This is a genomic window from Butyrivibrio sp. MC2013 (assembly GCF_000424585.1).
Classification (GTDB): Bacteria; Bacillota; Clostridia; order Lachnospirales; family Lachnospiraceae; genus Butyrivibrio.
In genome coordinates this window covers 57,672-115,342 of record NZ_AUKE01000006.1, presented here as the reverse complement: position 1 = coordinate 115,342, position 57,671 = coordinate 57,672, and the positions used below count along the sequence as shown (strand labels likewise).

43 protein-coding genes (2 of these 43 cut by a window edge) are annotated in these 57,671 nt (G+C 46.3%); 31 read left to right on the top strand and 12 right to left on the bottom strand.

The features are described 5' to 3' along the window. Nucleotides 1-1,715, bottom strand: the 5' portion of a protein-coding gene (locus tag G636_RS0104195; protein ID WP_026507007.1) for an EAL domain-containing protein. The gene continues 208 nt to the left of window position 1, outside the view; the window shows 1,715 of its 1,923 coding nt (coding positions 1-1,715); it begins with the start codon at nucleotides 1,713-1,715; its stop codon lies beyond the left edge, outside the window. Nucleotides 1,716-2,200: 485 nt separating this feature from the next. Here G636_RS0104195 and G636_RS0104190 point away from each other — a divergent pair, with 485 nt between their 5' ends. Continuing rightward, complete coding sequence (locus G636_RS0104190) at nucleotides 2,201-3,559, top strand: MATE family efflux transporter (RefSeq protein WP_026507006.1); 1,359 nt, start codon at nucleotides 2,201-2,203, stop codon at nucleotides 3,557-3,559. A 52-nt stretch (nucleotides 3,560-3,611) separates the two neighbouring features. Here G636_RS0104190 and G636_RS0104185 read toward each other — a convergent pair whose 3' ends face one another. Further along, nucleotides 3,612-4,475, bottom strand: coding sequence for a DegV family protein (locus G636_RS0104185; protein ID WP_026507005.1), 864 nt, complete (start codon nucleotides 4,473-4,475; stop codon nucleotides 3,612-3,614). A gap of 167 nt (nucleotides 4,476-4,642) precedes the next feature. Between G636_RS0104185 and G636_RS0104175 the strand changes: the two genes are divergently transcribed. Continuing rightward, the gene (locus tag G636_RS0104175; protein WP_026507004.1) at nucleotides 4,643-5,692 is read left to right on the top strand and encodes an NAD(P)H-dependent flavin oxidoreductase; all 1,050 of its coding nucleotides are present in this window, start codon (nucleotides 4,643-4,645) and stop codon (nucleotides 5,690-5,692) included. A 9-nt stretch (nucleotides 5,693-5,701) separates the two neighbouring features. Here G636_RS0104175 and G636_RS0104170 read toward each other — a convergent pair whose 3' ends face one another. From G636_RS0104170 to G636_RS17245, 4 genes are all read right to left on the bottom strand, one after another. Next, nucleotides 5,702-6,388, bottom strand: coding sequence for an MIP/aquaporin family protein (locus G636_RS0104170; RefSeq protein WP_026507003.1), 687 nt, complete (start codon nucleotides 6,386-6,388; stop codon nucleotides 5,702-5,704). A gap of 142 nt (nucleotides 6,389-6,530) precedes the next feature. Beyond that, complete coding sequence (locus G636_RS0104165; RefSeq protein ID WP_026507002.1) at nucleotides 6,531-7,892, bottom strand: MATE family efflux transporter; 1,362 nt, start codon at nucleotides 7,890-7,892, stop codon at nucleotides 6,531-6,533. A gap of 19 nt (nucleotides 7,893-7,911) precedes the next feature. After that, the gene (locus G636_RS19310; RefSeq protein ID WP_051226503.1) at nucleotides 7,912-8,757 is read right to left on the bottom strand and encodes a putative ABC transporter permease; all 846 of its coding nucleotides are present in this window, start codon (nucleotides 8,755-8,757) and stop codon (nucleotides 7,912-7,914) included. 99 nt (nucleotides 8,758-8,856) lie between these two features. Next, the gene (locus G636_RS17245; protein WP_035778769.1) at nucleotides 8,857-9,099 is read right to left on the bottom strand and encodes a hypothetical protein; all 243 of its coding nucleotides are present in this window, start codon (nucleotides 9,097-9,099) and stop codon (nucleotides 8,857-8,859) included. Between the two features lie 419 nt (nucleotides 9,100-9,518). Between G636_RS17245 and G636_RS0104150 the strand changes: the two genes are divergently transcribed. From G636_RS0104150 to tnpA, 3 genes are all read left to right on the top strand, one after another. Next, nucleotides 9,519-9,812 (top strand): hypothetical protein, encoded by a 294-nt coding sequence (locus G636_RS0104150; RefSeq protein WP_026507001.1) that lies wholly within the window; start codon nucleotides 9,519-9,521, stop codon nucleotides 9,810-9,812. Nucleotides 9,813-10,037: 225 nt separating this feature from the next. After that, nucleotides 10,038-13,280, top strand: coding sequence for a carbamoyl-phosphate synthase large subunit (gene carB / locus G636_RS0104145; RefSeq protein ID WP_026507000.1), 3,243 nt, complete (start codon nucleotides 10,038-10,040; stop codon nucleotides 13,278-13,280). 203 nt (nucleotides 13,281-13,483) lie between these two features. Beyond that, complete coding sequence (tnpA, locus tag G636_RS0104140) at nucleotides 13,484-13,945, top strand: IS200/IS605 family transposase (RefSeq protein WP_026506999.1); 462 nt, start codon at nucleotides 13,484-13,486, stop codon at nucleotides 13,943-13,945. A gap of 144 nt (nucleotides 13,946-14,089) precedes the next feature. Here the strand turns inward: tnpA and G636_RS0104135 are convergent, their stop codons facing one another. Both G636_RS0104135 and G636_RS0104130 read right to left on the bottom strand, forming a co-directional pair. Continuing rightward, complete coding sequence (locus G636_RS0104135) at nucleotides 14,090-15,874, bottom strand: ABC transporter ATP-binding protein (protein WP_026506998.1); 1,785 nt, start codon at nucleotides 15,872-15,874, stop codon at nucleotides 14,090-14,092. Between the two features lie 66 nt (nucleotides 15,875-15,940). Beyond that, on the bottom strand, nucleotides 15,941-17,677 hold the full coding sequence (locus G636_RS0104130) for an ABC transporter ATP-binding protein (RefSeq protein WP_035778731.1): 1,737 nt from the start codon (nucleotides 17,675-17,677) through the stop codon (nucleotides 15,941-15,943). Between the two features lie 404 nt (nucleotides 17,678-18,081). On the opposite strand from G636_RS0104130, the gene G636_RS0104125 reads away from it, so the two are divergent. The 5 genes from G636_RS0104125 (at nucleotide 18,082) to G636_RS0104105 (ending at nucleotide 22,775) form a co-directional block, all read left to right on the top strand. Then, nucleotides 18,082-18,624 carry a prolyl-tRNA synthetase associated domain-containing protein gene (locus G636_RS0104125; RefSeq protein ID WP_026506996.1) on the top strand — a complete coding sequence of 181 codons (543 nt, stop codon included), beginning with the start codon at nucleotides 18,082-18,084 and terminating at the stop codon, nucleotides 18,622-18,624. A 1-nt stretch (nucleotide 18,625) separates the two neighbouring features. Further along, nucleotides 18,626-19,432 carry a lysophospholipid acyltransferase family protein gene (locus G636_RS0104120; RefSeq protein ID WP_026506995.1) on the top strand — a complete coding sequence of 269 codons (807 nt, stop codon included), beginning with the start codon at nucleotides 18,626-18,628 and terminating at the stop codon, nucleotides 19,430-19,432. An 87-nt stretch (nucleotides 19,433-19,519) separates the two neighbouring features. Next, nucleotides 19,520-20,233, top strand: coding sequence for a phosphatase PAP2 family protein (locus G636_RS0104115; RefSeq protein WP_026506994.1), 714 nt, complete (start codon nucleotides 19,520-19,522; stop codon nucleotides 20,231-20,233). 44 nt (nucleotides 20,234-20,277) lie between these two features. Then, nucleotides 20,278-21,144, top strand: a complete 867-nt coding sequence (locus G636_RS0104110; RefSeq protein ID WP_026506993.1) for a 2-oxo acid dehydrogenase subunit E2 — start codon at nucleotides 20,278-20,280, stop codon at nucleotides 21,142-21,144. A gap of 80 nt (nucleotides 21,145-21,224) precedes the next feature. Beyond that, nucleotides 21,225-22,775 (top strand): sodium:solute symporter family protein, encoded by a 1,551-nt coding sequence (locus G636_RS0104105; RefSeq protein ID WP_026506992.1) that lies wholly within the window; start codon nucleotides 21,225-21,227, stop codon nucleotides 22,773-22,775. A 114-nt stretch (nucleotides 22,776-22,889) separates the two neighbouring features. Here the strand turns inward: G636_RS0104105 and G636_RS19865 are convergent, their stop codons facing one another. Then, the gene (locus G636_RS19865) at nucleotides 22,890-24,338 is read right to left on the bottom strand and encodes a glycosyl hydrolase (RefSeq protein ID WP_196803028.1); all 1,449 of its coding nucleotides are present in this window, start codon (nucleotides 24,336-24,338) and stop codon (nucleotides 22,890-22,892) included. Nucleotides 24,339-24,860: 522 nt separating this feature from the next. Between G636_RS19865 and G636_RS19305 the strand changes: the two genes are divergently transcribed. Further along, nucleotides 24,861-28,217 (top strand): carbohydrate-binding protein, encoded by a 3,357-nt coding sequence (locus G636_RS19305; protein ID WP_051226499.1) that lies wholly within the window; start codon nucleotides 24,861-24,863, stop codon nucleotides 28,215-28,217. 496 nt (nucleotides 28,218-28,713) lie between these two features. Here G636_RS19305 and G636_RS0104090 read toward each other — a convergent pair whose 3' ends face one another. The 3 genes from G636_RS0104090 to G636_RS0104080 all read right to left on the bottom strand — a co-directional run bounded on the left by G636_RS0104090 (nucleotide 28,714) and on the right by G636_RS0104080 (nucleotide 32,330). Further along, a complete protein-coding gene (locus G636_RS0104090) occupies nucleotides 28,714-29,565 on the bottom strand; it encodes a sugar ABC transporter permease (protein WP_035778726.1) in 852 nt (283 codons plus the stop codon). Continuing rightward, nucleotides 29,565-30,923 carry a carbohydrate ABC transporter permease gene (locus G636_RS0104085; RefSeq protein ID WP_051226497.1) on the bottom strand — a complete coding sequence of 453 codons (1,359 nt, stop codon included), beginning with the start codon at nucleotides 30,921-30,923 and terminating at the stop codon, nucleotides 29,565-29,567. Before G636_RS0104085 ends, G636_RS0104090 begins: the two co-directional genes overlap by 1 nt. 108 nt (nucleotides 30,924-31,031) lie before the next feature. Further along, on the bottom strand, nucleotides 31,032-32,330 hold the full coding sequence (locus G636_RS0104080) for an extracellular solute-binding protein (RefSeq protein WP_026506989.1): 1,299 nt from the start codon (nucleotides 32,328-32,330) through the stop codon (nucleotides 31,032-31,034). 323 nt (nucleotides 32,331-32,653) lie between these two features. On the opposite strand from G636_RS0104080, the gene G636_RS17225 reads away from it, so the two are divergent. The 20 genes from G636_RS17225 to G636_RS0103980 all read left to right on the top strand — a co-directional run. Continuing rightward, on the top strand, nucleotides 32,654-33,739 hold the full coding sequence (locus G636_RS17225) for a LacI family DNA-binding transcriptional regulator (RefSeq protein WP_051226496.1): 1,086 nt from the start codon (nucleotides 32,654-32,656) through the stop codon (nucleotides 33,737-33,739). Next, on the top strand, nucleotides 33,736-35,670 hold the full coding sequence (gene pulA / locus G636_RS0104070) for a type I pullulanase (protein WP_051226494.1): 1,935 nt from the start codon (nucleotides 33,736-33,738) through the stop codon (nucleotides 35,668-35,670). Before G636_RS17225 ends, pulA begins: the two co-directional genes overlap by 4 nt. 91 nt (nucleotides 35,671-35,761) lie before the next feature. Beyond that, entirely contained in the window at nucleotides 35,762-37,438 is a 1,677-nt protein-coding gene (locus G636_RS0104065; RefSeq protein ID WP_051226492.1) for an alpha-amylase family glycosyl hydrolase, read from the top strand. Nucleotides 37,439-37,571: 133 nt separating this feature from the next. Then, entirely contained in the window at nucleotides 37,572-39,587 is a 2,016-nt protein-coding gene (locus G636_RS0104060; RefSeq protein ID WP_081668256.1) for a fructose-1,6-bisphosphatase, read from the top strand. Nucleotides 39,588-40,292: 705 nt separating this feature from the next. After that, the gene (locus G636_RS0104055; RefSeq protein ID WP_026506985.1) at nucleotides 40,293-40,970 is read left to right on the top strand and encodes a hypothetical protein; all 678 of its coding nucleotides are present in this window, start codon (nucleotides 40,293-40,295) and stop codon (nucleotides 40,968-40,970) included. 131 nt (nucleotides 40,971-41,101) lie between these two features. Further along, a complete protein-coding gene (locus tag G636_RS17220) occupies nucleotides 41,102-45,010 on the top strand; it encodes a S8 family serine peptidase (RefSeq protein ID WP_081668267.1) in 3,909 nt (1,302 codons plus the stop codon). Next, a complete protein-coding gene (locus tag G636_RS0104045; protein ID WP_026506984.1) occupies nucleotides 45,003-45,794 on the top strand; it encodes a hypothetical protein in 792 nt (263 codons plus the stop codon). The genes G636_RS17220 and G636_RS0104045 overlap by 8 nt, the downstream gene beginning before the upstream one ends. 271 nt (nucleotides 45,795-46,065) lie before the next feature. Beyond that, nucleotides 46,066-47,307 carry an AfsR/SARP family transcriptional regulator gene (locus G636_RS0104040; protein ID WP_242826914.1) on the top strand — a complete coding sequence of 414 codons (1,242 nt, stop codon included), beginning with the start codon at nucleotides 46,066-46,068 and terminating at the stop codon, nucleotides 47,305-47,307. 188 nt (nucleotides 47,308-47,495) lie between these two features. Next, nucleotides 47,496-48,317, top strand: a complete 822-nt coding sequence (locus G636_RS0104035; protein WP_026506982.1) for a DUF4422 domain-containing protein — start codon at nucleotides 47,496-47,498, stop codon at nucleotides 48,315-48,317. A gap of 60 nt (nucleotides 48,318-48,377) precedes the next feature. Beyond that, on the top strand, nucleotides 48,378-49,286 hold the full coding sequence (locus tag G636_RS0104030) for a LicD family protein (protein WP_026506981.1): 909 nt from the start codon (nucleotides 48,378-48,380) through the stop codon (nucleotides 49,284-49,286). A 233-nt stretch (nucleotides 49,287-49,519) separates the two neighbouring features. Next, nucleotides 49,520-50,242: a 2-C-methyl-D-erythritol 4-phosphate cytidylyltransferase gene (gene ispD / locus G636_RS0104025; RefSeq protein ID WP_026506980.1), complete on the top strand. Its 723-nt coding sequence runs from the start codon at nucleotides 49,520-49,522 to the stop codon at nucleotides 50,240-50,242. Between the two features lie 24 nt (nucleotides 50,243-50,266). After that, the gene (locus G636_RS0104020; protein WP_026506979.1) at nucleotides 50,267-51,535 is read left to right on the top strand and encodes a CDP-glycerol glycerophosphotransferase family protein; all 1,269 of its coding nucleotides are present in this window, start codon (nucleotides 50,267-50,269) and stop codon (nucleotides 51,533-51,535) included. Beyond that, entirely contained in the window at nucleotides 51,535-52,656 is a 1,122-nt protein-coding gene (locus tag G636_RS0104015; RefSeq protein WP_196803027.1) for an acyltransferase family protein, read from the top strand. Before G636_RS0104020 ends, G636_RS0104015 begins: the two co-directional genes overlap by 1 nt. Then, a complete protein-coding gene (locus G636_RS0104010; RefSeq protein ID WP_026506977.1) occupies nucleotides 52,653-53,429 on the top strand; it encodes an ABC transporter permease in 777 nt (258 codons plus the stop codon). The genes G636_RS0104015 and G636_RS0104010 overlap by 4 nt, the downstream gene beginning before the upstream one ends. Before the next feature lie 15 nt (nucleotides 53,430-53,444). Then, nucleotides 53,445-54,290: an ABC transporter ATP-binding protein gene (locus tag G636_RS17215; protein ID WP_081668254.1), complete on the top strand. Its 846-nt coding sequence runs from the start codon at nucleotides 53,445-53,447 to the stop codon at nucleotides 54,288-54,290. A 22-nt stretch (nucleotides 54,291-54,312) separates the two neighbouring features. Then, nucleotides 54,313-55,419: an NAD-dependent epimerase/dehydratase family protein gene (locus tag G636_RS0104000; RefSeq protein WP_026506976.1), complete on the top strand. Its 1,107-nt coding sequence runs from the start codon at nucleotides 54,313-54,315 to the stop codon at nucleotides 55,417-55,419. A gap of 215 nt (nucleotides 55,420-55,634) precedes the next feature. After that, a complete protein-coding gene (locus G636_RS0103995) occupies nucleotides 55,635-55,847 on the top strand; it encodes a hypothetical protein (RefSeq protein ID WP_242826913.1) in 213 nt (70 codons plus the stop codon). Nucleotides 55,848-55,858: 11 nt separating this feature from the next. Further along, nucleotides 55,859-56,320, top strand: coding sequence for a hypothetical protein (locus G636_RS0103990; RefSeq protein WP_026506974.1), 462 nt, complete (start codon nucleotides 55,859-55,861; stop codon nucleotides 56,318-56,320). Between the two features lie 258 nt (nucleotides 56,321-56,578). Continuing rightward, nucleotides 56,579-57,541, top strand: a complete 963-nt coding sequence (locus G636_RS17210; protein WP_051226485.1) for a serine O-acetyltransferase — start codon at nucleotides 56,579-56,581, stop codon at nucleotides 57,539-57,541. A gap of 39 nt (nucleotides 57,542-57,580) precedes the next feature. Continuing rightward, a protein-coding gene (locus tag G636_RS0103980; protein ID WP_026506973.1) for a M18 family aminopeptidase crosses the window boundary here: on the top strand, nucleotides 57,581-57,671 show its start. Its footprint extends 1,202 nt past the window's final position; 91 of the gene's 1,293 nt are visible here — the first part of the coding sequence; the start codon lies at nucleotides 57,581-57,583; its stop codon lies beyond the right edge, outside the window.

The following is a 57,671-nucleotide window of genomic DNA, read 5'->3' as shown; positions in this document are numbered from 1 at the left end:
AAGTAATCCCAGCAGATGGACTTATCTATCTTGACAATATCAAATTTGCCTTTAAGTATATTTACCAGATTGGCATAACCTGTACCGTAGTCATCCAGAGCAAAGCTGATGCCGTATTCTGTAAGGGTGTCGATATTCCTGCGTATATCAAGCTTGTCTATAGATTCGTTTTCGGTGATCTCAAGGCCTATCATATCGGGCTCCATCTTATATTCTTCCATGATAGAGATGAGATCTTCGGCCAGTCCTTTATACATACATTGCCTGGGCGAGAGGTTGATCTCGATGTGCCTGATACCATAGGCTGTTATGTCATATTTCTTTATCATCTCGCAGGTCTTGCGGAAGACTATGAGTCCCAGCTTCATGATACTGCCGTTTTTTTCTGCAAGGGGAATGAAATCGTCGGGGAAGACGACCCTCTTATGAACAGGATCATAGAGCCTGACCAGTGCTTCTGCAGATACGAACTTCTTTTCAAGATTGGAATAAATGGGCTGGTAGTAGACCAGTACATGCTCGTCATGGTTGAGGGCATATTTAAGGGTCTCTTCCATCTCTTTGATATGGATAGCTTCCTGATGCATTCCCTCTGTAATCTGCAGGGTCTTGTCACCGGAGAGCTTGGCGGCTCTCTTGATTGCTATATTCAGGGTTCCTCTTAGGTCATCATAGTCCATGAAGGATATGTCCTCTTCATAGTAAAAGAAGCTGATGTCCAGGTGAATAGGTCCGTTTTCCAGCTCGAAGGGATTGTTAAAGCGTCGCCTGATCAGATCCCTTGCAGGCATGATCTCGGACTTATCCTTGAATACTATAATAAAGACGCCTTTATCAAAATAGAACATGACATTGTCTTTATAAACTTTTTTGAGGAAGAAGCCAATTTGCCTGAGCATATTTGAGATATAGTAATCGCTGTCTGCATATTCATAATAATTAAAGCCCGAAAGAACAAAGCCTAAAAATGGCCTCTTAATGCCGTAATAGAGCCCTTCGTTGGCATAGAGCTCAAGACCTTGGACATTAAAGAGCTCAGTCCTCTTTTCTCTGTAATAATCAGGATTCTGGAATGCCATAGAGGTAGCTGCGATGCCTATTACTATGCCAAAGGATATGGTCTGAGTGTAAATGACAAAGAAGAACTGCAGGGTATATGTCACCAGCGCGGCTATTATGTAGAGCAGGAGCACATAAGGGTGCCTTCTGCGCAGATTGTGCCTGGGATTACGTATGATCATATATGCGGTGACAGTCATATAGAGCAGGGCTTCAAAATAGAAGAGCACCCTGCCGGGGCCAAAATGAAAGACTCCCTCTTCATCCAGGTAGAATACATAATGAATAACAGGTGAGAGGATAGATAGCAGGGCTATGATACAGCTGGGGATCTGTAGGATCCAGAAATAGATCCTCTGTATTTGGCCATCTGAAATAAGGTAGTAGCAAAATAGTGAAAAAAACATGGGGCAAAATGCAAAGAGGACATAGTAAGTGATATTGACTGTGTAATTAAGCCAGGCGGGAAATACTTCAGGATAAGAAGCGGTTACAGATCCCAGAATATCAAAGGTGGTAAAAAAAGCCTGTATCACAAGAAGGCCCAGGTACACACGGTTCCTGCGCAGAGGGAGGTTCTTGCCAAGATAATAATATGAAACGCAAAAGAGGCATACTGCCAATGCGCTGATATCAAAATCCAGGGACCAGATCATCTTTCCTCCTGTGACAAACAATAGTTACTAAATATGGCCGCATTATTCTCGTATATCTTATATCGGCATAAAAAAGAATAATTTCATCTGAAATGATTTTTTAAAATGGGAAATAATAAGATATAGAGAAAATAATATGGAATAACGAATTGTTTTATCAGATGAAATAATATATCGTAGAATTAGTGGTGTTTTGGGAGAAAATGGCCCAGTCCATACTGGGTTCTGCTAAGTATTGATATCCGTGTATTTTGATCATCAAATATATTAATGAGGTAGGTGTCAAAAGTTCCTTTTGACACCTTATGACTAACGGATTGTTCCGTTTCTTCGAAACTCTCACAATCCTAAAACATTCGCAAATCCGCACTACGTGCTACTTTGCTCATGTTTTGCGGGTCATAAATTCATATTCGATTTCGAGCAAGCTCGAATCGAAATGACTTTTGACCCTTACGTCATATTAATGGAAAAGGGGATGACTTATGGTTGCAGCAGCAATAGACAGGGGAAGCTATAGAAATATATGTTTGGTGGCTCTTCCAATAATTTTCCAGAATATAATAGATGCTGCTGTATCCAGCGCTGATATCATAATGCTCAATTCTGTGGGCCAGGAGGCAATAAGCTCGGTATCATTGGCCAACAGCCTGCTTAGTATCTTTTTTATGTTCCTATATGGTATAGGTACCGGTATTGCGATGCTGGCTGCCCAGTATTATGGCAAGGGGGATCTGGCTACAATAGAGAAAATAGAGGGCATTGGTCTGAAATTCTCTATGGCAGTGGGATTATTGGGGGCAGCTGCTTTTGTTACCATACCAAGATATCTGATGAAGATATATACATCTGACAGTGCGCTGATAGAGCTTGGTAAGGATTATCTGATATTTGTGGCTCCCGGTATTATCTTTTGGTCTGTGAGCGCGGTATATATGTCTATACTCAGGTGTATAGGCAAGGTATCCACAGGTACGGTACTTGAGACCATGGCCCTTGTCTGCAACGTGATCCTTAATGCGGTATTTATCTATGGCCTCTTTGGGGCTCCCAGACTGGGTGTCATAGGCGTAGCCGTTGCTACCAGCATCAGCCGTTTCCTGCAGCTCATAGGCTGCATAGTGGTATCTGCCACAAAGCCCGGTGTGGCTCTGACCCTCAGGACTATGTTTGAAAAGCATGAGCTCCTCCAAAAGGACTTTGTATCCATGGCACTGCCTGCTATAGGCAATGACCTGTCCTGGTCTGTGGCCTTTTCTATGTATTCTGTGATACTGGGGCATCTGAGCTCAGATGCTGTAGCAGCTAATTCCATTGTAATGGTAGTCAGAAATATGGGCTGCGTAATGTGCTACGGCTTTGCTGCGGCCGCAGGTATCATAGTAGGACAGATCCTGGGTGAGGGAGACAGGGAAAAGGGTATAAAAACAGGACATAGAATGCTGCGGCTAGCCTTTATCACAGGTATACTGGGAGGCGTGGTAGTAGCAGCGATCATGCCCTTTGCACTGGCTCGGGCTTCACTGACACTGGTGGCTCATGATTATCTGAAGTTCATGCTGATGATCAGCACATATTATATTACAGGAATATCCGTAAATACCTGCCTTATCGCAGGTGTGTTCAGGGCGGGAGGAGACAGCAAGTTTGGCTTTAAATGTGACACTATAGATATGTGGTGCTACGCTGTTCCCCTTGGCTTCATATCAGCTTTTGTATTAAAGCTTCCTGTAAAGGTCGTATATTTCCTCTTGTGTACAGATGAATTTGTAAAATGGCCCTGGGTCCTTGGACATTTCTACAGTCACAAATGGGCCAAGAATATAACCAGAGATGAAACATAATAATAGCCATTGTTCATTTGCTTTTGGCTTATGAACAATGGCTTTTAATAATTTATCGCTCTTTGCCCCAGAAGAAGAGTGCCAGCATGCCTGGGCCTACATGGGAGCCGGAGAAGGGCTCGTGCTGACATATGGTAATGTCGGCATCGGGGCTGATCTCCCCCACCATAGAAGCCAGAAGCTCTGCTTCCTCCAGGCAGTCGCCGTGGGAGATGCATACTGTCTTGTCGTTAGAATCCATCTTTTTGTCTTTGTATATACTGATAAGCTCTGATATAGCCTTCCTTCTGCCTCTGACCTTGCCGCAGGAGATGATATGACCTGTGCTGTCGCCAAAGAGGATGGGCTTGATGCTCAGGATACTGCCTATGCTGGCGGTGACACCGCTTACACGTCCTGTTCTCTTTAAGAAGTTCAGATCATCTACTGTGAAATACTGGCAGGCATGGGGAACTGCCTCGTCCACGAGCCGTCCCGCTTCTTTGCAGCTCAGGCCCTGATCTCTAAGCTCTTTGGCTTTAAGTGCGAGAAGGCCGTTGCCAAATCCGCATCCCAATGAATCTACGATATGGATATATCTGTCCGGATATTCCTCCATCAGTTCTATAGCTGCTGCAACAGCTGCATTATAGGTTCCACTGATCCCCGAACTCATGGATATATAGATGATATCCTTGCCCTCTTTGATTGTGGGAGTGAAGTGACTGAGGAATAGTTGTGTGTTCAGCAGACTGGTCTGGATCTTATCTCCGTTCTTTAACCCTTCATAATAGCTATGGCCGTCGAAGCTGTCTATATCTCCAAGATAGGTCCTGGGCTCATCATTTACCAGATAGTCGCAGGGGAGACATTTCATGCCCTCCAGCATTTTGCCGGGAAGATTGGCACAGCCGTCAACAAATATTTCAAAAGACATAGAATCATACCTCGCTTATTTTTATTCGCAAATACTATTCTAGCACAAAAATCACTTTACTGTTTGACAAGCTGTGAGAGGATGATATACAATCTCAATAATGTTTAACTATATTGTATTTAACTATAATAATCTGAAATATATTGCTGATACTAAGGAGACAGAAGATGAAGATCGGTGATAAATATCTGGAACATGGCATCATACAGGGGGGTATGGGAGTAGGTATTTCCCTGGCAGGCCTGGCAGGAGCAGTAGCATCTGAAGGCTGCATGGGCGTTATCAGCTCAGTGAATATAGGCTACAAGGAGGAAGATTTCCTGACAGATCCCTTTGGGGCTAATATCAGGGCGCTGAAAAAGCATATCAGGATGGCCAGGGAGATAGCTGGAGGACGGGGGCTGATAGCAGTCAATATCATGGTAGCTGTGACCCATTATGAGGAAACAGTGAAAACTGCTATAGAAGCTGGTGCGGATGCCATCATATCAGGAGCGGGGCTTCCACTTAATCTGGCTGAACTGGTCAAGGGTACAGGGACTCTTTTTGCACCTATTGTATCCAGTAAGAGGGCAGCAGTCCTTCTCTGTAAGAGCTTTCTCAAAAAAGCAGCAGTCCTTCCTGATTTTATAGTGATAGAGGGACATAAGGCAGGTGGACATCTGGGATTCTCAGCAGATGATCTGGAGGCTGACAGTTGTCGGGATAATTTGGAGATACTATCAGAGGTCCTTGAAGGTATCAGACCCTTTGAAGAAGAAGCAGAACGCAGGATTCCTGTATTTCTGGCAGGCGGTATCTATGACAAGGCTGATATAGATATGGCTGTAAAGAATGGAGCTGCCGGCGTTCAGATAGGCACCAGATTTATAGCTACCTACGAATGTGATGCGGATCCTGTTCTCAAGAATGTCATAGTAAATTGCAATAAGGACGATATCAGGATCATCAAAAGCCCTGTGGGAATGCCTGCCAGAGCCGTATACACAAAGCTACTTCAGGATCTGGATGCAGGTGGCCATTATCCTGCAAAGGTCTGCAATAACTGCCTCAGTGCCTGCCCCAAGGGTGATAAAGCACCCTATTGTATCAGCAGGGCTCTGATAGCAGCAGTAGAAGGCAATATTGATGAAGGCCTCTTCTTCTGCGGCGAGAATGCCCACCGCGTGGACCGCATCATGTCAGTAAAGGAATTGGTAAGCGAGCTGATAGGATAAAATCTATGCTCAGTCTTCAAGGAACTTGTAGCAGAAGGCTGCAAGGGCAGCACCTACAAGAGGTCCTACTATGAATACCCAAAGGGCAGCGATAGGAGCTGTTTCACCACCGATAGCGGCAAATACAGCAGGAGCGATACTTCTGGCAGGATTTACTGATGTGCCTGTCAGGCCGATTCCAAAGATATGTACAAATGTGAGAGTAAGACCTATAACAAGGCCCGCAAATGAGCCATGGCTGTGCTTTGAAGAAGTAACTCCCAGGATGGTCATGACAAAGATAAAAGTGAGAACGATCTCAACTACAAGACCGGCTACAGAGCTTCCATTTACGCCGCCCAGCGTGTTGGCACCGTAGCTGCCTGTCATGTCTGTGACAGCGCCTGTGGAAAAGATCAGAGCCAGGATGCCTGTTCCCACAAATGCTCCGATAATCTGAGAGATCACATATCCGATGAGATCAGATAATGAGAGCTTGCCGCTAAGGTACACAGCCAGAGATACTGCCGGATTGATATGGCAGCCTGAGATGTTGCCGATGCTATAGGCACAGGCTACAATTGAAAGGCCAAAAGCAAGCGCAGTAAGGAGATATCCCGATCCTGCGTCAGATGCGCATCCCACCAGCATTGCTGTTCCGCATCCCATTGTTACCAGAACACAAGTTCCGATTACTTCAGCTAGATATTTTTTCATTTACGTTCCCCTCCTTTAAGATAAATTATCGTTTATACGATTATTATACATTGTTTTAAAAAAGAATAGTCATATATAAAGCAAATAAAAACCCACCATATGCAACTGGTGGGAGAAGCTTTGAAAACTATTATGTTAATAATTATTCACGGGGCATCTTTCTGTAGGTGCCAAAATACATGGTGAGGAAACTGGCCATACCGCCAAGAAGGTTGGATATGGGCTCAGCCAGGAATACGCCCTTTACCCCAAGATTAAAAAGGCCGGGGAGTATCAGGGTCAGCGGAACCACAATGATCACCTTTCGAAACAGTGAGAAGAATATGGACTGCCTGGCCTTGCCCAGGGCCACAAAGGTGGACTGGCTGGCAAATTGCAGCGACATAAATATGAAGCCAAAGAAATAGATCATCAGCGGTGTCACGCCTGTGTCTACAAGCTTTTCTTCTGAAGTGAAGATAGAGAGGAAAAACCTGGGCATAAGGAGTATCAGTGCCCACATGATGGCTGTATAGCTGATACCTGTCAGGGACATAAAGCGGATGCCCCTGCGGACACGTTTATAAGATTTAGCACCGTAGTTATAGCTAATGACAGGCTGGGCACCTGCTGTTATTCCATTGATAGGCAGGCCTATCATCTCTCTTACAGAATTGATGATAGTCATGATACCTACATAGATGTCGCCGCCGTGGATGGACAGAGTCTTGTTGCATACAGCCTGGACCAGGCAGTTGGTAGCGCTCATGATAAAGCCTGCAAGTCCCAGGGGGATGATATCCTTAAGGAGACTATAGTCTGCCCTTAGCAGCATAGAGGGCCTAAGGGGTAGTATAGCTTTGCTGCTAAATAGAAAAGAGAGCACCAGACTGCAGCAGAGGGCCTGAGCAATGACTGAAGCCAGCGCGGCTCCGGCGACTCCCATATTAAGTACAAATATAAAGATAGGGTCCAGTATGATATTGATGACAGCTCCTGCCATCATATAGAGCATGGCCTTGGAGGCATAGCCCTGGAGATTGATAAAGCCGCTCATGCCTGTACCTGTAGTAACGAATATGGTACCCAGAAGATATATTCCCAGATAGGCTGACGCATAGGAATAGGTAGTATCGCTGGCGCCAAGAAGATAGAGCAGGGGCTTTTGAAAAGTGAAGATTATAAGGGGGTAGACTATACCGCCTATGATCTGCATAGACAGGGTAGTGACCTCGATTGAGAGAGCTCTCTCATCATCTTGCTTGCCCCTGGCTATAGCGCATAACGGAGCGCCTCCTGTGGCAAAGAGGTTGGTAAAAGCAGCTATGAGGCTGATAATAGGGAAGGTGAGCCCTACTCCTGTGAGAGCAACGCCGTCAGCAGCCCCCGGCATATGGCCCAGGTATATCCTGTCTATAACGTTATATATCAGCTGGACCAGCTGTGCTAAAGTTAAGGGAAGCGCCTGGGCTATGATGAGACTTGCTACAGATCCCTTACCAAAATCCCCTTTGGATGTCTGCATATTGATTCTCCGTGTCTGTTTATTTGTTGTCTTTTCTATCGTGCTTTTTTCTAAGTCCGCGAACCCTTACTTTCAGATGCTCTGAGAGCCTGTTCTTGAGATCGATGGTATCTATGCTGTCTCCTCTTCTGGATGTAAAGCTGTGGATAGCAAGTAGGAGACGCCTTTGGTTAAAGGACATCCTCTCTGCATAGGCCTTGGTAAAGGCTTCGTATCTAAGCTCCATAAGGTCTTTCTCTTCGCGGAGCTTGCCCTTTATCAGTCTTGGAGTTCCTGCCAGCTTTTCATAATTGGTCTGGGCATGCTCATTGAATTCCCTGTGCATCTCTTCCACATTCTTTAAAAGGGCAGAGAGACTGGCTTCTGTAAGGGCATAATCTGCGCCAAAGGCCATGGCCAGGATAATGGCCAGGACTTCATATATTATAGTAGGGATGACTTCGTGCATACCCTCAATTGTAGGAATCAGATATCTGACTACAAATACACCAACTATACCAAAAGCTGTGCTTACAGGGACACATATCCTGCCCTGGATATTCAGAGGCATATAGCTGTAATCCCACCACCTGGCATGAAACCTTTTCTCCAGGACCCAGGAGGTGCCAAATTCCAAAACAACGCTGCCTATATAGCAGATGATAAATATCCCCCAAATGGGAAAATCGGGAGATGAGAGAGCGCTGATCCCGCCAAAAATAACAGAGGTCAGTACCACTGCACTGCCGTATATAGGACATACCGGGCCAAAGAGGAACCCCCTGTCAGCCCATTTGTGTTCCTTGGCCGAGCAGTATATGGATTCCCATATCCAGCCCAGAAAGCTGTAAAAAATGAATTCGACAAAATACTGTGCAATGATCATATCTGCCTTTCTGTAGCTTGAAATGCCTGAATAGAAGTCTTTTTTGTGACTTCATACCTAAGTCCGTGTTTTTGTGGACCGTGGGCAGTTGACGAACTATTACTGATTATCGCTGTTCATGGACATTATTGTATTGAAGAGATCAATGTCGTTTTGAGTGACCTTGATATTGCACTGCTTTTCTGCGCCGTCCGGTGTGGTGACCTTCATATCTATGACAGTGCCCACCTCCATGGAGCTCATCCTGATAGCATTAAAGAAGGGGATCACACGGGGATGGTCCTGGTTGAATGTAGCAAATTTCTGCTTGAGCGTCATAAGAGCCATGGGATTGATGTTCATATTGATAATTCTCCTTTTTAATACTGATAGGCCCTCTATAGCAAGGCCATCTCTCATTATAAGCCCAAAATACGATATAGGGACCTTATATTAATATGAAAAGTTGGTGAATTAAAGCAAAAAAACAGACGGCAAGTCTGATAACTGTCTTCCTGTATTAAGAACAGGAAATATTGTTATCGTTTGCCGTCTGTGTTTTTTAGTCAGCTACTATGTATTCTTCAAGTCCCTTTTCGATGGATGTACTTTTTTTATTTTTAGGAGCTGCTTTTACAGTAAATGATATGGAGCACTTCTGATTGGATCCGTCCTTTGTCTTAATTGTTATGGTCGCGGAGCCTTTCTTGTTAAAGACGACTACGAGGCCATCATAAGGGTCGTACTGACCGGAAGCAACAGAGGGATTGCTGCTGGTTACAATGAGATCGCTCAGACCACTGCTAACGTATTTGCCATTTACTTATGTCTATCTGACCAGCTTTACCTCCGGCGATGACAAGATCCCTGTGAAGGTAGCGGGAGGCCTGCAGATCGGAGTGTCCACAGGAGAGGATATCGTAGCTGCGTTTGGAGAAGCAGATGAAGTAAAAGAAATAAACACAGACGACGCTGATCTTATTGATTACTACTACGAATTTGATAACTGCAAATATATATTTGTTACTTATAAGGATAGCGGTATCATAGAAACTATCCATATAAATATGAAATAATAAATGTGATAAAAGTCCAAAAGCTTACAGCTGCTCATGAAAGCTTTTGGACTTTTTTGATACAACTATTGCGCAGATTTCCGATAAAAGCTAACATTTTGCAAAAGATAAAATTCCTTCTTGATATAGTCACTTTAGTCCATTAAAATGGTAGAGATATAAATCGGGCATACAAAATAGGGTAATTGCTATCGAGTAAGCAATAACATAATAGGGAGGAATCTAATGGCAGCTAGAACAGATATTCACAAGGTACTGATAATCGGTTCGGGACCCATCGTCATCGGACAGGCCTGCGAATTTGACTATTCGGGAACACAGGCATGTAAGGCTCTCAGGAGTCTGGGATATGAGATCGTACTGGTCAACTCAAATCCCGCTACTATCATGACAGATCCGGAGATGGCGGACAGGACATATATAGAGCCACTGAATGTGGAGCGTGTCACAGCTGTCATTGAGAAAGAAAGACCGGATGCGCTTCTTCCTAATCTGGGTGGTCAGTCAGGTCTTAATCTTTGCTCAGAGCTCTATAAGGCAGGTGTACTGGATAAATATGGCGTTAAGGTCATAGGTGTACAGGTAGATGCTATTGAGAGAGGCGAGGACAGGACTGAGTTCAAGAAGACTATGGACATGCTGGGCATTGAGATGGCTCGTTCCAAGGCATGCTACAGCATAGAGGAAGCTCTGGCAGAAGCTGATGAGCTGGGATATCCTGTAGTACTTCGTCCTGCATATACCATGGGCGGCGCAGGCGGTGGCCTGGTATACAACAAAGAAGAGTTGCAGACAGTATGTGCAAGAGGCCTGCAGGCATCCATCATCCACCAGGTACTGGTAGAGGAATCTATCCTGGGCTGGGAAGAGCTGGAGCTGGAAGTAGTCAGGGACAAGGACAACAACATGATCACTGTCTGCTTCATCGAAAACGTAGATCCCGTAGGTGTACATACAGGTGATTCCTTCTGTACAGCTCCCATGCTGACCATAGATGAAGAGCTCCAGGCTGAGCTTCAGCGCCAGGCTTATAAGATCGTAGAGCACATCGGCGTTATAGGCGGTACCAATGTGCAGTTTGCTCATGATCCAAAGAGTGGCAGGATCATCGTCATAGAGATCAATCCCCGTACCTCCAGGTCATCAGCGCTGGCTTCCAAGGCTACAGGCTTCCCCATCGCACTGGTATCTGCAAAGCTGGCAACAGGACTGACTCTGGCAGAGCTTCCTGATTCCAAGTTTGGTACTCTGGATAAGTATGTGCCAAACGGCGATTATGTGGTAGTGAAGTTTGCACGCTGGGCCTTTGAAAAATTCCATGGCGTAGAAGATAAGCTGGGCACTCAGATGCGTGCAGTCGGCGAAGTCATGAGTATTGGCAAGAACTTCAAGGAAGCCTTCCAGAAGGCTATCAGATCCCTGGAGAAGGACCGCTACGGCCTTGGCAATATCGCAAAGTATGAAAAGATGGACAAGGAGCAGCTCCTTTGCCTCTTAAAGGATGCTTCATCAGAGAGATATTTCCTGATATATGAGGCTATGAAGAAGGGTGTGACAGTGGATGAGATCCACGAGATCACTAAGGTAAAGCATTACTTCCTCGATGAGATCAAAGAGCTGGTAGAAGAGGAAAAGAGCCTGGTTGCTACATATAAGGGCGCAGTACCCGGTTCTGAGGATCTGATAAAGGCCAAAGAGGACGGCTTTGCAGACAGATACCTGGCAGGCATCCTCTCTGTGACAGAAGATGAGATCAGAAAGGCCAGGGAAGAAGCAGGTCTGACAGAGTGCTGGGACGGTGTTCATGTATACGGTACTCAGGGCAGCGCATATTACTATTCCACCTATCAGAAGGATGCAAATATAGAGAATGCATCTAATGCCAGTGAAAATAATAAGATCATGATCCTGGGCGGCGGTCCAAATAGGATAGGACAGGGTATCGAGTTTGACTATTGCTGCGTACATGCAGCTATGGCGCTCAAGAAGCTGGGCTTTGAGACTATCATCGTCAACTGCAACCCTGAGACAGTGTCCACCGATTATGATACCTCCGACAAGCTCTATTTTGAGCCTCTGACTCTGGAGGATGTACTGCAGATATACAAGAAAGAAAAGCCCCTGGGCGTCATTGCACAGTTTGGCGGACAGACACCTCTTAACCTGGCAGCCAAGCTCAAGGAAGAGGGCGTCAACATCCTGGGCACCACTCCTGAAGTTATAGACCTGGCAGAAGACAGAGATCAGTTCAGACTCATGATGGAGAAGCTGGGTATACCCATGGCAGAAGCAGGCATGGCCTCCGATGTAGAGACTGCCAAAAAGATAGCAGCCCGTATAGGCTATCCTGTTATGGTACGTCCTTCCTTTGTCCTGGGCGGCAGAGGTATGGAAGTAGTAAGGGATGAGGAGAGCATGGAAGGCTACATGAGAGCAGCAGTAGGCGTGACTCCCGACAGGCCTATCCTTATCGACAGATTCCTTCAAAATGCTCTTGAGTGTGAGGCAGATGCTATCAGCGATGGTGAAAATGCATTTGTACCCGCTGTTATGGAGCATATAGAGCTGGCAGGTATCCACTCCGGTGACTCAGCATGTATCATTCCTTCAAAGCATATTTCTGAAAAGCACCTTAGGACTATTGAGGAGTACACCAGAAAGATCGCTGTAGAGATGAACGTAGTGGGCCTGATGAATATGCAGTATGCCATAGAAAATGACACTGTATATGTACTGGAAGCCAATCCCAGAGCGTCACGTACAGTACCGCTGGTATCCAAGGTGTGCGGTATCAGGATGGTACCTCTGGCAACAGATATTATTACTGCATCCCTTACAGGCAGGAAGTCACCTGTGCCTGAACTGATGGCAAATAAAAAGGATGCAGAGCCTGCATACTATGGTGTTAAGGAAGCGGTATTCCCCTTTAATATGTTCCCTGAAGTAGATCCTGTACTGGGACCTGAGATGCGTTCTACAGGTGAAGTACTGGGCCTTGCAAAGTCTACAGGAGAAGCCTTCTTTAAGGCTGAGGAAGCTACAGGCCTGGCCCTGCCTCTTAATGGTGCAGTACTCATATCACTTAATGATTCGGATAAGGCTGCAGCAGCAGAGCTTGCAAAGAGCTTTGCTTCTGACGGATTTGAGATAATTGCGACAGGTAAGACTTACGATCTTATCACTGAGGCCGGCATAGATGCCAAGAAGGTGATGAAGAATTATGAGGGCGGTCGTCCAAATGTGGAGGATGTGATCAAGAACGGAGAAGTACAGCTGATCATCAATTCACCCATTGGCAGAGGCGCAGAGCATGATGACGGCTATCTGAGAAAAGCTGCTATCAAAGCCCGCATACCTTATATCACTACAGTGGCAGCAGGCCGCGCAGCAGCTGAGGGCATCCACGAGGTACTATCAAACGGCAGCGGCAATATCAAGTCACTGCAGGAATACCACGAGAGCCTGTAAGGCGTGTAATATAGCGCAGCTGCAGAAGTTTATTTTTCAAAAAATAACTTCTGCAGCTGCGCTTTTTAATTGTGTGACAATCATAATAAACCCCCTGCTATGCAGGGGGACAACATATGCTTTAGCTTACAGTAAAAAACCTCCCGTGATAGAATTACTTACGGTTCGCCAACCACAGTAAAAATCACAGGAGGAAGTCCAAAATGGACATGAACAGTTTATCACACACTAGATGGGAGTGTAAGTATCATATAGTATTTGCACCTAAATTCAGAAGAAAGATTGCGTATGGTCAGCTTAAGCAGGATATAGCAAATATCCTCAGCACATTATGTAAGAGAAAAGGAGTAGAGATCATAGAGGCGGAGGTTTGCCCAGATCATATACACATGTTGGTAAGAATTCCTCCGAGCATAAGTGTATCTAGCTTCGTAGGGTACTTGAAGGGAAAAAGTACGCTTATGATATTTGAGAGGCATGCGAATCTCAAATACAAGTATGGTAACAGGCATTTTTGGTGTAGAGGATATTATGTGGATACAGTTGGCAAAAATGCAAAGAAAATAGAGGAGTACATAAAGAATCAGTTAAAAGAGGATTTAGAGTACGATCAAATGACACTAAAAGAGTATATCGACCCGTTCACGGGCGAGCCAGTAAAGTAAAACAAATAAGATGAGCCCAGGGGGCTCTGTAGAAAAATGATGTTGCGGCTGGCGAACCATTCTACGAGTCTTTAGACTCAGTGCCGGTAACAGGCCCTTATAGGGCCAGAACAAACCACCGGCTAAGCCGGTGGTTCTGATTCCTTAGGATGCGCTGACGAACTGGGATGAATAGAGGTCGTAGTAAGCGCCCTTTTTGGCCATCAGGCTCTCGTGGTTACCCCATTCCAGGATGCCGCCATCGTCTATGACAAAGATCCTGTCGGCGTTTTTGATAGTGGAGAGTCTGTGAGCTACGACAAAGGATGTACGTTTCTTTAGGAGTTCTTCTATACCTCTTTGTACCAGGATCTCAGTTCTGGTATCTATGCTGGAAGTGGCTTCATCCAGGATCAGTATCCTGGGATCTGTGAGCAGGGTCCTGGCGAAGGCTATGAGCTGGCGCTGGCCGTTGGACAGACCGCCGCCTCTTTCTGTTATCTCAGTATCATAGCCTTTTTCCAGCTTGCTGATAAAATCGTCAGCATGTACAGCCTTTGCTGCTGCTATCATCTCTTCGTCTGTGGCGCCGGGCTTACCGTACTTGATATTGTCCCTGATGGTGCCTGAGAAGAGATAGTTGTCTTGGGTCATGATGCCCAGCTGGCTTCTAAGGGACTGGATAGTCACCTTGCTGATATCGTGACCGTCTATGAGCACGCGGCCTGCCTTGGTATTGTAGAATCTGCTGATCAGACTGACTATGGTGGTCTTGCCTGCGCCTGTGGGTCCTACCAGAGCGATGGTCTCGCCCTTTCTGGCCTTGAAGCTCACGTCATGGAGTATGTCCACGTCAGGCTCGTCGGGATAGGCAAAGGTCACGTGATCAAATTCAACATTGCCCTTTATTTCAGGCATATCTATCACATCATCCCCGTCCTTTACCAGGGGCTCCATATCCATGATCTCGTATACACGCTCAGCAGAAGACATGTTTGTAATGAGCTTGTTATAGTAATTTGCCAGGTTTCTGATGGGGCTAAAGAACATGCCAAGGTAGAGCACAAAGGCGGATAAGGTACCTATGGATTCCGGCTGCACGCCAAGCCCTGTGACAGCTATATAGTATAGGGTGGCAGTGCCAAGTCCGCTGGCCAGTTCTATGGTAGGGCTGTAGATATCTGCTACGATAACGGCAGACCTGAAGGCCTTTATGACCTCATCTACAATGCCGTCAAATTCCCTTGCAGATTCCGCCTGGGCATTAAAGCTCTGGATGACAGACACGCCTTCGATGCCTTCGTGGATAAAGGCTGTCATGTTGGAGTCCTTCTTTTTGAGCTTCTGCCATCTCTTGTGGGCCAGGATCTCGCAGAAATACAGGCCCAGCACGATGATGGGGATAGCCACTGCTGCTGACAGGGTCAGAGCAGGACTCTTCACCAGCATGATCACCAGGATCACTATGAGGCTTATAGCTTCCGGCGCCAGAGTGGTGACAGTGCTGGAGAGCACGTCCTTGAGGGAATTGACATCGCCTGTTACTCTGGCCAGGATCTTGCCTGATGGCCTCTGGTCAAAAAAGTCTACGCCCAGCTCCTGGATGTGGAGATAGAGCTTCCTTCTGATATTCAGGATCATGTCATTGCTAATGACAGCCATCATCCTGCGCCATATCCTGGTGGCTATGAAGCTGATAACGGCAAGTGCGGTCATGATAAGCGCCATGACAAGGAGTCCCTTCTTGTTGCCGTGATATACTTCATCATCTATTATCTTCTCGATCAGGAGAGGATAGGTGGTTGATATTGCTACTGTGAGGAAGATCAGCAGAGATACTATGACGATCTTTCCTCTGTATTCTGTGAGATTCTTAAGGAGCCTTATGAGTACCTCGCTTTTGAGGGTCTCCTTGAGATCTTCATCTTCTCTTGTACTGTTTATAGCCATGTTTCCTCCTACTTATTGTCCGTGTAAAATGTCGTTCTTATTATGAGTGGTCTCTTAGCTTAAGGATCACTCATTTACTGCCATGGCCTTGTGATAGTCGCCGTACTGGGCTTCGTAGGTGCTGTAGTAGAGGCCCTTTTGCTGTATCAGCTCTGCGTGGGTACCTCTTTCTGCGACCTTGCCGTTTTCCAGTACTATGATCTCATCTGCATCCTTTACGGAGGATATCCTGTGGCCGATGATGATCTTGCTCATATCATTTCTGGCACTGATCTCTTTCTGAATGGCAGCCTCGGTTTCTGTATCCAGGGCAGATGTGGAGTCATCCAGTATGAGGAGGTCAGCCTTCTTTGCCAGGGCTCTGGCTATGGAGAGCCTCTGCTTCTGACCGCCTGAGAGGCCTATTCCCCTCTCGCCGATGATAGCTTCATAACTGCCTGTTATCTTCTCTACAAATTCCTGGGCATGGGCGCTCTTTATGGCATCCCTGACGGTGCGCTCATCCATGCTGTCCTTAAAGCCCAGCCTCACGTTCTCTGAGATGGTATCAGAGAAGAGGAATACATCCTGGGTAACAACTGATGAGAAGGCCCTGATATCGCTAAGGGGCATCTTCCTGATATCCTTGCCGCTTATGGTTACGCGGCCGTCTGTGACATCATAGAATCTCTCTATGAGATTGACTATGGTACTCTTACCTGCGCCTGTGGCACCCATGATGCCCAGGGTCTTGCCCTTTGGTATGGCAAAAGAGATATCAGAGAGGATCTTTTTGCCCTCGATCTCAAAATACACATTTTCAAAGGATATCTCGCCCTCGCGAGCAGAAGCTTCATCTGCAGCCTTATCTGCAGCAGGGTCTGTGATCACGGGACTGGTCTCCATGACCTTGCCGATCTTCTTGTAGCCTTCCAGGCCCTGGGATATGAGAGAGAGCATCCAGCCCAGGTTCTCAATAGGCCATACTATGTTGATGGAATAGGATACAAAGGCTACCAGTGTACCATAGGTGATGCTGCCGTTTATGGCTGCATAGCCGCCAATAGCTACTACGCAGATCTGCATGATCCTGGGGATAAAGGCCAGAAGAGGATCTGTGTCTGCCAGGTCAAAGGCAAATTTCTTATTGGCATCGCCGTAGTCTTTGTTTTTCTCATCAAACTTTTTCATCTCCGAGCTCTCAGCTGAGAATGCTTTGACAGTCCTTACGCCTGTGATATTCTCCTCTACAACCTTGGTGAGAGCAGCATTCTTGTCACTGATCTCATCAAAATCCTTGCTCAGCTTCTTTTCCAGATGCAGGGCAAAATATCCAAGAGGCGGCATAAACACCAGGGCCACCAGGCTCAGCTTCCAGTTGAGTCTGATCATACAAAAGACTACTGCTGCAAAATAAACGGCTGCCTCTGTGAGGAGCATTCCTACAAAGCCTGTGAGATCCCATACGGATCCGCAGTCGTCCTTGACTCTGGCCATGAGCTCGCCGGTATTGGTCTTGTCAAAATAGCTCTTATCAAGGGAGAAGATATGCTTCATCATATCCTTCCTAAGCCCGGATGCCACCCGGCAGCCTGACATGTCGCAGGCAAATTCCTTGATAAACTGAAAGAGGCCTCTTCCCAGTCCTGCACCTATAAATAGCAGGATATCTCTTTTGAAGATGGCCATGTCCCTTGCCACGATGACATCATCCACCATGGACAGGGTGATAAAGGGCACCAGCACGTCTATGATAGTGCTGCATATCAGCGCTATTCCTCCAAGTGTATAGCGCCACCAGTTTCTGGTCACATACTTTTTCATCTTGATCTGATTCCTTCCTATAATGCCTAACTGATTAACGTCGTCTATGCTCCACTGCTATCTTGGAGCATCAAAAAAGCAGCAGGATATGGAGATCCCACTGCCTCTATGCCGGTCCGATCAGTGCCGCCAGGATCCTAGGAAGCAATCTGTCCCATGGGTCCTTGGCATAAAAAAGGCGTGGTCTCCAATACGGATACCACGCCGAATATACGCAAGTAATTTAATGCGCAGATTTAAGCGAGGTAACCGTGCTGCTATTGTTCACTTCATAATTGACTTTGATTCTGATCATTACGTTTACCTCCTTTCCTGTGACTTGTTAGCGTTTACATCTTTACGCTATACTAATACTATTAGTTTGTCAACAGCTTTTTTAAAAAACATGGGAGGAGCATGAAGAAGTGGAACTTTATAATGGAAGACCGGATAATGACAAGGACAGGCTCCCCAGGGAGATGAGGGTATATGACCTTTTGGACAGCCTGGGGATAGAGTATGTGCGTGCAGATCATGAAGCTGCCATGACTATGGAGGCCTGCCAGGCAGTGGACAGGGCGTTGGGGATGCTGATGTGCAAGAATCTCTTTTTGTGTAACAGGCAAAAGACTGCCTTTTATCTCCTTCTTATGCCCGGGGACAAGAAGTTCAAGACAAAGGAGCTCTCAAGTCAGATCGGTTCAGCCAGGCTCTCTTTTGCAGAAGCAGAGGATATGCTGCGCTATCTGGATATAGAGCCGGGATCTGTGAGTGTGATGGGTCTTATGAATGATCATGACCATGCTGTAAAGCTCCTGGTGGATGAGGATATCCTAAAAGGAGAGTATATAGGGTGCCATCCCTGCGTTAATACGTCCAGTCTGAAGATAAAGACCGGGGACATTATGGACAAGCTCCTGCCTGCACTAGGGCATAAGGCGCAGGTGGTACATCTGATCGGGGAGTGATATGAAGAGTGATAAGGTAAAAGAGCCTGTAAACGAAGGCAGATCTGCTGGCACTGATACTGTCAGGGTAAGGAGAAAGCATCCCTTTATTTACAAGGCCATCAAGGAAACAGTGCGCTTTTTTTATATCAAAATGGAAGTTGTGGGGGCGGAGAATATACCGGAAGGCGGCGCGGTCATAGTGGGCAATCATTCCCAGGCTCACGGGCCCATAGTAGGTGAGCTCTATGTACCGGGGAGTTGCAAGATATGGACCATAGCTCAGATGATGAACTGGAGGGAGGTGCCTGACTATGCTTATCAGGATTTCTGGTCTGCCAAGCCCTTGTATATAAGGTGGCTGTTCAGGATCGTATCCTATCTCATTGCACCGATCGCGCATTTTGTCTTTAATAATGCAGACACAATCCCTGTTTACAAGGATAAAAGGGTCTTTGATACATTTCGTCAGAGCACAGACTTTATTTGCTCAGGAGGAAATGTTATTATTTTCCCTGAGTGTTATGACGAGTATAATAATATAGTCCATCGCTTTCAGACGGGATATGCAGAGCTGGCCAGGACATACTACAGAAAGACCGGCAGGGAGCTGAGTTTCGTGCCCATGTATATATGCCCGGCGCTGCATAAGATATATTTTGGCAAGCCCGTGACATATAGCCGGGATATTCCCTTTAAAGAGGAAAAGGAGCGGATAACTACTGAGCTCATGGACAGGATATCTGATATGGCTCTTGAGCTGCCAAGGCATAGGGTGGTACCCTATCCCAATGTGCCAAAATCTCAGTATCCCTATAATGTGACATAAGTGTCAATAGGCGCAGCAATGGGCTAAAGAACGGTTTGTGACACACGTGTCATGAAGTCGAATATATATGATTTATGGAGTAGTGTATTGAAGAACGTATTTAAAAATGTAATTAAGCTGAAGAAACCTGTTGTAGATTATAGAAAGCTGCGTCCCGGAAATATCCTTGAGCCGCAGTACAGGCACCTGCTGCTCATGCTGGGCTGGGTCTGGTATCTGACCATGTATGTGCTCACCGAACGCTTTATACCTGTGGAGAAATGCCACGTGGTACATAGCGTGGTAGATGATATGGTACCCTTTAATGAGTACTTTATCCTGATCTACTGCTCCTGGTATCTGCTTTTAGTTGGTTCTATCTGCTATTTTGCATTTTATGACATTGAGAGTTTTGTTAATCTGCAGACCTTTATCATAGCTACGCAGGTGATAGGAGTCATATGCTATATTATCTGGCCTTCGGTGCAGACCATGAGGCCACATACTTTTGCAAATGACAATTTCTGTACCTCTCTGGTACAGTTGATATACAGTATAGACACACCTACAGGCGTGTGTCCGTCACTGCATGTGGGCTATTCTATGGCTATACTCTCTGCCTGGGTCAAAAAAGAGGACGCAGCTAAAGCGTGGAAACTGGTATTGACCGTATGGGTCATACTCATAAGCCTGTCTGTAATGTTTGTAAAGCAGCACTCTTTTACAGACGTATGGACAGCACTTATCATGTGCGGGCTTATAGAATGGCTGCTATTCCAAAGGCAGCTGGGCAAAAAGTATCTCACTGCGATTGAAAGATAGATAGGCTGATAATAGGGGCCTATCGGAGGATATGGAGGATTAGTATGAAAAGGAGAAGATGGGGCGACCGCAGAGACGGGAGACTTCTCAGAAATATCGATTCCATGCATTATGTAATGCCGCTTATGTATCCTAACAGATGCGACAATGAAGCATATATGACTATGCAGGTCGATCTGAAAAATGCTGAGAGCTATATCAGGAACAAGAGCTGGGAGGGGAAGCTGACCATATTTGAGATAGTCATAGCCGCAGCGCTGAAGACTATATGGCTCCGCCCTCAGATGAACCGCTTTATAGCCAATAAGAACATATATCAGAGAAATGATGTAACAGCGGCTTTTACAGTAAAGAAGACCTTTGCAGATGATGGTGAAGAGACCCTGGCCAGGATAGAGGCTCATAAGGGAGATACCATAGAGACTCTGTCAAAGAAGATCGCACAGCAGATACATCTGTGCAAAACAGGCGTTGATGAATCTACCAAGGCCATGAATGTGATACAGAAGATCCCCGGCAAGCACCTTATAGGTCTTATAGCCAGGTTCCTTGACAGGCACGGCATGATGCCCGGTGCAGTCATCGCTTCCGATCCATATCAGTGCTCAGTGGTACTCACCAACCTGGGCTCTATAGGCATGAACGTAGGCTATCACCACCTTATGAACTGGGGCACCAACTCGGTATTTATCGTAGTGGGAAGTAAGGCCAAAAGGGCTCACTTCGGCCCTGAGGGCGTTGCCAGTATGAGAAGAGAGCTGGCGGTCTCTGTGACTATTGATGAGAGGATATCCGACGGCTTCTACTACGCAAGGTCACTGCGCATGCTCAAGAAGTTAATAGAGAATCCCGAGCTCATGGAACTCCCCATAGAAGTGGATAAGACAGGACTGGCAGAAGTTATATTATAGTTGTTGACTTTAATGATTTAAAGCGCTATAGTTTAAAGTGTCAACGTGTCAAAATTCATTTTAGCTTTGGGAGGGTTATCATGATAATCAAGGTTCTATTACTTATTTTGTTTTTCTCTGTGATGTTATTTATAGGATTTCAATGCAGGAAAAACTCCACTGACGTAAACGGCTTTGTACTGGGCGGCCGGTCTGTAGGTCCCTGGGTTACAGCATTTGCTTACGGTACTTCTTATTTTTCCGCAGTAATATTCGTAGGATATGCGGGACAGTTTGGCTGGAAATATGGTATTGCCGCTACCTGGGTAGGTATAGGCAATGCACTCCTTGGCTCGCTCCTGGCTTGGGTGGTGTTGGGCAGAAGGACCAGGATCATGACCCAGCATCTGGGCTCTGCTACTATGCCTCAGTTCTTTGCTGAGAGATTTGGCGGCAAGTCTCTTAAAATCGCAGCTTCTATTATCACCTTCATATTCCTGATCCCTTATACAGCATCTCTCTATAACGGACTTTCAAGACTCTTTGGCATGGCCTTTAATATCGACTATTCTGTATGTGTGGTAGTAATGGCTGTGCTTACAGGAATCTATGTTATAGCCGGTGGTTACATGGCTACTGCCATCAATGATTTCATACAGGGTATCATCATGCTCATAGGAATCACAGCAGTAGTACTCTCTGTACTTGGCAGCCAGGGTGGTTTCCTTGCTTCTCTTGATGGACTTGCCAGGATCAGTGATGAGACAGTATCATCTCAGCCCGGCGTCTTTGCTTCATTCTTTGGCCCCGATCCTCTGAATCTCCTGGGAGTAGTTATACTGACATCTCTTGGTACCTGGGGACTGCCTCAGATGGTACAGAAGTTCTACGCTATCAGAAGCGAAAGAGCTATATCCAAGGGTACTATGGTATCTACATTCTTTGCTTTCGTAGTAGCAGGCGGCTGCTATTTCCTGGGCGGCTTTGGCAGACTCTTCTCTGATAGAGTGGATATAGCTGTAGGCGGCTATGATTCCATCATTCCTGCTATGCTCTCCGGTCTTCCGGATTTCCTCATCGCTGTGGTAGTGATCCTGGTGCTGTCAGCCTCCATGTCAACACTCTCTTCTCTGGTTCTCACCAGCAGCTCTACTCTGACTCTGGACCTCTTAAAGGATCATGTGGTCAAGGACATGAATGAAAAGAAGCAGCTCCTGATCATGAGAATACTCATTGTAGTATTCGTAGCTATCTCTGTAGTGATAGCTATCGTTCAGTACAAGCAGAACATCACCTTCATAGCTCAGCTAATGGGCGTGTCATGGGGCGCTCTTGCAGGAGCATTCCTGGCTCCCTTCCTCTATGGTCTCTACTTCAAGGGAACGAGCAAGGCAGCTGTATGGTGCAGCTTTGTATTCTCTACAGTAGTGATGCTGGCTAATATGTTCTTCAGACCCAGCTTCCCTACACTTCTTCAGTCACCTATCAATGCAGGCGCCTTCTGTATGATAGCAGGGCTGGTAATCGTACCTGTAGTATCACTTTTTACTCCAAAGCCTGACAAGGAGCTGGTAGACAAAGCGTTTGCCTGCTACAACAAAGAGGTTAAGGTACACCAGAGCACATCCCTCACAGACGAGGAAGTGGCTTGAAACCAAAAAAACCGGCTTGCTAAGCAAGCCGGTTTTCTTGGTTCAATCAAGCTGAAGGTGGCTACGAGTTCGAAAAAAACCTCTTCTTATACCGGAAAAGTGACTGATCTGTGATCAATTAAATGACGGTAATTCATCTCGTACCAGGACGTTGCCTGCCCAGTAGAGGTTCTGGATCTCTGTGTTGCTGTTATATGAGAAGGTCAGCTCGGCCCAGCTCATGACGAATACCCATTCGGGCTGCTCAGAGAGCTTGGAGGCTGTGGGGAGCTTATCACATTCGCCGATAGCGATGAGCTTGTCGCCGGCTACCTGCTTTGCCAGGTTGTACTTGTAAGTGGTAAATCGGTCTGAGTTGTATATATCTACAGCAAATATATCCCAGTAGGAGCTGCCGGGATTGTAGTCACTCCAGTTGTAGGAGAGATCCTGCATATCCCATACCCAGATGATATTGTCCAGTCCCTTGACATTTTCCAGATAGTCTCTGGTGAGTCTATACAGAGCTGCAGAGCCGTTGTAGCCTGTGCGGCCTGCCCACCAGAACTGGCTCTGGTTCATCTCGTGGAAGGGTCTGAAGAGTACGGGTACTCCATTGTCCTTGAGATACTGGAAGTAAGCTGCGTAATTATCAAGGCGCTGTTTCCATATGCCGTTTAAGTATCCGCCGTCAGTGATCAGGTCATTCCATTGAGAATCGGAGAGAGAGGAGCATACTCCGCCGTTCCAGGAACCTGTTTCTCCCTGTGTGGGAGGTGTGACATGGAGCATCAGCTGTACGATGCAGCCGTTGTTCCACTGAATCTTGGCTTCATTTACCATGGTCCATCTGTTGGATACATCATCTGAGGAATACAGGAAGTCTCCGCTCCACAGTCCCGCATACTGGCCTGTGATGGCATGAGCCTGATCAGTCTGCTTGGCAGGATAGGAGTTGGGCTCTCTGTTGTGGATACCTATCACGGTCTTGGAGCCTTTGATGCTGTAGAGGTAATTCAGCACATTCTGCTTTGCATAATAGGCTGAGGAATGGTTGCCGCTGTTATTATTATTATTATTATTATTATTGTTGTTGCTCGCAGAGCTGCCGTATATTTCAAATTCGTACACCGAAAACCCCCATGATGTAGCTCTGTGAATACAATAGAGCTTCACATATCTGGCAGAGACGGGATCAAAGTTTATAGTCTCTGTACCGCCTGTGCCGTTATAATTGGAATAGACTGTGGTCCAGCTGTTATAGTCATTGGACACCTGGATCTGATAGGATGCTGCATAAGCTGCTTCCCAGGCGATCTTCACTGAGGAGACTGTTGTAGCCTGCCAGAGGTCTATGATCAGATTCTGGTTATCTGCAAAGGATGAAGCCCATCTGGTCTCGCCATTGGCATCCACTGCCTTATCAGCAGAATAAGAAGAGCTTTCCTGGCTGGATGCTGTTGCTGTCCGCATATAAGCGATGTTTTCCGCAGCCTGTGCTTTGATCGGATGCGCACCAAAGGCGGATAGCATGATCGCCAGCGCAGTTCCTGCAGCGATCAGTTTACATGTTACTTTGTGCATAGTTTTCATACCCTTTCATTCCTTTCTCTTTGTTGTAACCCCTCGTCATCCGAAGGCTCCCTGCAGGCCTTTTTTTGATGTGCATCCATGTAGTCTGAAAATCTTATGTAACCCTCGCAACTCATTATCGAATGACTGCTAACAGTTTAGCGCAGTCTAAGGTAGAATACGTATGCAGAAATTTGTATTTGTATCCAATAATTTGTATTGCAATCAGTAAATATGTTTAGTAATCCAATAAGATGCATACAGGGTCAAAAGCCTGTTCCCACGGAACAATCCGTGTATCATCTTTTGGCACCTTAAATTATGATATATATCTAATCAATAACTATTAAAATAATGGTATATACTGAGAATAGGAATCTTTCAAATGGCCTATTTGCATATAATTTTAGAATCTTTATCAAAAATAATCTCACAAATTGTCTGTTTTACATGACATATCATTATTCTTTTATGGTCTTCAAAACTAGTAATATCAATATGTAACTTATGTTTTTCATTATTTGGAGGGTTAAAATGAAGAAAACATTAAGCATGCTCACAGCGGCAGTGCTCATGGCCAGCAGCCTGAGCGCCTGCGGTCTGGAAGCAAATGATCCGGGGAACTGTCCCGGAAACGGCGGTGAAGAGCAAAATGAAGATCCCACTGGCGGATCTGAAGAAGGTGGAAATAGCGAGGAGACCGGTGATGATGAAGGGGGGAATGGAACCGGATCAGGAGAAAACGGAAGCGGAGAAGGAACAGGAGAAGGCGGCAGCGGATCAGAAGAAGGAGGATCTGAGACAGGTTCTGAGACGGGAGATTCCGGAGAGGGAGGCGGCTCAGGAGAGGGCAGTGGATCAGAAGAAGGCGGTTCTGAGACAGGAGGTAATGAAGGCTCTGGAACTGGTTCTGAGACAGAAGGATCCGGAGAGGGAGAGGAGACTGAAGTGACTCTTGATATCAGATCCCATGATATTGCAGCAGGAGATACAGCTGACACCAATCCTCTTAAGGGACTGATACCCTTCTCGGGTGTGTCCACTTTTCCTCATTCTATGGAATGGTTCTATATAGCTGTCAATGAAGTGGAGACCGCAGAGGGAGTATATGACTGGACGGCCCTGGAGAACAGGCTGGATACCATAGCAGGAAGAGGACATCAGGCAGTCCTCAGGTTCTATTACGATTATCCCGGAGAGGATACTGGTGTGCCTCAGTATCTTATAGACGGCGGTCTGACTATGAGGCCCTACAATGAGCCCTCTGATCTGGGCGGAGCCGGTCTTTGCCCTGACTATTCAAACAGCGCTTTCAGACAGTCCATGCAGGACTTTATAGCGGCCTTTGGCGCGGAGTATGACGGTGATCCCAGGATAGGCTATATCACGGAAGGACTACTGGGCTTTTGGGGCGAATGGCACAACTGGCCCTTTGATGAGGATACATCAGATGGCAAGCCTGACTGGAGCATACCTGCGGAGGTATATTCAGAAGTATACAGTGCTTACAATGATGCTTTTAAGACTACGGGTCTAATAGTGAGAGAGCCCAAGGATGGAGTGGATGACCCTTCGTTTGCTACAGGCTATCACGATGACTCTTTTGCCTACGCTACCTTGTCTGCAGCAAAGGGGGGTCAGGACTGGAGCTTCATGCAGAGGCTGATCAATCAGGGAGTAAATGACAATTGGACCTTTGCCTGCGTAGGCGGAGAGGTATATCCTCCCCTGCAGGGCACTATTTTCACAGGAAATCCCACATCTGATACCCAGAACTGGCAGGCCTGCGTGGATGAGACTCACGCCAGCTGGCTGATGTGCGACCAGATCAAGGGCTATAAGGGCACTACCAGAGACAATGCCATTGCAGCTTCCAAGGGACTGGGCTACGACCTGCAGGTAGTCACTGCTGATTATAGCGAGCTGATAGGCGGTGATACATCTCTTCCTCTGTCAGTTACAATGAAGAACAATGGCGTGGCGCCCTTCTACTACGATCACGAGACCTGGCCTGTTATGATAGGCGTCAAAGAAAATGGCACCCTGGTTAAAAAGTATTACACAGACTGGGATCTGGATGAAGTGGCTGCAGATGGGCAGGCAGTGCGTTTTGACAGCGTCATAGTTGAGCATGGACTGGGCGATGGTACATACAGCCTCTGTATCAAGGTCCGCAATCCCTTAAGGGGCGGCGTATTATTCTCTTTTGCCAACGAAGGGCAGGGAGATGACGGCTGGCTGACACTGGGAGAGTTCACAGTAGAGAATGCAGGAGAAGTGACATATGAGCCTGTAGATGATGATCTGGGACCCGGCGCAGTAGCAGAGCCCGAACCTGTACCCGACGGCGTGGATGGCAAGTATGAAGCCGAGAATCAGCAGCTGGAAGGTAAGGCAACATTGTCTGATAATTACAAGGCATCCGGCGGCATGATGGTAGGCTGGATCGGAACAGGAGACGGTGAGAGCGGAAGCCTTTATTTTGACCATATCGAAGTTGATGAAGAAGGCCCTTATACAGCCGAGATAGCTTATGTACTGGGAGAAGCAAAAAGGACAGCGACTATTGATGTCAACGGCGGCGAGGCAGCAGGGAGCGAGAGTGTGGAAGTGGTATTTAAGTCCACGGGCGGCTGGACTACTCTTGGTACTACCATTGCCAATCTGAATCTGAAAAAAGGCATTAACACCTTGAGAGTTCACAATGATAATGGCTATGCACCTGACCTTGATTATATCAAGCTGACCAAGGGCTATACAGAGATAGAAGAGCCGGATGAACCTGAAGCGCCCGAAGGCAGCGGCTATTTTGAGGGCGGAAGCTATGCAGACTGGTCAGATGTGGAAGCTGTGTATACTAGTCCCGCAGAGACCATATGGATGACAGATGATGATGACTACATCTATCTTGCTGCAAAGCATACATATAGCAGCCTGTCTCACTGGCAGGTAATGCTGGAAACTGATGGCAGTACAGACAGTGGTATGACCAGTACATGGCCTTTTGCCCCGGGCGGCATCGATTACATGATAGAAGGCGATACCGGCAGCGGAAACCTGGCATATAAGGCTAATTCAAACGGCGACTGGGAATGGGATTTTACAGCTTATGTAGCCGATCCCATGAATGCGCTTGTAGATACAGTCAATAATACTATTGAAGTCAGGATCAAAAAGGAGGCCCTGGATAAGGCGGACAGGCTTCTTGGCAATACTATTGGCGCAGGCCTTCGCTATATAGACGACGACTGGGCTGAGCTGGGATCTACAAACGGCGCAGAGCTCTTCTACTATGACATGGCTTCCAGCGGAAACGGAGGCGGCCAGGCAGGCGGCGGCTCTGATAGCGGATCAGGCTCCGGTGAAGGCGGGGATGCTCCCGCAGAGACCTTTGAAGGAAGCCTGGGAGTATGGGATGGTGTGAGCCCCTTCTATATGGACTCTGTGATGAGCCTCTTTGTAACAGATGACAGTGATTATCTCTATCTGGGAGTAAGCGGAGTCAGTGAAGATACATATCCTCACTATGCTATAGAATTCAATACTGACAATGACACGTCTACAGGCTACCAGCTGGACTGGATCTGGAAGCCCGGCACAAGCGGCTCTGATTATGTAGTGGAATCTGGGCTCTTAAGGCGCCAGACTACTAACAGCACCAGCTGGGCTCCCCTTGAAGACGTGACAGGCGGACTTGTTTACTACTCCTGGGCAGCAGACAAGATGGAATTAAAGATAGCAAAGTCAAAGCTTGGCACAGCTGACAAGGCACTTGCCTCCACCATTGGCATTGGTATGGAACTGAAGGATGACAACTGGGTACTGGTACACTCTACCAACCACGATGACTTCCAGATGCCCATGCAGACGTATAGATTCTTGGATAAATAATCTGAGTTACGAGGATAAAAAGAAAAAATGTGATACTGTTTGACGAATACTTGATTAGTAACAGAGAAGAAATACAGGAGAAACTTACTGCTGTAGGAGCTGGCTTTGTAGATGGTAATCGGGAGATAGTTCATCAGAAATAATCGCGCTGATGCAGAAGATTATTTTCCGCAGTGAGCATTCACTTCAAATGGTAGTTTTGCTTATTCTTCATTAGCGGCCTTCAAAGCGTCCACGAGAAAGTTGTCTGAGCAGGGCGAAGAAGGAAATATATACTTAATGGTCATTTGGCGTCTTGACGCCAAATGACCATTATTTTGAAAAACTCCACCTTCGTCCCTGCGAGTTTCTTTCGAGTGAGGCGCATTACCAAGAAGGCTGCGATGAAGAATTTAGCAAAACACCATTTGGAGTGCGCGAACGAGGAAAATAACTTCTGTAACAGCGCTTGTATGAACTGTAACGATGAGTCAAACTGTCACGTCCCCGTGACTCACTAGCCCTTGACGGCGCCGGCCATGCCTTCGACGTAGTAGCGCTGCATGAAGATGAAGAGGACGGCGATGGGTATGGATACGCATACGGCGCCGGCTGCGAAGCAGGTGTACCAGTCGTGGATGTACTCTTTCTGGAGCATGTTCCAAAGGCCGATGGCTACGGTGAAGTATTTGGAGTTGGCTCTGCAGATGACCTTGGCAAAGATGAAGTCAACCCAGGGGCCTATGAAGGAAGTCAGCACAGTGTAGATGATGATGGGCTTTGACAGGGGCATGGTGACCTTGGTGAAGATCTGCCACCTGGTGGCACCGTCGATGATAGCTGCTTCGTCTATGGACTTGGGTATGGTATCAAAGAAGCCCTTGGCTATGTAGAAGCCCAGTCCCGAACCTGCCGAGTATATGAGGATCAGAGCCACGCGGATCATGGAACCTTCGGATAAGCCGATGGCCTTGAGTATGTAGTAGACCGCGATCATGGACATGAAGCCCGGGAAGAGAGTGAGGATCATGGCCATATTCATATAGGTCTTGCGGAATCTGAAACGGAGCCTGGACATGCAGTAGGAGACTGACAGTACAAAGAATGTAGATATCAGGCAGGTGCATACTGCGATGATCAGGGTGTTGGCAAACATCTGAGGGAAGTTCAGCACATTCCTGTTTGTAAAGAGCTTGATATAGTTGTCAAAGGTATAGCTCTTTGGGAAAAAGGAGTTTACATAGGAGCCTTTTTCCTTTCTAAAGCTGGTCAGTATGATCCAGAAGATGGGGAGGAGCCATATAAAGGCCAGGACCGCAAGAAATGCATGTACTAAGATATTGATTATGGTTTTTCTGGGATTTCTCATCACATGAATTCCTCCTCATTCTTGTAAGATCCGGAGTTTCTGTAGGTGGCCAGTGCCACGATGGACAATACTATGAATGTAAAGATACCGATGACAGCTCCGATGTTGTAGTACTGCTGATCTACAGTCAGCTTGTAGAGCCAGGTGACCAGAAGGTCGGTCTTGCCGGCTGTGTCACCTACCATTGTAGGACCGCCTCCGGAGAGGAGATAGATGACATTGAAGTTGTTGATATTACCTGTAAAAGAGGTAATGAGGTAGGGAGTGGTGACAAAGAGCATGTAGGGCAGTGTGATCTTGGCAAAGATGGTCACAGGGCCTGCTCCGTCTATCTTGGCTGCCTCATAGAGTTCTACAGGTATATTCTGAAGGATGCCTGTTACCTGGAGCATGGTGTAGGGTATACCAACCCAGAGATTAATGATGATAATGGTAACACGGGCCCACATCACATTGGTCATGAAGGGAAGTGAGGAGTCTATCAGTCCCAGATTCTTCAGGATGACATTGATGGCACCCTGGGGCTGGAGCATGATATGCATGATCATGAGGCTGACAAACTGAGGCACTGCGATGGAGAGTACAAAGCAGAATCTCCAAAAGCCCTTCCATTTGGTATCCTTCCTGTTGATGATCATGGCCAGGATCATACCCATGATATAGTTGAGAAGTGTGGCAAATACGGCCCAGATAAGAGTCCAGGTCAGTACGCCCCAGAACTGGCGGCCAATGTTGCCTGCCAGGTTCAGTACCCTGCCGAAGTTCACCATGCCTACCCAGTCAAAGAGGGCCAGGTGGTTGTTTTCCTTGGAATACTCTGTAAAGGCCATGCTTATCATGAAGATCAGAGGCACTACGGTAAAGGCCATGATACCTGTAAGAGGCAGGGCCATGAGAGAGATGTGAAGGTTCTGATTGGCCAGAGACCTGATATCCTCTCTGAAATTATTGACAGGGTGTCCCTGCTCGATCCTGCGCTGGAGATAGTAGGACTCCCTGAGCTGGATGGCCCAGAATACTATAAAGAGGAATGTGACAAAGAGCACTGCCACGCCGTAGAGGAGGATCAGCAGTGAATTGTCGCCCTGGGTATATTCATATATCTGCTTGGCTTCGTTCCATACCTTGCCCTGCTCTGCTTCGCCCAGTCCCGGGAGCTCTGCCAGGCAGCTGATGCCCTTGGTGATCATAAAGAAGATATAAGCTATTTCAACAAAGAAGATGAGGATTCCTTTTACGATCTGCTTGTGCATGGCGCAGCCAAGACCCATTATGACAGTTGAGAGCCTGGTATAGATATCACCGCCTGCAAGTGCAGCAAGAACAGTATTATCTGCTTTTATTTTTTTATTTTTCATAATCCTTTTCCTTAAGGGTTTTTGCCTGATGAAAAAGAGGTCGCAAGCCGCCATTAGCAGCCTGCGGCCTCTTTAATATCCTAAAGTCGCCGATAGGAATACTGCTTATTATTCTACAGAAGCGGAGTTCATAGCTGTGTTCATTGCCTCTGTCTTGTCAGCTGCGTTGTCGTGAGTAACTGTGCCGTTTACAATTTCGTCACCCATTGACTGAGCAGGTGTCCAGTACTGACCCATTGTGGATACAAGGGGCTGAACTGTGGAAGCCTTGGCCAGAACGTCCTGAACTGCTGTTGCCAGGTCGTTGCCTGCTACATCGATAGAAGAATCTGTAGGAAGGATGTTGCGCATCTCAAGGTGTGCCTTCTGAGCATCAGCGCTTCCAAGGTAGCTTGCAAGTGCAACTGCTACCTGAGGGTTCTTGGAGTTGGGGTTAACACCAATAGCCTTGGAGCCTGCAAATGCCTTCATCTGAGCATCAGTGCCGCCTACCTTGAAAGTGGGAGCTGCTGCGATACCCATGTTGTCGCCAAGAGCTTCCTTGACAGCGTCATAATCCCATGAACCTGAGAATATAGCGCTTACAGAGCCGTCGCCAAGACCTGCGATGCCCAGTCCGTCAGCGTCATTTCTGAAGTTGGGATTAGCTGCCAGATCTACAAGGTAATCAGTAACTGCTACAGCCTTGTCACCTGAGAAATCAAAGCCTGCTGCTTCGTCTGTGCCGTCAGCACCAAAGAGTGTGCATCCGTTACCTACATAGAAGGAAGCGATATACCAGCTGTTGGAAAGAGGGAATGCTACAACGCCCTTCTCCAGCATTGTATCCAGGCTCTTAACATCGTCTTCAGTAAAGACACTCTTGTCATAGTACATAAACCAGGTATTGGAAGTAAAAGGAACACCGTATACACCGCCGTCATAGGTCACTGTGTTGACCATGGTCTCAGAGTTGGAAGCCTTGATGTTCTCAACTGCTGTGCCGCCCAGCTCAGCAATGCCGCCTGCAGCGAGGAGATCCGGAATCTGGTCGTTGGCAAACATGTATACGTCAGCAGCTGCTGTGGGGTCAGTAGCTACGTTAGTCTTGGCATCACCTTCGGAGCATACGCCGTACTCAAAAGTCAGGTCCCAGTCAGCGTGCTCTGCTGCGAAAGCTTCGCACTCTGTTTTTAACCAGTTGCCGTTTGCATCGTCCTGATCTTCCTGAGGACCCCATACTGTGATAGTAGCAGTGATCTTCTCATCTGCAGGTGTCTGTGCGCTCTCTTCGGATGCGCTCTCTTCGGATGCGCTCTCAGTAGCACCTTCAGCAGCGGGCTTTGTCTCTTCCTTGCTGCCGCAGCCTGCAAGGGCAGATACTGTCATCAGTCCTGTCAGGAACATTGCTAATACTTTCTTTTTCATTTTCATTCCTCCTAGATCGTTGTAAGTTTTGACCGTTTTTACCTTGTTTCGCTCATTTTCGCATGTGTTTCCGTGGTAATGACGGAAAATAACAATGAGTTTTCGCAAGTTTTCGTGAATCTGATATTACTATAGTCCACGGAAAGCGTTTTCACAATAGCGATTTTGATTTTTCGTCATCTCTCACAAATGGGATATTGTCATTTTGTGTATTATTAACCAAATAGATTTTCGCTAGTTTTCGTTCGTTGTAGTTAAGCTTTTTATGCGCTATAATACAATCTCGAAATAGTATTTTCGCTTTTTTTCGTGAAAGGTTTTATATGGCAACTATTAAAGACATTGCAGACAAACTGGGTATATCTGTCAGTACCGTATCCAAAGGGCTCAATGATGCCAAGGACATCAGTGAAAACCTTAGGCAGCAGGTCCTGGATACTGCAGTAGAGCTGGGATATACCAAAAAGAAGATGAGGACTGCGTCAGATGATAAGGTCTGTATCTTCATAGAGAATATGGATTACAAGAAGGCCGATGATTTTGGTTATGATATAGTCCTGGGCTACAAGCAGGCTGCCTTCAGAGCAGGCATGAGCGTAGAGATAGAAGAGACTGGACCTGATTTTCAGGCGGCTCACCGCTATGAATCATATATATTGGAGAAGGGCTACAAGGCTGCTTTTCTCGTGGGCTTTGCCCTTGGAGATCCCTGGATGGCACAGCTGGGCAGCACTTCGGTGCCTACCATACTCCTGGACAATTTCATAAAGTCCAATCCCAATATCTCCTATATAGGTACTGACTCTGAAGAGGGTATCGATATGGCCATTGCCCACCTGGTAGCTCTGGGCCATGAGAAGATAGCCTTTCTGGATGGCTCCAAGGATTCCATGATATCCGATCAGAGGATGAGAGCATATCTTAGGAGTATATCCCACCACCACCTGCCCCTGGATCCGTCAATGGCAGTATATGGCTATTTTGTGGCAGATGCTGCTCACTACCATGTACCGGGATTTTTGGATATGGGTGTAACGGCTATAGTATGCGGCAATGATGAGATAGCAGAAGGAGTGATCGCCTCCTGCAAGGCTGAGGGATACTCGGTTCCTGAAGATATCAGTGTGATAGGCTTTGATGATATACCTGCTGCGGCTTCTATGGTTCCGCCTCTTACTACCGTGAGGCAGAACCGCCTGGAGATAGGCAAGTGTTCTTTTATGATATTGCGCACTCTCATGGACGGAGTGGCCCTGTCCAAGAACCTTCTTAGGCCCTCACTTATAGTGAGGCACTCCACAGCTTTAGCAAGACCAAGAGTTATGGTGAGGCGCCATGATTCCAAGGATTCTGTTCTGCATGTCAATCCCAGGCTTTATGATGAAGCCCTGAAAGAGAGGCAATTATGACAGACGATATAGAAATGGCAAGTTGTGACAACATCAGCAATATAGAAGAGGACTTCATATACAGGGGAGATGATCTTGGGGCTTTTTATGATAATGGAAGAGCCCGTTTTCGCCTCTGGGCTCCAAAGGCGAAAAACGTAGTCCTTGAGCTCTACAATAATGATACGGATGATGCATACGAGTCCCATACCATGACAGTCTCCGAAGATGGCACATGGACCTATAGCGGTGATATGGCTGAGGGAACTTATTATACCTACAGAGTAGACGGACGTGTGAGCCAGGATCCCTACAGCAGGGCGACAGGCTGCAACGGTGCAAGGTCTATGCTCATAGACCTTGCTCTCACAGATCCTGAGGGCTTTGACAGTGACAAGGGACCTGCACTTGCAAGCCCTGTTGATGCGATTATATGTGAGACTTCTATACTGGATGCTACGGGAGATATATCCTCGCATGCTTGTCACAGGGGAAAATATCTGGGACTTGCAGAAAAGGGCCTTAAGACCGGGGCAGGTCTGCCTACGGGACTTGATCATTTTAAGGCTCTGGGTGTCACCCATGTGCAGCTCATGCCTGTCTATGACTTTGGCAGTATCGACGAAGCTGTTTCCACTATTGATAATGAGGATAATTACAATTGGGGCTATGACCCGGTGAACTATATGGTCCCCGAGGGCTCTTTTGCCACAGATCCCCATGACGGGAGAGTGAGGATAAGAGAGTTCAAGGAGATGATAAAGGCCTTCCATGAGGAGGGGCTGGGCGTCATCATGGACGTGGTATTTAATCATACCTATGATCTGGACTCATCTTTTCAGAGAGTCTATCCCGATCATTTCTATCGCAAGGATGGGGATAAGTATTCTGATGCCAGTGCCTGCGGCAATGAAGTGGCTTCTGAGCGTCCCATGGTCAGAAAATATATCATAGATTGCCTGCGCTATTGGATGGAGGAATATCATATAGACGGCTTTAGATTTGATCTTATGGGCTGCCTTGATCTGGATACCATGGCTGAGGTGAACAGAGTTCTCAGAGCCATCAGACCTGATGTCCTCCTCTATGGCGAGGGCTGGCTGGGAGGCGAGTCAGTGCTGCCTGTGAACAAGAGAGCCACAAAGGCTATGATAAGGGGGATAGACGGGATAGGTGCTTTCTCTGATGACATAAGGGATGGCATCAGAGGAAATGTATTTGAGAATACGGAATGCGGCTTTGCAACGGGGGACCTTGATTCCAAGGCAGATATACGCTTCTCTGTAGTAGCTGCCTGCAGCCACCCTGAGACTGACCCTGAGAGGGAAGAAGAGGGCAAGGTAAAAGCCTGGGCAACAAGTCCCTGCCGTGTGATCAATTATGTGTCCTGCCATGACAACATGACCCTTTGGGACCGCATCTGCATGTCCAGGAAGGATGCTTCGTTAGAGGACAGGCTCTTGATGAACAGGCTGGCAGCATTTATTGTCTTTACTTCCCAGGGCATCCCCTTCTTCCTTCACGGAGAGGAGATACTTAGGTCTAAAGGCTTTAACGAGAACAGCTTTAATATGCCCCTTAGCCTGAATTCTATTAAATATGACCTGACGGATGACCAGGCTGCAATGCTTGATTATTACAAAGAGCTGATCAGGCTTAGAAAGAGATTGCCTTCTCTGCATATGGTTGCTGCGGAAGAAGTGAGAGATAAGATCAGCTTCCTGGATAGCCCGGATGAGCCGCAACTGGTGGCTTATAGAGCAGGGGATCTGTTCGTAGTATATAATGCTTCGGATAGCCCGGCTGTCATCAAGGCTCCTGTAAGCGGCAGCTATAAGGTGCTGGCTGAGGGGGGTGTTATAAAGGCTGACGGTATCTGCACAAAGTCTGTTACTAAGGGGAATGAGATAGAGATAGCTCCTATCAGCTCTTATCTTGCTGTGATCAGCTAGGATAATCTTGAAAATAGGATGCAGTAATGCTTGAACCTGGGACTTATAGATTCGGTCGCTGAGCTGAAAATAAACTATATGGAGGACCCACATGATAGGAAATATAAGAGAAGCTGACAAGAGATCCCGCAAAAGCATCATATCAGACAGAGTCACAAAGAGACTGGCTGCCGCTATGATCCCGGCCATATGTACGGCGGCGCTTATGGGATGTGCTTCAAAGGCCGCTCAGCCCCTGAATGTCATAGATGACAAGTACCGCACCTGTTATGAGGTCTTTGTATACTCTTTTTATGATAGTGATGGAGATGGTATAGGAGACCTTAATGGACTGACGGAGAAGCTGGACTATATAAATGACGGCAATGATAAGACAGATGATGATCTGGGCTGTAATGAGATATGGCTCATGCCCATATCTCCCTCACCTACTTATCACAAATATGATGTGACAGATTACAAGGATATCGACAGCGCTTACGGCAGCATAGAAGACTTTGACAGATTTATTGATGAGGCTCATAAGAGGGGCATCAATGTAATAATCGATTTTGTCATGAACCATTCCTCCTCGGAGCATCCCTGGTTTAAAGAGGCGGCCTCCTATCTGAGGATGCTGCCGGAGGGCGAAGAGCCTGATCTTTCAGAGTGTCCTTATGTGGATTACTATCATTTTACCAGGGAAAAGTCAGATGGATATGAGAGACTGCCTGCTACGAAATGGTATTATGAAGCCCGCTTCTGGAAAGGGATGCCGGATCTGAATCTTAAGAGCGACAAGGTAAGGGCTGAGTTTGATGATATCACTAGCTTTTGGCTGGATCACAAGGTGGACGGCTTCAGGCTTGATGCTGTTACTTCCTATGAGACAGGCAGGAGCGAGGATATAATAGAGGAGCTTAGCTGGTTTAATGACATGGTCAAGAGCAAAAGCTCTGATGCATACATAGTAGGCGAAGCCTGGACCGGCAGAAAGGATTATGCACCTTTTTATTCTTCGGGGGCAGACAGCTTTTTTGACTTCTCCTTTGGAGGAAGTGATGGCAATATTGCCAAGGTGCTAAGGGGGCAGGGCACTGCAGATGATTTTGTCCAGGCGCAGATCAATGCAGAGACTCTGTATCAGTCCTATAATCCTGATTATATCAATGCACCCTTTTATACCAATCATGATATGCCCAGGAGCTCCGGCTATTATATAGGCGACAACGCTGTGGCTATGACCAAGATGGCAGAAGCCATGAACCTTTTGATGCAGGGGAATGCCTTTATATACTATGGCGAAGAACTGGGTATGAGGGGCGCCGGCAAGGATGAGAATAAGCGCGGTCCTATGCCCTGGTCAGCTGATGAGTCTGCAGAAGGGACCTGCAGCGGACCTTTTGGTATGGACAAGCAGGAAAACGCAGTACAGAGCCTTGAGGAGCAAAAGGCAGATCCTGATTCTATCTATAATTTTGTAAAGCATATCATCCGCATGCGTAATGCCAATCCTGCAATTGCCAGGGGTATGACAGAGCGCCTGACAGATGATGCGGGCAATAGCCTTTGTACGGAAAGCATATCAGCCATCAAGAGAAGCTGGGAAGATGATACTGTGGCCATCATCCTGAATATATCGGATACAGAGGATAGTATTAAGATTCCTTCAGGCTACAAGCTTGCAGACAGTGCCTGCGCATCGGACGGCAGCGCGGAGGCTGCGTCTAAGGGAGGCGTGCTCTCGCTCCCTGCATATTCGGTGGCTATTTTGACAGCAGGAAAGTAAAGGAAATTTGCTGTTTTGGAACACATCAGTTACATTTCCGGCTGTTTTTGTTAAAATGGTTTTATAAGGGAAGCAGGCAAAAATAAAGGGAAAGGTTTACTGTCGTTACGGGGCGTTTAAGGAGGGGAGTGTAATGACACAGACCAAAAAGGTAAGTGGGGGACATTTGCCCGGCAGAACTGATGAAAATGCAAGATCTGCCATCGATGAGAAGAGCCTGCGTATCTTATCCAATCAGTTTCCTAATGTATCTACAACTGCTACGGAGATCATCAATCTCCAGTCTATTCTCAGCCTTCCCAAGGCTACAGAGCATTTTCTCTCTGATATCCACGGTGAATATGAGCAGTTTGCACATGTGCTCAAGAACGGCTCCGGTGCTGTCAAGAGGAAGATCGATGAGGAATTTGGCAATCTATTGTCCGAGAGGGAAAAGAAAGAGCTGGCAAGCCTGATCTATTATCCTGAAGAGAGAATGCGCCTTATTTGTGAATCCGGTGAAAATATGGACGATTGGTATGTGGTGATGATCAATCGTCTGATAAATGTATGCAAAAATGCGGCCTCCAAATATACAAGGTCCAAGGTTAGAAAAGCGCTGCCGCCGGATTTTGCCTATGTGATAGAGGAGCTGATCACAGGCAGGCGGGATATCAGCAATCAGGAAGCCTATTACAATGAGATCATAGATACTGTGATCAGGATCGGAAAGGCACCGGAGCTGATCATAGCATTGTCTGAAGTCATCAGCCGCTTTATAATCGACCATCTGCATATAGTAGGTGACCTCTATGACAGAGGGCCCGGCCCTCATATCTGCATGGATATACTGATGAAGTATCACAGTGTGGATATCCAATGGGGCAATCACGATGTAGTATGGATGGGAGCTGCTACAGGTCACCTGGCCTGCATAGCTACGGTGCTGAGATTCTCGGCCAGATATGGCAATCTGGATATCCTTGAAGATGGCTATGGTATCAATCTTCTGCCCCTGTTCAAATTTGCCCTGGAGACCTACAGGGATGATCCTTGTGAATGTTTCAGCCTCCATTACAGGGAAGGTGAGTATGATCTGACCAATGCCATGACAGACAGGAAGATGCACAAGGCTATCTCTGTGATCCAGTTCAAGCTGGAAGGGCGCCTGATCCAGGACCATCCGGAGTTTGGCATGGAAGACAGGCTCCTCCTTGATAAGATGGATCTGGAAAAGGGGACCATCACCATAGATGGAGTTGAGTACAGGCTCCTTGATACCAATTTTCCCACTATCGATCCCAGGGATCCCTACGCCTTGTCTGACAAGGAAAAGAAGCTCATAGAGCAGCTTAGAAGAGCCTTTATCAAATGCGATAAGCTCCAGGAGCATGTACAGTTCCTCTATAGAAACGGCTCCTTGTATAAGACTTATAATAATAACCTGCTCTATCACGGTTGCGTGCCCCTTGATGAAGACGGTAGCTTTAGGGAAGTGGAGCTGTATGGTCAGAAATATAAGGGCAAGGCTCTATATGATGCTCTGGAGCAGTATCTCAGAAAGGGCTATTATGCCATAGATCCTGCAGAAAAGAAAAAGGGCATGGACCTTTTGTGGTATACCTGGATAAGCAGGAATTCTCCTGTATTTGGCAAGGACAAGATGGCTACCTTTGAGCGCTATTTCCTTGAGGATAAAAAGCTCCATGAAGAGCCCAAGAATCCATATTATAAGTGGATCAACAATAACGATACCATCGATATGATACTCACGGAATTTGGCCTTGATATCAAGGAGAGCCGCATCATAAACGGTCATATCCCTGTGGAATCAAGAAAGGGCGAGTCTCCGGTCAAGTGCGGAGGAAGGCTCATCATCATAGACGGAGGCTTTTCCAAGGCTTACCAGCCAAAGACAGGAATAGCGGGCTATACACTTACCTACAATTCCTATGGTTTTCTTTTGGCTGCTCATGAACCCTTTAAGTCAGTGGAATATGCGGTGGAGACAGGCAGTGATATCCATTCCGATACGATACTGGTACAGCATGTCAAGAAACGCAAGACTGTGGCAGATACTGATATAGGAAAATCTATCAAGGAGAATATAAGGGATCTGGAAGCTCTCCTTGATGCATACCGTACAGGCCTCATAGTTGAGAGAGCATAAAAGCAGGGAATGTTTGTTAAAAATGTATAGATTATTAGATGACCATTCAGAAACACGCATTTACTGCGTGTTTCGTGAGAACATGAATCTGGCAAATAGGCCCAGCAGCTTTAGCTGCTTATAAATGGCCTATTTGCATACATTCTTGGATTATTTATCCAAGAATGTATAGATTATTAGATGACCATTCAGAAACACGCATTTACTGCGTGTTTCGTGAGAACATGAATCTGGCAAATAGGCCCAGCAGCTTTAGCTGCTTATAAATGGCCTATTTGCATACATTCTTGGATTATTTATCCAAGAATGTATAGATTGCGTCAGCTAATACATATTTTTAATGAAAAGGAATTGAACGATCATTATGTAAACTACAGTGAATATACGATTGGGTAAATAGCATCGATATGTATAATTATACAAAAAAAGATATACTGTGTTAGTTTAAAGATATTTAATTTGACAAAAGTGCATAAACGCTAGCGTTTATGCACTGTATGCCTGTTGCTATTATGATAACAGTGTTTATATTTTGGCAAATTAATGTAAACTATTGACATTATTTGTTATCGTATTTATACTTTCAACATCTAGTTTTGTTTGCGAAACTGGATGTTTTTTTATCAATGACGCTTTAACGATTAAAAGCGTCAACGAATCGAAGCTTTAAAGGGACGAATCAAACACCTTCTGGCGGGGGAGAATATGTCGGGAATAGTATTTGAAAAGCTTGATGACGCGGCTCTTGTAAACGGGGCCGGAGACAGGCAAGATCACAGGATAGATAAGAGTGATCCGGCCTTTGGTGGGGAGGATCTTACAGAGAATCCATTACATCTATATATAGTATTCAGGGACGATGTGAGCATGGAAGATGGCACTTCTGCTGTGGAGGCGCTACGCTCTGAGGATGCAAATCTGAGCATAGTCAGGCGTGATGAGAGCGGTCATGGCATAGTCGTAGTGGCAGATGTTACTCTTAAGGACAGGATAGAAGCCCTTGATGAAGTGCAAAGAGTAAAGGTGAATGCTGAGGATATAGCACTATCTGCTGAAGGCTCGGAAACTGCAGCTATATCAGAAACTGCAGAGATTTCAGATATATCAGAAGCTGTAGTGGAGTCTGAAAATGCAGAGGCTTCAGGATCTGCAGAGACTTCAGGATCAGCTGAGACTGCAGAAGGATGTGAAAACTCAGATATATCAGAAACAGAGGATATAGAAAAGGATCATGAGAATCAAACTGTAATGGAAGAGACCGCAAATGCAGATGCTTACGGGACTATCTCATCATCGCTTACAGTATTGATCCCTGCTCTGATAGCTCTGCTGCTATTATCTGCAGCTCTTATCGGGCTTCATTTGAAGGCAAGGAGTAAGTAATGAACTGAATATAAATGATCAAAATAGTAATTGTCTGAGAACTGATGATAAATATGCATAGCCGGCGTCGCCTTAAGCGGGAGGGAGTCGGAGAGTGCTGTTTATAAATAAAAATGGAGGAGGAGATAGAAATGAAGAACCACGCAGCGGGAAGAGTCATAGCCGGTATTCTGAGTGCATCACTTGTGCTCGCACAGAATATCCCGGCTCTGGCTAGTCCTGAGAGTTCGGATAGTATCTCTGCTAATGAGATAGCAGAAGATGCTGACGCTGAAGCGGCGGATGAGACTTCAGAAGATGGCCAGGATACAGGATCTGTGCTCTTCGAAGAAGTTGATCCCGAAGCTGAGGATCTTGTAAGTCCTCGCGATGCAGTTCAAGGTGAAACTGCAGAGATTCCCGTATCTGAGCCTGATCCAGAGGAACAGACCAGGGTAATCATAGTAATGGAGGGCGACGCAGTCCTTGATCAGGGTATCAGTGTAGAGGATGTGGCTGAAAGTGATGCAGCCATAGATATGGCAGAGGATATCACCCGTGATCAGGAGGCAGAAGCCCAAAAGATATCTGAGGAAGCGCTGGACGGCGAGTCCCTGGATGTAAATTACAACTTTACACTGCTTACCAATGCCATGTCAGCAGATGTTGCTTACAAGGACATTGAGAATATCAAAGAGGTAGAGGGTGTTAAAGCTGTATATGTAGCTCAGAAGTATGAACCCATGACAGAGGCTGAGCCTCAGACTATCACTGCCGGTGATATGATCGGTGGTTATACAACATGGGCAGCAGGCTACACAGGTGCAGGCAGCAGGATTGCTGTCATTGATACAGGTATTGATGCAGACCATCCTTCTTTTGACGGCGCTGCATTTGATGCACACCTTAAGGAGACTGCAGGGAAGGCCGGCAGATCTGTAGCTAGCTACAATCTTCTGGATACACAGGAGATCGCCAAGGTACTGCCTCTCCTTAACGCTACAACAATGGACAGTGACCTGACAGCATCAGATCTCTATCTGTCTGAGAAGATCCCCTTTGCATTTAACTATGTAGATAGGAATCTGGACGTAACTCATGAGAATGATGAAGAGGGTGATCACGGAACACACGTATCCGGTATCGCCACTGCAAATGCATATGTTCCCGGAGCAGACGGAAACTTTGCTGCTCAGGAGCAGGGAGTAGTAGGTGTTGCTCCTGATGCACAGCTCATTACCATGAAGGTATTTGGTACAAATGGCGGCGCATACTCCGATGACTACATGGCAGCTATCGAGGATGCACTGCTCCTGAATGCAGATGTGGTAAACCTGAGCCTTGGTTCATCAGCAGCAGGTTATTCATCTGATTCAGAGACATATATCAATGAGATATTTGACAAGCTGGAAGGAACAGGCACTGTTGTATCCATTTCCGCAGGTAATTCAGGACGCTGGGCAGATGATTCTACTTACGGCGTAAACTTCAGCGGAGATGTTAACCAGGATACAGTAGGTTCACCCGGATCCTACACCAATGCATTTACTGTTGCCAGTGCTGTTAACAGCGGTTTTACAGGTAACTATTTTGAAGCAAGCGGTGTAAGAGTGTTCTATACAGCAGGTAATGATACCCTAGCTCCTAACTTCGAGACTCTTGATACTTCCGCAGATCAGAGCGGCACCGAATATCCTTTCGTGCTCATCGACGGCAAGGGTGAGCCTTCTGATTATGAGGGTGTGGATGTAGAGGACAAGATTGTATTTGTACAGCGTGGTGCCATCACCTTTGGTGAGAAGCAGATGAATGCAGAAGCCGCAGGTGCAAAGGCTGTTGTAATTTACAACAACACTTCAGGTACCATCAGCATGACTCTTCAGGGCAGCACAGCTGTGATCCCCGCTGTATCCATTACTCTTGCTGAGGGTATGGCTATAGAGGACGCAGCAGAGCAGGTTTCCGACCGCGTATATGAAGGTACTGTCACTGTATACGGCAAGGTTGCTACCAACTCCAATGCTTCTGATGGATATACCATGAGTGATTTCTCGTCCTGGGGTGTTCCCGGTACTCTGGATCTCAAGCCTGAGATCACAGCTCCCGGCGGCAATATCTATTCCACCCGTGACAATGGCACTTATGGCAATATGAGCGGAACATCCATGGCTGCTCCCTCCATCTCCGGACAGACAGCGCTTGTATCTCAATATATCAAGGAGAATGGACTGGCAAAGGCCAATAAGATCTCTGTAAGAAGTCTGGCTCAGTCTCTTCTTATGAGTACTGCTACTCCTCTTCATGAGGATAATGATCCTGAAGCTCCCGAATATTCACCCAGGGCTCAGGGTGCAGGTCTTGCCAATGTATATGATGCTGTTACATCCCCTTCCTATATCCTGGTAGGCGATAAGCAGGGCAACGATGGTAAGGTAAAGGTAACACTGGGAGACGATCCTTCAAGAAGCGGCAACTACAGCTTCTCCTTTGATATTTACAACATGAGCAAGGATCCTCAGTTCTATGTACTGGATTCTTCTGTAATGACAGAGGAGCTCTATGATGCAGGCTGGGCAACATATTTTGCAGGCTCTGCTCACAAGCTTGATCCTGAAGTGACCATGACAGCAGGCGATACACGTCTGGTATATGACCTTAATGATGATTGCAGGATCGACAATAAAGATAAGAAGTTATTCCTGCAGTATGTAAATGGCACAAAGGAGCTGACACTGATCTCTACCAATGAAGACTATTTTGATTTTAACAGCGATGGACTGGTAGACACCCGTGACGTATATCTCTTTGGCAGACAGCTTAAGGGCAAGGCTTCCGTAGCTGACTTTAAGCTCAGAGTGGTTGAGGTTAAGAAGAAGACCAATATCAAGGTTAACATCAACCTGTCCCAGGCAGACAGAGATTACCTGGCAGGCTTTGAAAACGGTATCTATGTAGATGGATATATCTATGTAAACGGTGCTGTTAATATGTCAGTTCCTTTCCTGGCATTCTATGGCAGCTGGATGGATTCATCCATGTACGAGCCTTTTGATTTCATGCAGTACTGGCATGATCCTAATTATGACGGTGAGACCTATTGCGGAATCTCTGCTACCAACTTCCTGTCCGTATATCTCTATGGAGATGAAGAAGAGCTCTACTATGTGCCCAATCAGTATGCTGATGATGACGAATACATTGCAGACAGAAATGCCATCAGCTCTGAAAACGGAACAGTGCTGGGCTCTCAGTACTACACACTGATCAGAAATGCTAACAGGGTAATAGCTACCATCACAGACAGAAATACAGGTGAAGAGTATTTTAGAACAGAAGAGCTTGAGAACTATGCATCCTTTGTATACGACGGAAGCTGGACCAATTATCTCCAGTGGCAGGATCTCTTCTGGGCAGGTACAGATGCAGATGGCAATCCTCTTCCTGATGGAACAGAAGTGGATGTCACACTTGAAGCAGTGCCCAGCTACTATGATGATATAGAGGATCCCAGTACTCTCAAGGGTAAGGGTCTCTACATGACTACTCCTATAGCTATCGACAATACCAGCCCTGCAATCGCCGGCGCTAATAAGAATGATAAGGGCAGCTTTGATATCACAGTTTATGATAATCGCTATACAGCTGCAGTGCTGGTTCGCGACTCAGAGCTTACTCTTACCGGAAGATATGCTGTTAATCAGACCAAGAAGGGAGCTGCACAGAAGCTTGAGATAGCTGCTCCTGAAGGTATCTTCTATGTATATGTATATGACTATGCAGGAAATGCTTCAATATACCGCTTCTATAATGAGCCAGCAGAGGAGGAAGCTGTTGATACTGATGAGGATACAGCCATAGATACTCAGGCTCCTGCAGATGATGAGGAACCTGTAGTAGAAGAGCCTAGGCCTGAAGAAGAGGATACAGATGATGTCTCTGAGGAAGAAGCCCTTGAAGACGAAGATGATAAGGCAGCAGATGAGGAAGCTGACGGGGCAGAAGCAGAAGCTGCGGATGCCTTAATCGAAGAAGACGTTGTGGGAGGAGAGACAAATGAATAAGACAGTAAAGAGACTGGTTGTCCTCGCCCTGACAACCCTGATCATGTTCACAGCTTTCCCTGCAGTAAAAGCTATGGCAGCAGAAGCAGCACCTGTCCATACAGCTCTTACAAGCAGAGGAAAGGGCGACAAGATGGAGCTGACCTATAAGCTCACACTTGATAAGACCCTTGTTAGTGATGGAAGGATCGCTGTAACCTATGATACTGAAGCTCTGGTTCTTAAGAGCAAGTCCGTAGGCGGCAAATTTGATATGGAAGACCTGAACTGTGACTACGAAGATAGCACAGGCAAGGGAATTGCATATGCATTTGTAAATGATAGTGCAAAGAAGACAAGCGGCACACTTGTGAGCCTGAAGTTCTCTGTAAAGAAAGGCCTTAGTCGCAGGGACAGCGTGATCGCCACTCATATCTTTGGACTCTGCAATGAGGATACTACAGTTGTAGCAGACAGCACTCTTGAAGACATCGCTACAGTAGGTGTAGGCGGACTGTCAAAGCCTGCTATCAGCGCTATCAAGCAGACACTTCTGGGCGTAGATGTACAGTGGGGAAGAGATGCAGAGGCTGACGGCTACGAAGTATATCGCAGCACATCTGGGGATGGCAAATACAGCAGAGTGGCCCTTACATCCTTCACTGATTATCTGGACCTTTTGGTATGGAATAACCAGACCTACTATTATAAGGTAAGGTCTTACAGAGGAAGCGGCTCATCAAGAGTATACTCTGAGTATTCCGATGTTAAGTCAGTAAAAGTCAGAAAGTTTATGATCTTCTGATCATAAATATGATGAAGGTGATATGAGCTGATCTTAGCAGATCAGTCCGTACTATGGTCCCGCAGGGGGACGGGCGGGAAGGGAGTTTCCTTTATCTGCCATTCTCTCCTGAGGGACCATTTTGAATTATATAACTATAGTTTCTGAAAAAATATTTGAATCATATCGGTTTGAGATTTATCACAACGGATTATAATAAATATGATTTTAATTTGATTTGTGATATACTAATAACAGTATTTAATTCATTATTCAGAGGGGACAGGGTAATATGGAGCAGACACTAGACCAGGAAAAGGTGTTATATGTCAGAATGCTTGGGAAGTTTTCCCTGACATACGATGGGAAAGAGGTTACTCCCGGCAGAAACAACGCCTCTAAGTTTACTCAATTACTTCAGATCGTTTGGCTTCAGGGGGATAAGGGCGTCTCAAAGGATGAGCTTGTATCTTCTCTTTATGGTGACGATGAGACTTCTAACGTCAGCAACAGCTTCAACAATCTCCTGTATCAGATGCGCAAACAGATGGTGGCAGCAGGCCTTCCTGCAGAGGGCTACGTCAGGAAGCAGAAGAAGATCTTTGTGACAGATCCTGCTGTTCCTGTATGGGTGGATACCCTTGCCTTCAAAGAAGCTTTTGAAAAGGGACAGAGTGCCCAGTCAGATGATGAGCGCTGCAAGTATTATACCGAAGCCTTTGATCTGTATCAGGGTGAGCTATTGCCTGCTCTGTCAACCGAGACCTGGGTCATTATGGAGAGCGTGGCTCTTCGTAAGAAATACAATGTGCTGGTCCAGTGGCTGGGTGAGTATCTCACTGCTCGTAAGAAATATGACGAAGCCTTCCGCGTTTACGGAAGAGCTGCTGATATATATCCTGAAGGAGACTGGCAGGCCGGCCAGATCGAGACCCTTATCAATAAAGGTGATTATAAGAGTGCTCTTAAGGTGTACGACGATACAGTTGCTTACTATACAGGAGAGCTGGGACTACCTGTTCCGGACAAGCTCCTTGATGTATACCACAGGATGAGCTCCAAGATAGATAATGCTCCCGGACAGATCCACGAGATCCAGGCGGAGATGAAGAGTGACAGAAAGAGCGTAGAGAGAGCAGATGATGGAGCTTACGACTGCACCTATCCCAGCTTTATAGACGCATATCACATCCTCTCCAGGAATATGGCCAGGACAGGCTATTCCGTATTTATGATGCTGTGCACCCTGGTGGACTACGAGGGCAAGATGATCCGCAATCAGGATAAGCTCAGAGCCAGGAGCGGAGCCCTTTGGGAGGCTATCCACATGACGCTCAGGCAGGGCGATACCTTCACCAAGTATTCCAACAGCCAGTATCTGATCCTCCTCGTTGGTACCAGTCAGGAGGACTGCGATATCATCTACCGCAGGATCAATAAGAAGCTCAAGGAAATAGCAGGCCCCAGAGCTGACTTTAAATACTCTGTTGTATCACTTGCAGAGCTTCCCGGCGAATTAAAGCAGGGAGAATGATGAAACAGGGCGTGTTCATATTTTGTTCACAGAATGTTAAAAGTCACGAAAATTTCATCAAATTTTATTTACTTTTATGAGAATTGATAATGACACGGCTTTTTTAATATGCTATATTATCTTTTGACCGGGGAAACAAGGGTACACTAAGGTAGTGTACCTTTTTTCCTGCCCGGCGAAGGATTATTATGAAAAAGCATCAGACAGTCAGGATAATAGTTAATACACATAAGAAATACTGGATGCCCCACAGCCACATGTATATCCCCATGCATGTAGGCGCCTGCCTTGACAAGAACAAGTCAGGACAGCCTCTGGAGTTGGGTTACCAGAGAGATGACGAGGGTGAGAATATATCCGAAAAGAACCCTCTTTTTTGCGAGCTTACAGGACTTTATTGGGCATGGAAGAATCTGGATGCAGACTATATAGGTCTGTGCCACTACCGCAGATACTTTGGCGGATACCGTTCTTCCCGTAATCCCATGGGCAGGATCCTTTTAAGGCGTGAGCTGGAACCCATGCTGGGCAAGTACAGGGTATTTGTACCAAGCAAGAGACACTATGTGATAGAGTCTCTGTATTCACATTATCAGCATACTCACTATGTAGAGCATCTCTATGTAGCAAGGGGTATCATCTCACAGATGTATCCCGAATATATCGAGACATACGACAGGGTGCTGCGTCGGACCAGCGGCCACATGTTCAACATGATGATCATGGACAGAGAGCTCCTTGATGAGTACTGCACATGGCTCTTTAATATCCTTTTTGAGCTGGAGAAGAAGATCGATACCAGGCATATGTCTCATTTCCAGGGACGTTATTGCGGACGCGTGAGTGAGATCATTTTTAATGTATGGCTTGATTATCAGATCGAGACAGGCAGGATCAGCAGGGACGAGGTCAAGGTACTGCCTTATGTATATATGGAGAAGACTGACTGGCCCAAGAAGATCAGCAGATTCCTCAGAGCCAAGATCTTCCATGAGAAGTATGAAGTGTGATCTGTGCTGTAATGAGCAGTATCTGAGCAGGCAGCAGCTGATCGGATAAGAGTGACTGATTTGAAACTATCTACAGTAGGTGCGTTTAAGAATATAGGTTCATCAGGTACTGTGGTACTGGATGATGAGCAGCTTCGCGATCTGCAGAAGACTCTTAATGAGATCCTGGCGGATATCGTGGCTGTATGTGATGACAAGGGACTGACCTATACACTGGGAGGCGGCACCTGCCTGGGGGCTGTCCGTCATCATGGTTTTATCCCCTGGGATGATGATATAGATATCAATATTCCCAGAGCTGATTTTCAGGCTTTCAAGGACGCTTTCAGAGAGCGCTTTGGAGATAAATATTACCTTCATGCACCCGGGGACACCAAGGGCTACAATCTGCTCCTGTCCAGAGTAAGAAAGAAGGGTACCAGCCTGGTCACCAGGGAGGATTTTAATAATCCCGAGGCCGGAGCTTTTATAGATATTTTTGTTATTGAGAATACTTTTGACAATAAGCTGCTTCGTGCGATCCATGGAATAGGCTGCTATTTCTTTGGTTTTGCTGTTTCCTGCCGCAAGTTTTACAGGGACAGAAAGGGCTATATGATGGTCGCAGACAGAGCAGGGGACAGGGCATTGTCCCGGGTCTTTAGGTTCAAGATTGCCGTAGGGTGTCTTCTCAGCCTCATTTCCATGGACGGCTGGGTCAGGGCAGGCGATCGCTGGAACCGTCTGTGCAGGAACGATCGTTCCGCTCTGGTAACTGTACCTACAGGGCGTAAATTTTTCTGGGGTGAAATGTACAATAGGGAAGATATATGCGATACTGTGACCGAGCTTTATGATGGTCATGATTACAAGGTACCTGCGTCTACGGACAAGTATCTTCGCAATTTATACGGAGATTATATGCGTATTCCCGGTGCGGATGAGATTGAAAAGCATGTTTTCTTTGAGCCCTTTGACCTGGGCCATTGATCATGTATAGTATATAAAATAATCAAGATAACCCACCACCTTTTGGTGGTGGGAATATCTTGATTACGGGTGCGGGGGTATAAGCCTCGTACCCGTAGAACTGCGTCAGCAGTGATTTTATAACGAGCAAAAAGCGAAGCGTTTGCGAGTTTAACATTCGTAGCATGCTGCCTTTTCTTTTGGGCGGCCTGTGACTGCTCTGTTTATAGAAGAGCAAGATTAAGGAGGACTCTATGAATACTGCACTAATATTTGCGGGCGGTACCGGCAAGAGGATGAATTCCAAGGCTGTTCCCAAACAGTTCCTCATGCTCTATGGCAAGCCCCTTATCATCTATACACTGGAGAAGTTTGAGAATCATCCCGATATTGATGCTATTGTGATATCCTGTCTGGAATCCTGGATTCCCCAGATGAAGAATTATTGTGAGAAATATGACATAAGGAAGGTGAGGGCCATCGTGCCCGGAGGTGCTTCGGGACAGGAGTCAATATATAATGGCCTTAGGGCTGCTTCCTCTATAGGATCTGAGAAGGATATCGTGCTCATACATGACGGCGTAAGACCCCTTGTAGATCCCGGAACTATCTCAGCTGCAGTGAAATGCACACAGGAAAGCGGCAATGCCATCACTGTGACACCTGCTATAGAGACTATTTTCCTGGACAATGGCCAGGACGGCGAGGTTGGTCGTATAATAGACAGAAAGCAGTGCCTCATGGCCAGGGCTCCTCAGTGCTTCCATCTGGGAGATATACTTGCAGCCCATGAGAGGGCCAGGAGCGAGAAGATCGACAGCTTTATAGATTCAGCCAGCATGATGAAGCACTATGGCCACCGCCTCTATACAGTTGAGGGCAAGGCTGAGAATATCAAGATCACTACTCCGGTTGACTTTTATATGTTCAGAGCTATAATAGATGCTCGTGAGAACCAGCAGATATTCGGTCTGTAATACCAAAGACATGAAAGGACTAATATGCCTGTAGCAAAGATTATTCAGCGTAAAGCCAAGAGAATGTATCCTGCCGCTGTAGAAGGCAGATTTTTTAAGAGAATAGGGGTAGCCTGGAAGCAGACCAAGACCTGGGTGGACCGCAGGATCGGATATGAGAACAGGAAGATCCTCTCTGAGAATACACCTGTTGTGAACAATCAGATCATGTTCATCACCTTTAATCACAGCTATTCCTGCAATCCCAAGTATATCTGTGAGGAACTGATAAAGAGAAACGCCGATGTTCAGATCTACTGGGGCGTTACCAATATGAATACCAAGGGCTATGTGCCTGATCTTCCCAATGTACATGTTGTGAAGATGAACTCCTATGAGTATTTCCAGGCAGCTGTATCCTCCAAGGTCATCGTTATCAATTCACTTTTGGGAGACAAGTTCTATCCCTTCCCGGTGAAGAGAGAGCAGAGAGTATTTGAAACCTGGCACGGAAGTCTGGGTATCAAGAGATTTGACCTGGATCATTACAATACCAATCTCTCATGGCCCGAGGCTGCAGTCAGGACAGGTAAGCTGACCAATTACTGCATATCCAACTCGGATTTTGAAAATGATGTATTCAGAGAGACCTTCTGGCAAAAGACCAGGATATTGAAGCTGGGACATGCCAGAAACGATATCTTCTTTGATACCTATAAGGACAAGCGCGAGGCATGGAAGGCAGACTTTTATGACAAGTATGCCCTTGATCCTGATATAAAGCTGGCTCTTTATGCACCTACCTTCAGAGATACACACAATTTTGAAGTGTATGACCTGAATGCAGAGAAGGTAGTGGCAGCCCTGTCAGAACGTTTTGGCGGCGAGTGGAAGCTGCTTGTACGTTATCATGACAATGATAAGAAGAATGAGAAGACCAAGAACAAGTTGAAGAGCGACTGCGTCATCGACGTGACCGATCTTCCTGATATCCAGGAGCTGCTGTCATTTATCGACTGCGGTATCACAGACTATTCATCCTGGATATATGATTATATCCTTGCCAGAAAGCCCGGCTTTATATACGCAAGGGATATAGATCTATACAATAACGAAAGAGGCTTTTACTTCAAGCTTGAGGATACTCCTTTCCCTGTAGCAAGGGACAATGATGAGATGATCAGGAATATCCTGAGCTTTGATAAAGATGTTTTTGAAGAAAAAATATCAGAGTTCCTGTCAGATAAGGGCTGTATCGACGACGGACATGCTTCTGAAAGGATAGCGGATCATCTCTTGAAGCTGCTCAAATGATGGCGGCTCATACAGTCAGTACGAATGGGCGCAGTAAAAGGGGGAGAAATGGCAGGATCGAGATCCTGCGATTTCTCTTTGCTTTTATAGTCCTACTGCATCATTCAAGATTTCTTCTGGGCGATGATGATTGCTTTTTTCTGGGAGGATCTTTGGCTGTGGAATTCTTCTTTATAGTGTCAGGCTATCTTATGGCTACCAGTATGGAGAAGAAGTTAAGGACAGGTCCTGCAAATGATCTTGCTGGCGAAACAGGAAGCTTTATAAAGGGCAAGATCAGGGCGCTGATGCCTCTTTTCCCCATATCCTGGACCATAGGTCTTTTATTTGTGATAAGGGCCAGGAGGCTGGATGTATCAGCGGCTCTCACACTTATCAGAGAGACCGTGGGCGAGTGGACCCTGACCAAGATGGCAGGCTTTAATGCTGATAGCCTGGACGGAGTAGTGTGGTATATCTCTTCCATGCTCATATGCATGGCTATCCTTTATCCACTTCTTCGCAGTCATCATGCCATGATGCAGAGGGTCATATGCCCTTTGATGGCTATAGTACTCCTGGGCATTACTGATATGATCAGCGGCCATCCCAGGGATCCTTACAAGCTTTACGGATATATCTACAAGGGCAATATCAGGGCCATGGCTGAGCTTTCCATAGGAATATGGCTGTATCCCAGGGTGAAGGAGTTCTCAGAGAGAGCACTGTCCACAGCCGCCAGGATCGTCATAGAGATAGCAGAGTTTACGCTCTTTGGCGCACTTGTAGTTTATATGTATAATAACGGAGTAGGCGAAGCAGACTACTTTTACATAATAGTAATGACAGCGCTGGTGGGTCTTGCCTTTTCAGGGCAGGGTATATTGTCGGATATCCTGGATAACAGGGCGTCCTTTGCTCTTGGCAGCTTTAGCAGTGCCATGTATTTCTGCCACATATACTATGCTCAGAATCTGGATCATATCCTGAGTGATGACATAAGGCGCATACCCAGGATGCTCATATATATAGCTGTATCATTGGCTACTGCAGCAGCAGCTCATTTGCTTTCCGGACTTTGGCCGTCAGTAAGAGCTCTCTTTACAGCAGACACATCCAGAGCCAAACAGGTTGAATCATGAATAAAATAATCCATACTTATCAGAAGTACAGCTTCCTCTTTGAGGAGCTGGTCAAAAGAGATTTTAAACAAAAGTATAAGAGAAGCATTTTGGGAATGGGCTGGAGCATACTCTCACCCCTTCTCACTTTGCTGGTCATGTATATGGTCTTCTCCAACCTCTTTGGAGGCAGGATGGAGCATTATGTGATCTATCTGTTCAGTGGTCAGCTGGTGCTGTCCTATTACAAGGAATCCACCAAGAATGGCATGACCAGCCTTTTGAACAATTCCAAGATATTCTCCAAGATAAATGTGCCAAAGTATATGTTCCTCTTTTCCAAGAATGTATCTGCGCTGGTGAATTTCGGACTTACCCTTGGCGTATATTTTATCTTTTGTATATTTGACGGCATAGGATTTCATCCCAGGCAGTTCATGCTGGTCTTTCCCATACTCTGCCTTTTGGGGCTTAATATCGGTGTGGGCCTTATACTATCTGCCCTCTTTGTATTCTTTAGAGATATCAGATATCTATATGATGTACTGCTGACACTTCTGACCTATGTGTCTGCTATATTCTATACAGTTGACAGGTTCAGTCCTCTTGGCCAGAGACTCTTTTTGCTCAATCCTGTTTATGTCTACATCAAGTATTTCAGATGCATTATGATAGACGAACTGATACCGTCACCGGAGTATCACCTGCTCTGTATCTTTTATGCAGGCATATCTCTGCTAATAGGCGGATGGATATACAAGAAGTATAATCATGCATTCCTTTATTATCTGTGATCAGGGAGAAGAACCATGTCGGTTATAGAATGTGATAAAGTCAGCATCCGTTATATGACGGGCGACTTCAAGGCTATAGGCCTCAAAGAATATATTATCCGCCGCCTTAAGGGCAATTACCATGTGAAGGAATTCTGGGCGGACAAGGATATCAGCTTCAAGCTTGAAAAAGGCGATATGCTGGGCATCATAGGCTCCAACGGAGCAGGTAAGTCCACACTCTTAAAGGCGGTAACAGGTATCATGATCCCCACCAGCGGGAGCCTTAAGACCAAGGGACATATTGCTGCCCTTCTGGAACTGGCTTCGGGTTTTGACGGAGATATGACGGTACGAGAGAATACCTATCTCAGGGGAGCTCTCCTGGGTTATACCAGACAGTTCCTCAATGAGAAATATGATGAGATCATAAGCTTTGCGGAGCTTGAGGAATTTCAGGACTATGAGTTCAAGCAGCTCTCTTCAGGTATGAAGAGCAGGCTGGCGTTCTCTATCGCCTGCCTTGTAAATCCCGATATCATCATACTGGATGAGGTATTGTCTGTAGGTGATGGAGCCTTTAAGAAAAAATCAGGGGATAAGATGAAGCAGATCCTGGACAGCGGTGTTACAGGTCTTTTGGTCAGCCACTCCATCAGTCAGGTCAGGGATCTGTGCAACAAGATCTTGTGGCTTGATCATGGCAAGCAGGTGGCCTTTACTGATGATGTGGAGCACTACTGCGATGCATATGAGGAATTTCTCATGACCAAGAAGCTCCCCAAATCCCAAGCGGATATTGACAAATTGGCCCAGGGCTGGCAAAAGCGCCAGGAAGAAGAGCGCCGCAAAAAGGAAGAAGCTAAAGCAAAGAAGTCATAAATATACATAGCGGAGGTGCAGAGTGTCTCTGTATTCAGAAGGAAGCATACTGGAAGAGGACTTAAAGGAAATAGCAAATTGGGAGAAGCTTCCCATAGCTGAGCTTGAAGGAAGTGACATTGTCATTAGCGGAGCTACGGGACTGATAGGTTCACTTCTTGTCAGGAGCCTTGCAGCCATCAATGATATGAGGGCTGCTGATATCCATATATATGCCATGGCAAGGAATGAAGACAAATTCCGTTCTATATACGGCGAGGCATTTGAGAGAAAGGATCTGAGCCTTGTGCTGTCAGATCTGACCGACAAGAAAGGGACTATAGATGTTCTTTCTTCTGCCCTTAAAGGCAGGGATGATTCCAGAGCCCTATATTATTTTCACTGCGCTGCAGTAACAACTTCCAGGACTATGGTTGAAAAGCCTGTTGATACTATAAGGGCTGCTATAGACGGTACTGAAGCGATGCTGGAATCGGCTCATGATAATAACGCTACAGCATTTGTATATATTTCCTCTATGGAAGTATATGGCACTATGGATAGTGACAAGCCTGTGACTGAAGAATGCATGGGATATGTGGATCCTCTCAAGATCAGGAGCAATTATCCTCTTACCAAGCGCATGTGTGAGAATCTCTGCGTGGCATATTCATCCCAGTACGGCCTTGATGTGAAGATAGCAAGACTGGCCCAGACCTTTGGCGCCGGAGTGCTGCCCGGGGAGAACAGAGTCTTTGCCCAGTTTGCAAGGAGCGTGATCAGAAAGGAAAACATCGTCCTCCATACAAGGGGGCTTTCTGAGGGCAATTATTGCTACAGTGCAGATGTGGTAAGAGGCCTTTTGACCATAGCAGTAAAAGGTGATAACGGGCAGGCTTACAATGTTTGCAACGAAGAAAGCCATACAACCATAGCGGCTATGGCAGAGATGGTAGCTGACAAGCTCTCCGGTGGCATTATCAGGATCATTTATGATATTCCTGAAGATAATGTATATGGATATGCAGGGGATGTGCGGCTGAGGCTCTCCTCCTCAAAACTTGAGGGACTGGGCTGGAAACCTGTATACGGCCTTGCGGATAGTTATAGACGCCTTATCGAATATCTTTTGGAAGTGGGAGAAGTGTGAACATAAGCCCTTAGTTCTGGTAAGAAAAAGCCTCAGAGGCGCTTTGATGCTTGATTGTACGCTAAAAGACCATGGTATTCAAAAATACCCCGAAATATGATGTTTTACATGATATGCATAATGTTAAAGTATAGCCATAGATATGTGTTATTATGTGAAAAATGGTTCAGGATTCATTGGGGCAAACGGAGAACACAGAGGAAGGGTGTGAATCCATGGGAATGCATAAGTTGAATGACAGCCAGGGCGGCAAGGCCACCTTTATTGTTGACATCCAACATCAACAGAATGGTACATGGCAGGGTAAGGTGACCTGGGCTGATAACGGCAGGAAGGAGACCTTCAGAAGCGCACTTGAACTACTGAAGTTAATGGATGGAGCTATTAATGAAGAGAATAGTGAAATAGCGGATTCATCTACTTTATAAAGGGCTAATTAATGGAAAAGATTCAAAAGCAATTATTTGCTCCGAATCTGATATGTATAGGTATTGATGGCAATGCTAACGGTGATTTCTACGGTCGAATGTGGGATCCCTATACGGATGAGCCTCGCAGGTTCGTTGGGACCAACGACATGCTGATCACTATGGATAATCTTTATGATTCATGGGATTATCCCCAGAGCGCGATCAATATGAGGAGCTTCAGAAAGGACGGAAAGGACAGAACTTCTGAAGATATAGATATCAGAAACGGCAGCTTTAAAGAGAAAATAGAACGTCTCATGGAAAACCGTGGCGATGAAGCAACCTTTATCATCCAGGTAAAGTACCGTCAGCGTGCTACCTGGCAGGGTCAGTTCGTATGGGCAGAGAAGGACCAGTGCAGAGATTTTGAGAGTGCATGGGAGCTTATACGTATGATGGATGAAGATATGGGCGCGGCGTGGGAACCGTGATACTCATATATAAGATTGGATGATCCGTGAGGAGATTCTGATCCGGCAAGGATGAGCATTATTATTTGGATTCCGCTTATTCTTGTGTCGTGTGAGGGTTAAAAGAGGAATTCAGGGGGGTTAGCATGTACCAGACAGCGCTTTGCGTGGTCTGGTATCTTTGCGTTTAGGGCTTTCTTTCGTATCTCCATCGATGATTTGTGGTATAATTTCTATATTGCGCAGATTAAAGAATTCACCATATATGAAAGGGTAGTTATGTCTAGCGATTACAATATCGATCGTATAATCAAGACGATCTTTCAAGACTACGACAGGAAGCGGGATATCGATCATATGGATGTTTTTAACCAACCTGATATAAGGGCGGTTGAGAATATCACTGTCAAGCTTCTCAATATTATTTTTCCCGGATATTACAGAGATCACGTATACAAGAGCTTTAATAACCGTAACAGGATATCTGTGCTCATAGAGGACGTGATATATAACCTGGAGAAACAGATCACCACGGCGCTGAATTACAGTGAGGATTATGCAGGTACTGAAGAGAGTGTCCGCAAGGAAGCTGCCAGGAAGCTTAGCAGCGAATTTGGTATGAGGATACCTCATATCAGGGAGTTTGTAGACACAGATGTGCAGGCTACTTATGATGGCGATCCTGCAGCTCTTGGCAAGGAAGAGATCATCCTGTGTTATCCGGGCCTGTTGGCTACCACTATCAACAGGATAGCTCACGAGCTCTATCTCCTTCAGGTGCCCCTTATCCCCAGGATGATGACTGAGTATGCTCACAGCCGTACAGGTATTGATATCAATCCGGGTGCCAATATTGGCAAGTACTTTATGATCGACCACGGTACAGGCGTGGTCATAGGTGAGACCTCGGTGATCGGCGAGCATGTCAAGGTATATCAGGGTGTGACTATTGGTGCACTCTCTACCAGGGGCGGACAGACTCTTCGAGGAGTGAAGAGGCATCCCACAATTGAAGATAATGTCACCCTCTATTCCGGTGCTTCCATTTTGGGAGGAGAGACAGTGATAGGTCACGATTCCGTGATAGGCTCCAACTGCTTTATCACCACTTCCGTGCCGGATAATACCAGGGTGTCCATCAGAGGCCAGGAACTGATTTATAAGGGAAGCGACGGCGTGATGAAGAGTCCTGATGAATTCAGTCAGAATGACTGGCTGTGTAAGGATTGCTGCAAGGAATAAAAGCATATATAAATATACTGACATACAACAGAGGTTAATATGGATAAGATCACAAAGGGGATGCTGGACTATGTATGGAAGTCCTGCTCTCCATATCATGCGGTTAATAATCTGATAACAGAGCTTGATA

Coding starts and splice junctions, on each gene's coding strand:
- G636_RS0104185 (WP_026507005.1), bottom strand. CDS start 4,475: ATGTCTTTTGAAATATTTGTTGACGGCTGTGCCAATCTTCCCGGCAAA.
- G636_RS0104090 (WP_035778726.1), bottom strand. CDS start 29,565: ATGAGAAATCCCAGAAAAACCATAATCAATATCTTAGTACATGCATTT.
- G636_RS0104170 (WP_026507003.1), bottom strand. CDS start 6,388: ATGAAAAAATATCTAGCTGAAGTAATCGGAACTTGTGTTCTGGTAACA.
- G636_RS0104080 (WP_026506989.1), bottom strand. CDS start 32,330: ATGAAAAAGAAAGTATTAGCAATGTTCCTGACAGGACTGATGACAGTA.
- G636_RS19310 (WP_051226503.1), bottom strand. CDS start 8,757: ATGATCATTGCACAGTATTTTGTCGAATTCATTTTTTACAGCTTTCTG.
- G636_RS0104085 (WP_051226497.1), bottom strand. CDS start 30,923: ATGAAAAATAAAAAAATAAAAGCAGATAATACTGTTCTTGCTGCACTT.
- tnpA (WP_026506999.1), top strand. CDS start 13,484: ATGGACATGAACAGTTTATCACACACTAGATGGGAGTGTAAGTATCAT.
- G636_RS0104040 (WP_242826914.1), top strand. CDS start 46,066: ATGGAGCAGACACTAGACCAGGAAAAGGTGTTATATGTCAGAATGCTT.
- G636_RS0104045 (WP_026506984.1), top strand. CDS start 45,003: ATGAATAAGACAGTAAAGAGACTGGTTGTCCTCGCCCTGACAACCCTG.
- G636_RS17225 (WP_051226496.1), top strand. CDS start 32,654: ATGGCAACTATTAAAGACATTGCAGACAAACTGGGTATATCTGTCAGT.
- G636_RS0104120 (WP_026506995.1), top strand. CDS start 18,626: ATGAAGAGTGATAAGGTAAAAGAGCCTGTAAACGAAGGCAGATCTGCT.
- G636_RS0104150 (WP_026507001.1), top strand. CDS start 9,519: ATGAGATCGCTCAGACCACTGCTAACGTATTTGCCATTTACTTATGTC.
- G636_RS17245 (WP_035778769.1), bottom strand. CDS start 9,099: ATGAACATCAATCCCATGGCTCTTATGACGCTCAAGCAGAAATTTGCT.
- G636_RS0104135 (WP_026506998.1), bottom strand. CDS start 15,874: ATGGCTATAAACAGTACAAGAGAAGATGAAGATCTCAAGGAGACCCTC.
- G636_RS19865 (WP_196803028.1), bottom strand. CDS start 24,338: ATGCACAAAGTAACATGTAAACTGATCGCTGCAGGAACTGCGCTGGCG.
- G636_RS0104190 (WP_026507006.1), top strand. CDS start 2,201: ATGGTTGCAGCAGCAATAGACAGGGGAAGCTATAGAAATATATGTTTG.
- G636_RS0104060 (WP_081668256.1), top strand. CDS start 37,572: ATGACACAGACCAAAAAGGTAAGTGGGGGACATTTGCCCGGCAGAACT.
- G636_RS0104130 (WP_035778731.1), bottom strand. CDS start 17,677: ATGAAAAAGTATGTGACCAGAAACTGGTGGCGCTATACACTTGGAGGA.
- pulA (WP_051226494.1), top strand. CDS start 33,736: ATGACAGACGATATAGAAATGGCAAGTTGTGACAACATCAGCAATATA.
- G636_RS0104010 (WP_026506977.1), top strand. CDS start 52,653: ATGAATAAAATAATCCATACTTATCAGAAGTACAGCTTCCTCTTTGAG.
- G636_RS0104165 (WP_026507002.1), bottom strand. CDS start 7,892: ATGCAGACATCCAAAGGGGATTTTGGTAAGGGATCTGTAGCAAGTCTC.
- G636_RS0103990 (WP_026506974.1), top strand. CDS start 55,859: ATGGAAAAGATTCAAAAGCAATTATTTGCTCCGAATCTGATATGTATA.
- G636_RS0103995 (WP_242826913.1), top strand. CDS start 55,635: ATGGGAATGCATAAGTTGAATGACAGCCAGGGCGGCAAGGCCACCTTT.
- G636_RS0104055 (WP_026506985.1), top strand. CDS start 40,293: ATGTCGGGAATAGTATTTGAAAAGCTTGATGACGCGGCTCTTGTAAAC.
- G636_RS0104020 (WP_026506979.1), top strand. CDS start 50,267: ATGCCTGTAGCAAAGATTATTCAGCGTAAAGCCAAGAGAATGTATCCT.
- G636_RS0104105 (WP_026506992.1), top strand. CDS start 21,225: ATGATAATCAAGGTTCTATTACTTATTTTGTTTTTCTCTGTGATGTTA.
- G636_RS0104015 (WP_196803027.1), top strand. CDS start 51,535: ATGGCGGCTCATACAGTCAGTACGAATGGGCGCAGTAAAAGGGGGAGA.
- G636_RS0104035 (WP_026506982.1), top strand. CDS start 47,496: ATGAAAAAGCATCAGACAGTCAGGATAATAGTTAATACACATAAGAAA.
- ispD (WP_026506980.1), top strand. CDS start 49,520: ATGAATACTGCACTAATATTTGCGGGCGGTACCGGCAAGAGGATGAAT.
- G636_RS19305 (WP_051226499.1), top strand. CDS start 24,861: ATGAAGAAAACATTAAGCATGCTCACAGCGGCAGTGCTCATGGCCAGC.
- G636_RS17220 (WP_081668267.1), top strand. CDS start 41,102: ATGAAGAACCACGCAGCGGGAAGAGTCATAGCCGGTATTCTGAGTGCA.
- carB (WP_026507000.1), top strand. CDS start 10,038: ATGGCAGCTAGAACAGATATTCACAAGGTACTGATAATCGGTTCGGGA.
- G636_RS17215 (WP_081668254.1), top strand. CDS start 53,445: ATGTCGGTTATAGAATGTGATAAAGTCAGCATCCGTTATATGACGGGC.
- G636_RS0104065 (WP_051226492.1), top strand. CDS start 35,762: ATGATAGGAAATATAAGAGAAGCTGACAAGAGATCCCGCAAAAGCATC.
- G636_RS0104175 (WP_026507004.1), top strand. CDS start 4,643: ATGAAGATCGGTGATAAATATCTGGAACATGGCATCATACAGGGGGGT.
- G636_RS0104110 (WP_026506993.1), top strand. CDS start 20,278: ATGAAAAGGAGAAGATGGGGCGACCGCAGAGACGGGAGACTTCTCAGA.
- G636_RS17210 (WP_051226485.1), top strand. CDS start 56,579: ATGTCTAGCGATTACAATATCGATCGTATAATCAAGACGATCTTTCAA.